Annotated in this window: 38 protein-coding genes (2 of these 38 cut by a window edge); 34 read left to right on the top strand and 4 right to left on the bottom strand. The window is 51.0% G+C overall.

Annotated features, from left to right (window positions below; translation table 11 throughout):
• Both PJDR2_RS18360 and PJDR2_RS18355 read left to right on the top strand, forming a co-directional pair.
• Positions 1–870: the final stretch of a glycoside hydrolase family 127 protein gene (locus PJDR2_RS18360; protein WP_015845217.1), read on the top strand. Its footprint begins 1,068 nt before the window's first position; the window shows 870 of its 1,938 coding nt (coding positions 1,069–1,938); the start codon falls outside the window, past its left edge; its stop codon occupies positions 868–870.
• Between the two features lie 99 nt (positions 871–969).
• Entirely contained in the window at positions 970–1,197 is a 228-nt protein-coding gene (locus PJDR2_RS18355) for an alpha/beta-type small acid-soluble spore protein (protein WP_015845216.1), read from the top strand.
• Between the two features lie 53 nt (positions 1,198–1,250).
• On the opposite strand, the gene PJDR2_RS18350 is transcribed toward PJDR2_RS18355, so the two are convergent.
• Entirely contained in the window at positions 1,251–2,660 is a 1,410-nt protein-coding gene (locus PJDR2_RS18350) for an MFS transporter (RefSeq protein WP_015845215.1), read from the bottom strand.
• Positions 2,661–2,844: 184 nt separating this feature from the next.
• Here PJDR2_RS18350 and PJDR2_RS18345 point away from each other — a divergent pair, with 184 nt between their 5' ends.
• The 15 genes from PJDR2_RS18345 to PJDR2_RS18275 all read left to right on the top strand — a co-directional run bounded on the left by PJDR2_RS18345 (position 2,845) and on the right by PJDR2_RS18275 (position 27,067).
• Positions 2,845–3,816, top strand: a complete 972-nt coding sequence (locus tag PJDR2_RS18345) for an AraC family transcriptional regulator (protein WP_015845214.1) — start codon at positions 2,845–2,847, stop codon at positions 3,814–3,816.
• Between the two features lie 119 nt (positions 3,817–3,935).
• Positions 3,936–5,792 carry a sigma-54-dependent Fis family transcriptional regulator gene (locus tag PJDR2_RS18340; protein WP_083778160.1) on the top strand — a complete coding sequence of 619 codons (1,857 nt, stop codon included), beginning with the start codon at positions 3,936–3,938 and terminating at the stop codon, positions 5,790–5,792.
• Positions 5,793–5,899: 107 nt separating this feature from the next.
• Positions 5,900–6,853 carry a 2-keto-3-deoxygluconate permease gene (locus PJDR2_RS18335; protein ID WP_015845212.1) on the top strand — a complete coding sequence of 318 codons (954 nt, stop codon included), beginning with the start codon at positions 5,900–5,902 and terminating at the stop codon, positions 6,851–6,853.
• Positions 6,854–6,871: 18 nt separating this feature from the next.
• Positions 6,872–8,173: a four-carbon acid sugar kinase family protein gene (locus tag PJDR2_RS18330; RefSeq protein WP_015845211.1), complete on the top strand. Its 1,302-nt coding sequence runs from the start codon at positions 6,872–6,874 to the stop codon at positions 8,171–8,173.
• 2 nt (positions 8,174–8,175) lie between these two features.
• Positions 8,176–9,165, top strand: a complete 990-nt coding sequence (gene pdxA / locus PJDR2_RS18325; protein WP_015845210.1) for a 4-hydroxythreonine-4-phosphate dehydrogenase PdxA — start codon at positions 8,176–8,178, stop codon at positions 9,163–9,165.
• 200 nt (positions 9,166–9,365) lie between these two features.
• The gene (locus PJDR2_RS18320; RefSeq protein WP_015845209.1) at positions 9,366–11,117 is read left to right on the top strand and encodes a histidine kinase; all 1,752 of its coding nucleotides are present in this window, start codon (positions 9,366–9,368) and stop codon (positions 11,115–11,117) included.
• A 6-nt stretch (positions 11,118–11,123) separates the two neighbouring features.
• Complete coding sequence (locus PJDR2_RS18315; RefSeq protein WP_015845208.1) at positions 11,124–12,740, top strand: response regulator; 1,617 nt, start codon at positions 11,124–11,126, stop codon at positions 12,738–12,740.
• Positions 12,741–12,817: 77 nt separating this feature from the next.
• On the top strand, positions 12,818–14,344 hold the full coding sequence (locus tag PJDR2_RS18310) for an ABC transporter substrate-binding protein (RefSeq protein WP_015845207.1): 1,527 nt from the start codon (positions 12,818–12,820) through the stop codon (positions 14,342–14,344).
• Positions 14,345–14,622: 278 nt separating this feature from the next.
• Entirely contained in the window at positions 14,623–15,492 is an 870-nt protein-coding gene (locus tag PJDR2_RS18305) for an ABC transporter permease (protein WP_083778261.1), read from the top strand.
• Between the two features lie 15 nt (positions 15,493–15,507).
• A complete protein-coding gene (locus PJDR2_RS18300; protein WP_015845205.1) occupies positions 15,508–16,392 on the top strand; it encodes a carbohydrate ABC transporter permease in 885 nt (294 codons plus the stop codon).
• Positions 16,393–16,434: 42 nt separating this feature from the next.
• Entirely contained in the window at positions 16,435–18,957 is a 2,523-nt protein-coding gene (locus PJDR2_RS18295) for a glycoside hydrolase family 3 N-terminal domain-containing protein (protein ID WP_015845204.1), read from the top strand.
• 14 nt (positions 18,958–18,971) lie between these two features.
• On the top strand, positions 18,972–21,257 hold the full coding sequence (locus PJDR2_RS18290) for a beta-glucosidase (protein WP_015845203.1): 2,286 nt from the start codon (positions 18,972–18,974) through the stop codon (positions 21,255–21,257).
• Positions 21,254–23,170, top strand: a complete 1,917-nt coding sequence (locus PJDR2_RS18285; protein ID WP_015845202.1) for a beta-N-acetylhexosaminidase — start codon at positions 21,254–21,256, stop codon at positions 23,168–23,170. The genes PJDR2_RS18290 and PJDR2_RS18285 overlap by 4 nt, the downstream gene beginning before the upstream one ends.
• 269 nt (positions 23,171–23,439) lie before the next feature.
• Complete coding sequence (locus PJDR2_RS18280) at positions 23,440–25,269, top strand: ABC transporter ATP-binding protein (RefSeq protein ID WP_015845201.1); 1,830 nt, start codon at positions 23,440–23,442, stop codon at positions 25,267–25,269.
• A complete protein-coding gene (locus tag PJDR2_RS18275) occupies positions 25,262–27,067 on the top strand; it encodes an ABC transporter ATP-binding protein (RefSeq protein ID WP_015845200.1) in 1,806 nt (601 codons plus the stop codon). The genes PJDR2_RS18280 and PJDR2_RS18275 overlap by 8 nt, the downstream gene beginning before the upstream one ends.
• A 76-nt stretch (positions 27,068–27,143) precedes the next feature.
• Here PJDR2_RS18275 and PJDR2_RS18270 read toward each other — a convergent pair whose 3' ends face one another.
• Entirely contained in the window at positions 27,144–28,652 is a 1,509-nt protein-coding gene (locus PJDR2_RS18270; RefSeq protein WP_015845199.1) for a cobyric acid synthase, read from the bottom strand.
• A 322-nt stretch (positions 28,653–28,974) separates the two neighbouring features.
• Between PJDR2_RS18270 and PJDR2_RS18265 the strand changes: the two genes are divergently transcribed.
• Positions 28,975–31,794, top strand: a complete 2,820-nt coding sequence (locus PJDR2_RS18265; protein WP_015845198.1) for a GxGYxYP domain-containing protein — start codon at positions 28,975–28,977, stop codon at positions 31,792–31,794.
• A 114-nt stretch (positions 31,795–31,908) separates the two neighbouring features.
• On the opposite strand, the gene PJDR2_RS18260 is transcribed toward PJDR2_RS18265, so the two are convergent.
• On the bottom strand, positions 31,909–33,588 hold the full coding sequence (locus PJDR2_RS18260; protein WP_015845197.1) for a PucR family transcriptional regulator: 1,680 nt from the start codon (positions 33,586–33,588) through the stop codon (positions 31,909–31,911).
• Positions 33,589–33,787: 199 nt separating this feature from the next.
• Between PJDR2_RS18260 and PJDR2_RS18255 the strand changes: the two genes are divergently transcribed.
• The 9 genes from PJDR2_RS18255 to PJDR2_RS18215 all read left to right on the top strand — a co-directional run bounded on the left by PJDR2_RS18255 (position 33,788) and on the right by PJDR2_RS18215 (position 46,843).
• Positions 33,788–35,029: an amidohydrolase family protein gene (locus tag PJDR2_RS18255; RefSeq protein ID WP_015845196.1), complete on the top strand. Its 1,242-nt coding sequence runs from the start codon at positions 33,788–33,790 to the stop codon at positions 35,027–35,029.
• 22 nt (positions 35,030–35,051) lie between these two features.
• On the top strand, positions 35,052–36,266 hold the full coding sequence (locus PJDR2_RS18250) for an ABC transporter substrate-binding protein (RefSeq protein ID WP_015845195.1): 1,215 nt from the start codon (positions 35,052–35,054) through the stop codon (positions 36,264–36,266).
• 23 nt (positions 36,267–36,289) lie between these two features.
• The gene (locus PJDR2_RS18245) at positions 36,290–37,171 is read left to right on the top strand and encodes a branched-chain amino acid ABC transporter permease (protein WP_015845194.1); all 882 of its coding nucleotides are present in this window, start codon (positions 36,290–36,292) and stop codon (positions 37,169–37,171) included.
• A 28-nt stretch (positions 37,172–37,199) separates the two neighbouring features.
• A complete protein-coding gene (locus PJDR2_RS18240; RefSeq protein WP_015845193.1) occupies positions 37,200–39,026 on the top strand; it encodes an ABC transporter permease subunit in 1,827 nt (608 codons plus the stop codon).
• Entirely contained in the window at positions 39,013–39,729 is a 717-nt protein-coding gene (locus PJDR2_RS18235; RefSeq protein ID WP_015845192.1) for an ABC transporter ATP-binding protein, read from the top strand. The genes PJDR2_RS18240 and PJDR2_RS18235 overlap by 14 nt, the downstream gene beginning before the upstream one ends.
• A 30-nt stretch (positions 39,730–39,759) precedes the next feature.
• On the top strand, positions 39,760–40,965 hold the full coding sequence (locus tag PJDR2_RS18230) for an amidohydrolase family protein (RefSeq protein WP_015845191.1): 1,206 nt from the start codon (positions 39,760–39,762) through the stop codon (positions 40,963–40,965).
• 242 nt (positions 40,966–41,207) lie between these two features.
• Complete coding sequence (locus PJDR2_RS18225) at positions 41,208–45,089, top strand: discoidin domain-containing protein (protein ID WP_015845190.1); 3,882 nt, start codon at positions 41,208–41,210, stop codon at positions 45,087–45,089.
• A 141-nt stretch (positions 45,090–45,230) separates the two neighbouring features.
• Positions 45,231–45,770 (top strand): GNAT family N-acetyltransferase, encoded by a 540-nt coding sequence (locus tag PJDR2_RS18220; protein ID WP_015845189.1) that lies wholly within the window; start codon positions 45,231–45,233, stop codon positions 45,768–45,770.
• 155 nt (positions 45,771–45,925) lie between these two features.
• Positions 45,926–46,843, top strand: coding sequence for a phytanoyl-CoA dioxygenase family protein (locus PJDR2_RS18215; protein ID WP_015845188.1), 918 nt, complete (start codon positions 45,926–45,928; stop codon positions 46,841–46,843).
• A gap of 13 nt (positions 46,844–46,856) precedes the next feature.
• Here the strand turns inward: PJDR2_RS18215 and PJDR2_RS18210 are convergent, their stop codons facing one another.
• On the bottom strand, positions 46,857–47,711 hold the full coding sequence (locus PJDR2_RS18210) for a helix-turn-helix transcriptional regulator (protein WP_015845187.1): 855 nt from the start codon (positions 47,709–47,711) through the stop codon (positions 46,857–46,859).
• 171 nt (positions 47,712–47,882) lie between these two features.
• On the opposite strand from PJDR2_RS18210, the gene PJDR2_RS18205 reads away from it, so the two are divergent.
• The 7 genes from PJDR2_RS18205 to PJDR2_RS18175 form a co-directional block, all read left to right on the top strand.
• Positions 47,883–50,267 (top strand): alpha-L-arabinofuranosidase C-terminal domain-containing protein, encoded by a 2,385-nt coding sequence (locus PJDR2_RS18205; RefSeq protein WP_015845186.1) that lies wholly within the window; start codon positions 47,883–47,885, stop codon positions 50,265–50,267.
• A 94-nt stretch (positions 50,268–50,361) separates the two neighbouring features.
• On the top strand, positions 50,362–52,125 hold the full coding sequence (locus PJDR2_RS18200; RefSeq protein WP_041613505.1) for a cache domain-containing sensor histidine kinase: 1,764 nt from the start codon (positions 50,362–50,364) through the stop codon (positions 52,123–52,125).
• Positions 52,100–53,551 carry a response regulator transcription factor gene (locus PJDR2_RS18195; RefSeq protein ID WP_015845184.1) on the top strand — a complete coding sequence of 484 codons (1,452 nt, stop codon included), beginning with the start codon at positions 52,100–52,102 and terminating at the stop codon, positions 53,549–53,551. Before PJDR2_RS18200 ends, PJDR2_RS18195 begins: the two co-directional genes overlap by 26 nt.
• Before the next feature lie 116 nt (positions 53,552–53,667).
• On the top strand, positions 53,668–55,410 hold the full coding sequence (locus tag PJDR2_RS18190) for an extracellular solute-binding protein (protein ID WP_015845183.1): 1,743 nt from the start codon (positions 53,668–53,670) through the stop codon (positions 55,408–55,410).
• Positions 55,411–55,497: 87 nt separating this feature from the next.
• Positions 55,498–56,454 (top strand): ABC transporter permease, encoded by a 957-nt coding sequence (locus tag PJDR2_RS18185; RefSeq protein ID WP_015845182.1) that lies wholly within the window; start codon positions 55,498–55,500, stop codon positions 56,452–56,454.
• Positions 56,455–56,468: 14 nt separating this feature from the next.
• Complete coding sequence (locus tag PJDR2_RS18180; RefSeq protein WP_015845181.1) at positions 56,469–57,392, top strand: carbohydrate ABC transporter permease; 924 nt, start codon at positions 56,469–56,471, stop codon at positions 57,390–57,392.
• A 31-nt stretch (positions 57,393–57,423) separates the two neighbouring features.
• A protein-coding gene (locus tag PJDR2_RS18175; RefSeq protein WP_015845180.1) for a family 43 glycosylhydrolase crosses the window boundary here: on the top strand, positions 57,424–57,671 show its 5' portion. Its footprint extends 676 nt past the window's final position; 248 of the gene's 924 nt are visible here — the first part of the coding sequence; it begins with the start codon at positions 57,424–57,426; its stop codon lies off the right edge, out of view.

Raw genomic sequence — 57,671 nt, 5'->3', positions numbered from 1 at the left:
AATAACGTGCTCGGAAGCATGGCGAAGGACGGCAAGCATTTCTTCTATGTGAATCCGCTTGAGGTATGGCCGGAAGCGAGCGCTAAGAGCCCGGATAAATTCCATGTGAAGCCGGTTAGGCAAAAATGGTTCGGATGCTCCTGCTGCCCGCCAAACGTAGCCCGTTTGCTTGGTTCTCTCGACGAGTACATTTATGATGTTTCGGAGGATGGCTCAACCGTGCGCGTTCATCTCTTTATCGGAAGCGAAGTGGCATTCGAGACGGAAGGCAAGAAAATCGTGCTGAATCAGAAATCGGAGCTCCCGTGGAACGGTCAGGTTGAATTTAAGGTATCGCTGCAAGAAGATAAAGGCGATGTTCCGTTTATGCTTGCGCTTCGTATTCCGAACTGGTTCTCGTCGAAAGAGGCGCTATTGAAAATAAACGGAGAAACGGTCCGTTACCATGTGGATAAAGGTTACGCAACCGTATATCGCGTATGGCAGGACGGTGATCGGGTGGAATGGCTGCTGCCAATCGAGACGCAGCTGATTGCCGCGAATCCTTTAATCCGTGCGGATGCCGGTAAAGCCGCCATTCAACGCGGACCGCTTGTCTACTGCGTAGAGGAAGCGGACAACGGCAAGCCGCTGGCATCTCTGTCGCTTGCGGAAGAACCGGAACTGACGGCAAGTAAAGCTTCGGACCTGCTTGGAGGCTGCGTCGTAGTGGAAGGGAACGGAGTTGTTATCGACAATTCCGGCTGGGCAGAAGGTCAGTCTTATCAGCCGTTAATCAAGCATAGAGAATCCGTCCGTTTCAAAGCGATTCCTTACTATCTGTGGGGCAACCGCGAGCCTGGCGAAATGAACGTATGGCTACGCTATTAAAAAGTTTTTCGTTACCTTGCATAATGTGTTGGTAGCTGGAGAAATTAATTTCAGCACCAAAAATTACATCACAAACCAACACATTAGGAGGGCTTTTCAATGTCTAGAAGCAACAGCAATACTTTAGTGGTACCACAAGCAGCGCAAGCTTTGGATCAAATCAAATTCGAAGTGGCTTCAGAGCTCGGTATTTCCTTATCGCGTGATGGTTACAACGGTGATATTACAACTTATAATGCCGGAAAAATCGGCGGATCGATTACTCGCCGTTTGGTTGAAATCGCTGAGCAAAGCCTCGGCGGTGCATCCGCTAACTTCCGTCGTTAGCAAATACTTAGCCAAAAAGGCTGCTTACTTGATAGGCAGCCTTTTTGCTGTTCTTATTTATTGGCTTGCAGAGCCCGTTTGCGGGTCGTCTGCCGAACGGAAGCAAAGCAGATAAACGTCACCAGCAAGGCAGAAAGGATAAAGAAGACGGATCCTAATATGGAGTTCGAGATCGCATGCGCAAATTCCGATACGGAAGGGATTTCCGCGCGAATCGAGGTATTAAACACCGTGATGAGAACCGCAAGGCCCAAGGAAGCTCCGCTTTGATGGGCGACATTGACTAGACCCGAAGCCGCACCGCTGTCTTGTGGCTGCACACCGGTAAGACCCATTGCCGTAAGCGGCTGGAATACCATTCCGGCACCGATACCCATGATAGCGAGAAGGATAAATATATTCGGAAAGAACGATGTTTGCTCAGAAACGATTCTGCTTAGCAGAAGAGTGCCGATAATCGCAATGACCAAACCGGCAGACAGCACTTTGACATTGCCAAACCGCCGAACCAGTCCCGGGATAATGTACATCATTCCGAACTGCGCAACGGTAAACGGCAGGAAGGCAAGACCTGCTTCAAAGGAGCTGAACCCAAGGGCATTTTGCAAATATTGCGGGATGAAGAAAAAGAGTGAAAAGTTCCCGCCTACCATCAGAAATCTTCCCAAGTATGCCCCGGAACGCTGGCGGTTCGCAAATAATCGCAGCGGGATAATCGGCTCTGCCGCCTTGGATTCAATAAGAACAAATACCGCCAACAGGATAATTCCGGCCGCCAGCGGAATCCAAGTTGCAGGGTTACCCCAGCCGTAATCCGCGGCTTGAACCAAACCGTAGACCAAGGATGACATGCCGATAACAGAGGTCAGCGCGCCGCCAATATCAAAGCGGCCGGATCTGATGTTTGTTGGCTGAATAAATTTGTGAACCAGGTACAGCAAAACAATTCCGATGGGTACATTAATAAACATACCGAAGCGCCAGGAGACAAAATCGGTGAAGAATCCGCCAAGAATGAGTCCGATACTTCCTCCCGCAGCCGAAACGGCACTGTACATGGATATCGCCCGGGAGCGTTCCTTCGCTTCAACAAAGGTGGCAGACAGCAAAGCCAGCGCAGCTGGCGTGGCGAGTGCGGCTGCAAACCCTTGCAGGGCTCGCGAGATAAGCAAGAATTCAGCCGTTGGCGCTATACCTGCAAAGAATGAGGTCAATGAGAACAACCCGATTCCTATGCTAAGCATTCGTCTGCGCCCCAATAAATCTCCCGCCCGGGCACCAAGCAGCAAGAAACCGCCGAAGGCGAGAATATAGCTGTTATGAACCCAAGTCAAGCTGGTTGTCGACATGTGAAGCGTCTTTCCGATTTGGGGAATGGCCGTTACCATAACGGACGCGTCAAGCACAACAATAAGCTGGCACGCGATAATAATCGTGAGAATAATCCATTTGGACTGATGCATTTGTTCATGTTCCTTTCTTGTTCCGTCTTAGTGTTCCTGAAAGCTATTATGAATGGAATCGGCGGCGCGAAGTAGATCGTTCCTGCTTAAAAGTTGCCTAAAGCTGCAATTCAGTCGTTCTTTTACTTTCCAATCGCCAAGAATGCTTATATAATCAGGAACAAGGCGGGAGGGATCAACGGATATGACGGAGCAAACAAAGGATTCCCGTTCAGCGGGAGGGAAAAGTATTTCGATTCATAAAAAAACGCTGGATCAGCTTATTGGAATGACAGAGAGGATGACGCTCGAAGAAGGGCGGAATTCAACGATCGTACCTTTCCTGTCCATCGTTAAACGCAGTCGCGATACGGTGCGGTGTCCTGGCGTATTGACACCTTCTTTTTGTCTGATTCTCCAAGGGGAGAAAAAGCTGTATCTCGGTCAGGATATCTTTCATTACAGCGCGGGGGATTACGTTGCATCTCTGCTGGATATCCCCGCTTTTGGCCAGGTTGTCGGAGCAACCGAAGAGAAGCCTTATATCGGACTGCGCGTCGATTTCACGACGCAGGAGATTGCTTCCGTCGTCGTAGAAGCTGAGATCCTTGCGGAGTCAAAAGAAAAAGATTTGACTTCCGCGGCCTTTATCGGCAAATCGGATGCCAATCTGCTGGACATCTTTTACCGGCTGCTGAAGTTAATCGACAAGCCGAAAGAAGCCCGGTTTCTGTCCGAGCTGTTGAAGAAGGAAATGATTTTTAACCTGCTGTCAGGCGATTTTGGACATTTATTTATGCAGAAAGTACTGTTTGGCCAACGGGCGGATGGGGTAGCGAAGGCGATTCATTGGATCCAGGAAAATTACACCCACTCCTTTACGGTCGAGGAGCTGGCGAAGTCATGCAATATGAGTACGTCCGGGCTTCATCATAAATTTAAAGCCATTACTACAATGGGGCCTTTGCAGTATCAGAAGCAGCTGCGTCTGCAGGAAGCGCGGCGCCTGATGCTGAGCGGTCCGGTAGGCGCAACAACAGCCGCGCTGACGGTAGGTTATGAAAGCCCGTCGCAGTTCAACCGGGAATACCGAAGACTTTTCGGCCAGCCTCCCCTTCAGGATATCAAGACGCTTCGCAAAGCGTCGGGCGGTGTGGAATTCGAGGATCCAATATAAGAAGATTACGGAAAGAAACGGAGCCGCGCGGTAAGCGGGCTCCGTTTCTTTCTGTAAGAGCCTAAATTATATTATAATGCTGACATAGTGTTTCAAACTGAAACGAATAATGAGGTGTTATGATGAAAATTAAAGTTCTGGCTATAGCCCCTTATGTAGGTTTGCGGGATTTGCTTTTGGAAATGGTGCAAGAAGAAACGATGATTCGGATGGATGTGGAAGTAGCGGATTTGGAAGAAGCGCTTCCGCTTATCCAGCAAGCCGAAGAGCGGGGCTACGACATTATTATCAGCCGCGGCGGTACGGCAAATCTGATCCGCAAGCATTCCTCGCTGCCGGTCGTGGACATTCCGGTATCCGGGTACGATATTTTGCGGGTGCTGACGCTTATCCGCCGCACGAATTCCAAGGTAGCCATTATCGGCTTCCCGAATATATGCAAGGCGGTTGCGGAGGTGTCCAGCCTGCTTGATTTTGAAATTCCGATTATCCAGATCAGCGACCAAACCGAGGTTCGCGGCGCTCTGCGGCAGGCATTTGGCGATAAGGTTCAGATCGTGCTGGGGGATGCCGTTACGGTCCGGGCCGCGCAAGAGATGGGCTATCACGGCATTCTTATTACCTCAGGCAAAGAATCGGTGGGCGATATGTTCCGGGAGGTTAGGCGCGTATACGACGTTTACCGGCAAGGCCAGGAGCAAACGATGTTTTACAGGGACATATTGGACCATGACGCCAGAGCCATTATCGCGCTTGATGACCGACACCGGATTCTGTTTATCAACCGGACGGCGGGAGAGCTGCTCGGCAGCAGCGGGAATGCGGAGGCGGACGCTCTGCCCGGCAGCAGCATTCAATATTCTTTACCGGCGCTATACAAGCTGATAAACGGAGCGGAGGAGGCGGACAATGCCGCCAAATGGTCTAAGCAGTTTCTCTATTTGAACGAGCAGCAATACAAGGTAAGCGTTAGCGAGGGCCGCAAGGAAGGAAGCTTCCGCTATCTGGTTTCGCTTGACTCAATCGAGAATTGGCGCAACGAGCGGAGATTCGCTGCCTATATTCCTCCTAGGCTTACAACGTTTAATCAAATGGTGGGCTCCAGCGTGATGCTGAATAAAACGATAGCGAAGGCGCAAAAGTATGCACTAAGCGACCGTAACCTTTGGGTTTCCGGCGAGAGGGGAACAGGCAAATCGCTATTCGCCCAAGCGATCCATTCGGGAAGCAAACGCCATGCGCAAGGCTTCTATATGATTCCGTGCGAAGGGATGACGGAGCAGGAAACCAATCTCCTGTTAAAAGGAACGGCGGAGGAGCTTGGTTTGCCCGAGACCGGGTTCGGCGGAACGATCTATCTGAACAATGTGGACAGGCTGGACCGCGGAGCGCAGGATCAATGGCTGCAGGCCATACGCCGGTACCCGCAAATCCGGTATATTGCCTCCTCCTCGACAAGCCTAACCCGACTGAAAGGGAAAGCGGACTACAACCACGAGCTAATTGCAGCGCTTGGCGAGCTTCAATTAGCGGTTCCTCCGTTAAAGGAACGCATGGAGGACATCGATGAGATCATCCGGGTCATGATTGCGAATTATAATTTTCAATCCGGCAAGCAGATCGTCGGTTTCCGCGAAACGGCACTTGATGAACTGCTGCGATACGATTGGCCGGGGAATTTGCGCGAGCTGGAGCGTGCCATTCACGAAATGCTTGTCCTTACCCAAGGCAATCATGTAGAGAAGAAGGATGCGGTGACTGTCATTGAACAATATAAAGAGTCCTTGATTGCGGATGCGGATAATGTTTCCACCACGATAGACCTGCGAGGAACGCTTGAGGAAATCGAGCGCCGGATCATTACTTACGTCTTGCAGGAGGAAGGAATGAATCAATCCAAAACCTGCAAGAGGCTCGGAATGAACCGGACAACCTTTTGGAGGAAAATGAACAAAACGTTTAATAATGAAACGTAATGAAGGTTGTTCATCGCAAAGGCTCGCTTTATAATTAGCAATGTAGCGCTTACAAATTTAACATACTGTTTCAATATGAAACAAAATGCATCTTAGGGGGACTACTTGTGAAGATTAAAGCGAGCATTGAAAAAATCCCTGGCGGTATGATGATCGTCCCATTGCTGATTGGAGCTATCATAAATACGGCTTTTCCAACGATTTCGACTTATTTTGGTTCCTTCACCGGCGCATTGATGACCGGATCGCTTCCCATGCTGGCTGTTTTTTATGTCTGTATGGGATCCACCATCGACTTTAAAGCAACGCCTTACATCGTGAAAAAAGGCGGCACCTTATTGATCACCAAAATCGGTATTGCGATGCTGGTTGGTTTTATCGCCGGAAAATTCTTAGGCAACGGCATGATTGATAACGGTTTCTTCGCCGGTCTATCCGTTCTGGCTATCGTAGCGGCCATGAATGATACAAACGGCGGTCTGTACATGGCGCTGATGGGTCAGTTCGGACGCAAGGAAGATGTAGGCGCATATTCGATCATGAGCCTTGAGTCCGGCCCGTTCCTGACCATGATTACGCTTGGCGCAGCCGGTCTCGCCGCGTTCCCGTGGCAAACGCTTGTAGGCGCTATTCTTCCGCTGGTTGTCGGCATGATTCTCGGCAATCTGGATAAAGAGCTTCGCGGTTTCCTATCAAAAGGGGTACCGGTCCTCGTTCCGTTCTTTGCCTTTGCACTTGGTGCCGGGCTTAATCTGGGCAATGTGTGGAAAGCCGGCGCGCTTGGCGTACTGCTTGGCGTTGCGGTCGTAGTCATTACCGGGTTAGCGCTGATGGGTACCGACCGGCTTACAGGCGGCAATGGCGTAGCCGGCTTGGCCGCGGCTACTACCGCGGGCAATGCCGCAGGCGTACCGGCAGCCGTCGCTGCCGCAAACTCGATCTATGTACCGCTGGTGCCTTCGGCAACCGCGCTTGTTGCTTCGAGCGTTATTGTGACGGCTATCCTTACGCCAATTGTGACCGCATGGTGGTCTAAACGTCTGGAAGCTAGAAGCAAATAAAACGACGGAGGATGCAACGTGAAACAGATATCGATTATTGCAGATGATTTAACCGGCGCATCGGACTCCGGCGTTCAATTTGCCCGGAATGGCCTAAAGACGCAGGTGCTGTTTGATTGGTCGGCCATTCCCGATGATCATTCGGAGCTGGATGTGATCGTAATCGACACGGACAGCCGCTCGATACCGGGAGAGCTGGCTTACAAGCGGGCGGCGAGTGCAGCCGCGGCGCTCAAAGATAAAGGCTTCAGCTTTATTTACAAAAAAATGGACTCTACGCTAAGAGGCAATCTGGGGCAGGAAATACGCGGAGTTATGGACAGCTTTGGCTTTGCTGCCGCTTTTATTGCGCCTGCTTTTCCAAGAATCGGCCGGACGACCGTTGGAGGAGTTCATTATTTGAACGGTACGCCGATTCACGAAACCGAGATGGCGAGAGATCCGAAGACACCGGTTCCGGATTCCCGTGTCGCCTATGTTTTGCAGGAGCAATCCGGCCTTGCCAGCGTAAACGTAGAGCTTGCATTGTTACGCAAAGGTCCGGAGGCGGTTCGCCAATTTATCGAAGAACAACTTCGTCACACCGTAAAGCTGTTTGTGTTCGATGCGGAGACGGATGAGGATCTTGCCATTATTGCCGCGCTTATGCCGGTATTCCAATCCGGCGTTTTGTGGGGAGGCTCGGCCGGCTTGGCGGAGTTCCTGATTACGCCGGATCCGACGAGATCCGCCGAACGATACGAAAAACAATCTGCGGAAGGTGCCGTCATTCTCGTAGCGGGAAGCATATCGGCTATTACCCGGGAACAAGTTGCGGAGGTTAACCGGCAGGCTAATGTCGCCGCTTTGGAGATGGATCCGCTTGCGGCAATCGGACCGGTGGAAGAGCGGGAGCGCGAAATCGCCAGGTGTGCGGCTGAGCTGCAGCTTGCGATCGCAACGGGGAAAGATATTTCGCTGCACGCCGGTTCTTCTCCCGAGCAAGTCCGCGCAGCCAAGGAAAAGGGAGCCGCGCTAGGACTAGATTCCTCGGATGTCTCCAACCGGATTGCGGATACCCTTGGTCAGATTACAAGCCAGGTTGCGGCAAGCAGCTCCGTACAAGGTCTCGTGCTGACCGGCGGCGATACAGCCAAAGCCGTATGCCGGTATTTAGGCGTCAGCGGTTTTGAACTTCATCATGAGGTGGAGCCGGGTATCCCGTACGGAACTTTGGTTGGGGGCTCCAGATTGCCGGCAATTACGAAAGCAGGGGCGTTCGGCCGTAAAGGATCGTTATGGCATGCCATGCAGCATATACGAGAAGGAAGAGGGGAATAACAATGAAAGCGATTATTGGGATCACAATGGGAGACGGCGCAGGCGTCGGCCCCGAGATTATTATGAAAGCTCTTGGCGATAACAAGGTATACGAGGACAGCAATCCGTTTGTGATCGGCGATGCCAAGATCTTAGAGCGTGCGGCCCGAGTCGTAAACAGCGAGCTCAAGGTTCGTCCTATTGCTTCAGTAACGGAAGCGCAATACGAATACGGCACGGTGGATTGCCTTGATCTGAATCTGCTGCCCGCCGACCTGCCGTTTGGACAAGTGTCTCCGGAAGCGGGTCATGCCGCGTTTATGTACTTGAAGACAGCCATTGAGCTGGCGAACGAAGGGCTGATCGACGGCATCTGCACGGCGCCGCTGAACAAAGAAGCGCTGCATAAGGGCGGCCATATTTATCCGGGTCATACGGAGATTCTGGCCGATCTGACGGAGACGCAGGATTTTGCGATGATGCTCTCCGCTCCAAAGCTGAAGGTTATTCACGTGACCACGCATGTAGGGATAATCGATGCAGTAAGAATGATCGAGCCGGAACGTGTCTACAAGGTGATCCAAATGGCTCACCAGACGCTTCGGAAAGCCGGTTATGCGGAACCTCGCATCGCGGTTTGCGGCATTAATCCTCATGCGGGCGAGAACGGGCTGTTCGGCTACGGCGAAGAGGAGCAGAAGGTAATCCCAGGCGTTCAGCGGGCGCAGCGGGAAGGCATTAACGTGCAAGGACCTCTGCCGGCGGATACTTTGTTCTTCCGTACGACGCGAGGCGACTTTGATATCGTTGTAGCCATGTACCACGATCAGGGACACGGTCCGGTGAAGGTGCTTGGCTTGGAAGCTGGCGTGAACATTACCGTCGGCCTGCCGATTATCCGCACAAGCGTCGATCACGGGACGGCCTTCGATATTGCAGGCAAAGGCATCGCGGACGACCAAAGCATTAAGGAAGCGCTCCGCCAAGCGGTAGAGCTTGCGCCAAAGCGCTAATCTCGTAACGATATTATGATAAAGCCCAGGTCCGGATCTTCTCAGGACTTGGGCTTTTTGGCATGCGCGCAGGTCGGGAAAGAGCAAAAGAGTAGTCGGCAAAGGCATAGACCATACTAAATGCGATCAAGTAAGATGAAGAGTGACGGCAGAATCGGGTGAAAGCCGCTATGATGAGGAACTTCGATCGGAGGGCCCGAATGTTCAAACGTTTAAAAGCTATTCCGTGGAATTCGATTCCGGTCAAGCTGGTGCTTGGCCTTTTAGGTATTACCTTGCCTTTAATCGCGCTTCTTCTCTATAACAATTCATATAGCATGAACGTCGTTCATAGTCAGGTAGCGGCGTCGAACAAAAGCTTAATCGATATTTATATGAATCAGACGGATGGGCAGCTGACCGAGGTAGAGAGACATCTGGCCGGTCTAACCTCAACGGATCTCAATGTGCAGGACATGGGCGATGCGAGGACGGAAGACGATTTCGTTCTGGCCAAAACCGCGGTCTACCGCAAGCTGACTTCGGACCTGTCGATTTACCCTTATATTGACGGTTTTTATGTCTATTCCTTAATCCATCATGAAGGCGTTGAGGCGTACAAAGGCAACTTGTCCTACCCTCAGCTGACCCATATCCGCCAAGCGCTTGCGGACAGGGTGACCGAACTGACGCAGAAATCGCAATACCGGAACGTTGAGTGGAAGATCATGCAGCTGGACGGAGAGTCGTACCTCGTTCGTCTTATGCGTGACGGCGATCTTTTTGTCGGAGCTTGGGTGAAGGCGTCAACCGTGCTGCAGCCGCTGCGCGGAATGCGTACCGGCAACACCGGAGCCGTACTCCTCGTTGATGACAAGGGGAGCATTTTGGCTGCGACAAGAGATCTCTCGAGCGAAAAACTGAACTTCTCGGATGGGTTTCAGAGCTATTATTTATCCGGTCAGGAGGACAAGTTCTTAATAGTGGGCGAATCCTCGGCAAAAGGAAGCTTTAGCCTCGCGGCCGCTATTCCGGATGAGTCTATTTTGGAGAATCTCCCTTATCTGACCAAAGCGTCCGCCGTCGTGATTTTATTGGCCTTGCTTATGCTGCCGCTTAGCTTTCTGATTTTGCGCAAGGTGATTTTGCAGCCTCTCAGCAAGATGGTCAGCGCGATGAGAATGATCGGGAAGGGCAACTTTACCATCCGGATTGACGCCGCCAAGGCACCTGATGAGATTCAGCTGGTTAACCAGACCTTTAATACGATGATCTCCAAGATTGAAGAGCTTAAAATTCATGTGTATGAAGAGCAGCTTAGCAAACAAAGGGCGGAGCTTAAACAACTGCAGCTGCAAATCAATCCGCATTTTTTCATGAACTCGTTAAACATTTTGTACAATCTGGCGCAGGTAAAGCAATTTGAACCGATTCAGGAAATGACGATGCATCTCGTGCTTTATTTTCGATACCTGTTTCAAAGCTCTCATCCCCTTGTACCGCTTAAGAATGAGTTGAGTCATATTCGGCACTATTTGCGAATTCAGCAAATGCGGTTTCCGGATACCTTTTCTTGCGAGGTGGACATTCCGTCTTATTTGGAGACAACGGCTATTCCTCCGCTTCTTCTGCAGACGGTGGTAGAGAACTCCGTAAAGCATGCGGTTAAGCCTGGAGAACCGATTAAGCTGATTATAGAAGCGGAACTTGACGACTTGGCAGAGGAGCCGATGGTCGTCGTTACGGTAAGGGATACCGGCGAAGGTTATTCGGAGGCAGCCCTTTCCCGTTTGCGTCAAGGAAAGATCTATACGGATGAGGCCGGCGAGCATATCGGTCTATGGAATATTAGAGAAAGATTGAAGCTGCAATTCGGCGACAAGGCATGGATGGATTGCTACAACGATGACCCGCAAGGAGCGGTTACCGAGATTGCGATTCCTCTACATGCAAGCCAGGAGCAAAAGGAGTGAAAGGGTATGCGTCAGCTGCTTATTGTGGATGATGAACCGATCGCGGTAGAAGGTCTGAAATCCGGCGTTGACTGGCCATCGATCGGTATCTCCCGGGTTATGACGGCTTATAATGCCGATCAGGCTATGGAGGTTTTCGGCCGGGAGCGGGTTGATATCTTGCTATGCGATATCGAAATGCCGAAGGCTTCCGGGCTTCAGCTTCTGGAGTGGGTGAGAAGCCATTGGTCCGGGACGGAAACGATATTTCTTACCTGTCATGCCGATTTCCAGTATGCGAAACAAGCGATTCAGCTGGGTAGTCTCGATTATCTGCTGAAGCCGATTCCTTATGACGAGCTTAAGGCTGTCGTGGAGAAAGCGATCCGCAAAATGGACAAGGAGCAGCATATGAGCGAATTCAGCCAATTCGGCAAATTTTGGCTGCAGCATCAGCCGATGCTGGTAGAGCGGTTCTGGCTGGATGTGCTGGGTCAGGCTATTCCGGCTTTGCCGCGGGCGATTAACACGGCAGCGCAGGAACGCAACATTCCGTATTCCGACAAGCTTGTTTTCCTGCCCATTCTATTGCGAGTCCGCCGTTGGTATAAGGAGTATTCGCTCAGGGATAAGAAGACGATGGAGTATGCGCTGCGCAAAGCCGCAGAAGAAGTAATGATGCGGCGGCAGGATAGCGGCCTGCTTATTGCCACGGGTGACGATGCGATGCTGCTCGTGTTGAACGGCGGCAAAGAGGCCTCGGAGCCAGCGGTGCTGAAAGCGTTATGCGAATCTTATATCTCGGCTTGCCGCGATTATTTCATGTGCGACGTGTCCTGCTATGTCGGAGAGAAAGTTCGGGGGCATGAGATGGCCGCGGCCTATCAGCGCTTGCAGCGGATGGATGCCGATAATGTGGCTTCGGACAACTGCGTTGTTTTTCTTGGAGATCGGACAGGCACGGCTTCTCCGCAAACGCTCCCCGATATGGGGATGTGGGGGATCATGCTGAAGGAAGGGGCAAGGGAAAAAGTGATCGCGGAAGCAGAGAGCTTCATCGGTCAGCAGGTCGATGCGGGCCGGCTTACGCCTCAGCTTCTAGCGCTGTTTATACAGGATTTTCAGCAGATGGTTCATTATGTTCTGCAGATTAAAGGGATCCAGGCACATCAACTGCTTAGCGACAGCCTTTCGGTTGAACGCTTTGCCCGAGCAGGCAGGTCGGCGAAGGATGCGCTTATCTGGATTCGTCATATCGTAGGCAAATCGCTTGATTACATGAACTCGCTTGAGCATTCGCCAAGTGTCGTCGAACAAGCGAAAACTTATATTCATCAGCATCTAGCCGAGGAAATCTCCAGAGAAGATATTGCAAGCCATGTGTATCTGAACCCGGATTATTTGACCCGGATCTTCAAGCGCGAGACCGGGATGTCGATCTCGGATTATTTGCTGCAGCAGCGTCTTCGTATTGCCGCCGAGCTGCTAGCGAATACGGATTTGGCGGTCAGCGCGGTGGCGAGCCGGATTGGTTACGCAAACTTTTCGCATTTCTCCCGCATTTTCAAAAAATATATGGGCATTAATCCGCTGGAATATCGGCAGTCGCAGGAAAGTCGTCAAAGTGACAGCGTGAAGTCGTAAGAACAGCAGAGGGTGAAGCGTAGTCATTTTACAATATAGACAGCTTCACGAAAATGTATTTAGCGGGGGGAACCAAAATGAAAAAGTCTTTGGCCGTAACTTCGGCGCTGCTTCTTGCGATCTCGCTGACCTTGTCGGCATGCGGCGGCAATAACGGAAACGGCGGCAGTAACGGATCCGAAAACACGGGGAGTAAAGCGTCTTCGGCGCCAAGCGGCAAGATCGATGAGCTCACGATCGCTTTTCCGGGAACGTCGCCACAGGATTTGAAGCTGGTTGAGGATGCGATTAACAAGATTACCGAACAAAAGATCCAGGCGAGAGTCCATTTGACTTCCATCAGCGGGGGAGAATGGGTGCAGCAGACGAATTTGATGCTGACCAGCAACGAGAAGCTGGATTTGATGTTTGTCTCGGGCGCTTTGTACAACAGCATGGTGTCGAAAGAACAGCTTGTTCCGCTCGACGAACTGCTGGACAAATACGGGGAAGGCATTAAGACTGCAGTCGGAGAAGGTTATTTGAGCGCAGCCAAAGTGAAAAATCAGACCTACGCGATTCCAAGCGTGCGGGATATGGCAGCCTATTACGGTGTCACCATGCGCAAGGATCTCGTTGATAAATATCACATTGATACAGCCTCGATCAAGACGCTGAATGACCTCGACAATGTGCTGAAAACGGTAAAAGACGGAGAAGGCTTTGCTCCGCTTATTCCTTCCGGTGCCGGACAGACCTATCTGGAGAATTATCTGTTCTATGACCGTCTTGGCGACGGCATCGGCGTTCTGCCGGGTTACGATAACGGCCTGAAGGTAGTCAACCTTTATGAAACGCAGGAATACAAGGATCTCTTGACCAGACTTCGCGATTGGTACCAGAAGGGCTATATTATGAAGGATGCCGGCACCAATAAGACAACGCCTTGGGAGCTGATTAAGTCCAATAAAGGGTTTGCGTATTTAGCGGGCATGAAGCCCGGCTTCGCCGAGCAGGAATCGCAAGCGGCAGGTACGCCGCTCGTCGCGACCGAACTGTTGCCGGCTGTTGCCATGACCAGCACGGTTACCGGCGCGATGTGGGGAATCCCGGTAAACACGAAGCTGGAGGATAAAGCGATGCAATTCCTCAACCTGATGTATTCGGACAAGGAAATCGTCAATTTGCTCGACTGGGGAATTGAAGGCACTCATTACGTGAAATCGCAGGACGGGGATAATGTCATTGAATATCCGGCAGGCGTTGACGCGACGACAACCGGCTACAACATGCCGTATGGCTGGATGTTTGGCAATCAGTTCCTGTCGTATGTGATGAAGGGCAACGATCCGGCGATCTGGAGTAAAATGGAGGAATTCAACAAAGCGGCGAAACGTTCCAAAGCGCTGGGCTTTGGCTTTGATCCGACACCGGTGAAAACGGAGTACGCCGCCGTGTCCAACGTGATTACGCAATACGAAATGCCGCTGGAGACAGGCAGCGTGGATCCGGAGAAGGTGCTGCCGGAATTCATCTCCAAGCTGAAGGCTGCGGGGATCGACAAGATTATCGCCGAGAAGCAAAAACAGCTGTATGCATGGGCTCAGGCTAACACTGCGCAATAATGACGGCATGGCTTTAGTCAGGCTGCAACCGACCAAACTCGTTTTGGTCGGTTTTTTGCGTTTTGCATAGCTTTGCGAGAAGGACTAATAAGGACGAATGAAGGTCGGTAAAACGCAAGACGGAAGTCGTTCGCGCGGTAGAGGGGGGAGTCCTAAATTCATTACCATAAGGATACAACCCGGCATTAAGCCGAACGAGAAAGGGGAGAGAAGCGGTGACTACCATCACGCATCGCGGCAAAAGAAGAAGCCTTCGCCGGTTCATACCGCTGTACATCATGCTTCTGCCGGGGCTTGCTTACCTGGCCGTCAACAATTACATGCCGTTATTCGGCTTGTCGATTGCTTTCAAGGACATTAACTTCCGCAAGGGGCTGTGGCACAGCGACTGGATTGGATTCCGGAACTTCGAATACCTGTTCAAAACAAGCGACGCTTGGCTCATTACGCGCAATACCTTGCTTTACAATGTCGTATTTATTGTGCTTGGACTTGCGTTAGCGGTCGCGATTGCGATCCTGCTGAACGAGATCCGCAGCCGATTCGCATCGCGTCTATACCAGAGCGTGATTATCCTGCCGTTCCTTATTTCGATCATTCTGGTCAGCTATCTCGTCTATGCGATGCTCAGCATCGATACGGGATTCATTAACAAGACCATTCTTCCCGCGTTAGGCATGGAACCCATCAATTGGTATAACGAACCGAAATATTGGCCGTATATCCTGACGATTGTCCATCTGTGGAAGGGGGCGGGCTACTCCTGCATCGTCTTCCTGGCGGCCATCATCGGCATTGATCCGGAATACTACGAAGCGGCGAAGCTGGACGGAGCCTCCAAGTGGCTGCAAATCCGCAAGATTACGATCCCGATGATCACGCCGGTCATCATTATGCTGACGTTGCTTGGCATCGGCCGGATCTTCTACTCGGACTTCGGCTTGTTCTATCAGGTGCCGATGAACTCGGGAGCCTTGTTCTCCACAACAAACGTTATCGACACGTATGTGTTCCGCGGGTTAATGCAGCTTGGCGATATCGGGATGTCCGCCGCGGCGGGATTTTATCAGTCCCTGGTTGGATTCGTGCTTGTCCTCGTCTCCAATCTGGTTGTCCGCAAAATCAACAAAGAGAACGCGTTGTTCTAGAAAGGAGCCCTTGTTATGGATAAAGAAAACCGGATCTGGCAGTGGTCCGCGCATATCATCATGATCGTTCTTTCAATCGCTTGCGTACTGCCTTTTATCCTGCTGTTCATGGCGTCTATTACCGATGAATCAACGATCGTAAAGGAAGGCTATACGCTTTTCCCGTCGGCCTTCAGCTTTGAAGCTTATGAATACCTGTGGAAGCAATCGAGCCAAATTTTCCACGCTTACGGCGTTACCGTCCTGGTTACGGTGATCGGAACGTTGGCGAGTCTGATCATCACTTCGCTGCTGGCCTACCCGCTGTCGCGCAAGGATTTGCCGGGAGGCCAGACGATTGCGTTTATCGTCTTTTTCACGCTGCTGTTTAACGGGGGACTTGTTCCGACTTATCTGATCTATACGCAGGTCTTTCATTTGAAAAATACGTTGTTTGCGCTGCTGATCCCGTGGCTGCTTATGAACGGCTTTAACGTGCTGTTGATGCGTACCTTCTTCTCCACGACCATCCCGACGGCCATGCTGGAGTCGGCTTCGATTGACGGAGCCGGAGAATTCAAGACTTATTTCAGGATCATTTTGCCGCTGTCGATGCCAATCCTCGCTACGGTCGGGATGTTTCAGGCGCTTGGCTATTGGAATGATTGGAACAACGGGCTTGTGTTCGTAACGAATCCTGACTTATTCAGTCTGCAAAACGTACTCAACCGGATCATGAGCGATATTCAGTTCCTGACCACGAACAGCCGGATGGGAACCAGCCAGGCTTTGGCGCAGCTGCCAAGCGAGACGTTCCGCATGGCGATTGCGGTCATCGGCGTTATTCCGATTCTGCTTGTTTACCCGTTTTTCCAAAAATATTTCGTAAAAGGGATGACGATTGGCGCCGTGAAGGGCTGATTAAGACCGGCTCCATAGAGCTTGAAGGGAGAAGAAAGAACCATGATTGGATTATGGCATGCTTTTGTAGAAACGCCGAGGCTGAAGCTGAAGCTGCAATTTAAAATAGCAAAGAAAGCGAATTATACGCTCGATATCGCGATGGAGCCAATCCCTTTGCCCATTCGAATGGAGACGGTTGAGGCAGGGGAAGGAAGCCTGCGTGGAACCGGATATGCATTCTGGAAGCCGGATGAACAGGTAAAGGTGGAGCTGGCTTTCGAAGAGGCGGCATTCACCGGGTCCTTGTACATTCCGTTGTTTGGTTCGTTTGCGCTGCAGGGCGAGAAGGGGCGGGGGCCATTCTTGTCGGAGGCGTTAGCGGAAACGGTGAAGCCTTACCGCAAGGGCAAAGTGGCTGGCCGTACGGATGAGGAGATGGCAGCTGCGGTTGAGCTACTACTCGGAAAGCTGTCGCTAGAGGATAAGATCGGTCAAATGTGCCAGTGCATGGCTTCCAACTTCTCGTTTGGCGGAACGGTCAAGTCCGATCCTCCGGAGAAGCTGATCGCCGAAGGACGGGCAGGCTCGGTATTAGGCGCGTTTGACGTCAACCGGGTGTTCGAGCTGCAAAAGATTGCGGTGGAGCAGTCGCCGCATAAGATACCGCTATTCTTCAACGGCGATATTATTCACGGAGCGCAAACGATCTTTCCGGTTCCGCTTGCCTGGTCCTGCAGCTGGGATACGGAAGCGATCCGGGAAGCCTGCGCGATCTCGGCTAAGGAAGCAAGTGCTTCCGGCATTATGTACAACCATGGCCCAATGATCGATATCTCCCGGGAACCCCGCTGGGGACGTGTCGTTGAAGGCGCGGGAGAAGATCCGTACCTGGGTTCGTTGATCGCGAAAGCACAGGTAGAAGGTTACCAGGGTCATTCCCTTCAGGATGAGGAGACGATTATCGCTTGCCTGAAGCATTTTGTCGGCTATGGCGCGGCCGAGGGAGGACGGGATTACAATACGGTTGATTTCTCGGAAGGGACGCTGCGGAATTTGTATTTGCCGCCGTTCCGGGCGGGAATAGAAGCCGGCGCGGGTTCGGTCATGAACGCTTTCAATATATATCAAGGTATTCCGGTAGCCGCAAGCTCTCATTTGCTGAAGGAGCTGCTTAGGGATGAGCTTGGCTTTGAAGGTATTCTGATCTCCGACTACGGCGCGGTGGACGAGATCGTGGAACACGGCTATGCCAAAGATGCCAAAGAAGCGGCAATGCATACGGTGAACGCCACTATGGACATCGAGATGGTGACCCGTTCCTTCGATTATATACCGGAGCTTATCCGCGAAGGAAAGCTGTCGGAGTCGCAGCTCGATGAGGCGGTGCGACGGATATTAATCCTTAAGTACAAGACCGGTCTGATGGATGACCCGTTCCGTTATATTCGTCCGGAGCAAGAGATCGCTTGTCACTTTAGCGAAGCGCATTTGCAGGCGAGCAGAGAGCTGGCCCGAAAATCGATTGTATTGCTGAAGAACGACGGAGTGCTGCCGCTTGCGAAGGAGACGGGCAAAATCGCGTTGATTGGACCGTTCGCCGACAGCAAAGACTTGCTTGGCCCTTGGCAATTTTCCCGGTATGGCCATGAGACGGTGACCCTGTACGAAGGGCTGCGGGAGAAAGGCATCTTGGAAGAAAACTTGTTGTTTGCTGCCGGTTCCGGAGTAAATGCTCCCCTTGAAGGGGGAATTAAGGCTGCGGTGGAACAAGCCGATCAAGCCGATCTTGTCATTCTGGCTCTTGGAGAGAGCAGCGATATGTCGGGCGAAGCGGCCTCACGAATGAGCCTCGAGCTGCCGGAAGCTCAGCTTCGTCTCGCAGACGCGGTGATTGGAACCGGCAAGCCGGTTGTGCTTGTGCTGACAAACGGCCGTCCGCTTGTTCTGACCGGATTCGAGGATAGGGTAAACGCGATTCTGGAAACGTGGTTCCTAGGTTCGCAGGCAGGACATGCCATTGCGGATGTGCTTGCGGGAGACTACAACCCGACCGGCAGACTGACCATGAGCTTCCCGGTACACACCGGACAGGTTCCGGTTTATTACAATCATTTCCGCACCGGCCGTCCGCTTACGGAAGCGAATGCGGCCGAGAAATTCATCAGCAAATATTTGGATGGTCCCAATGAGCCGCTTTATCCGTTTGGATACGGACTTAGCTATACAAGATTCGAATACGGGGAAGTAGCTTTGGACCGGAATGAAATGAAGCTAGGGGAAAGCCTTCGGGCCAGCGTTGCGGTTGCCAATGCCGGGAATCGCGCGGGGGAGGAAACAGTGCAGCTGTATATCCAGGATGTCTATGGCAGCGTGGTCCGTCCGATCAAGGAATTGAAGAGGTTTGCCAAAGTATCACTTGAAGCGGGAGAAACTCGGGAAATCGTATTCGAGATCGACTGTTCGGATCTTGCTTTCTGGTCGCCGAATAACGGCTATAAGGCCGAACCCGGTGAATTCCGCATTATGATTGGGCCTAACAGCCGGGATGTGCGGACAGCCCGGATGGAATTAATCGAACCGTGAGGGAGAGGTATCAGATGAGTCACGAACGAGATATAAAAGCGCTGGTCGCGCAAATGACATTGGAAGAGAAAGCGAGTATGTGTTCCGGTTCGGATACCTGGCATACCCGAGGAATTGAACGCCTAGGCATTCCGTCCGTTATGGTAACGGACGGCCCGCACGGTCTTCGCAAGCAGCGCGCGTCCGCGGATCATTTGGGACTATTCGACAGCGTCCCGGCCACTTGCTTCCCGTCGGCAGCCGGTGTTGCAAGCTCGTGGAACCGCGAGCTGATTCGGCGCATGGGCGAAGCGCTTGGCCGCGAATGCCAGGCGGAGGAAGTCGCGGTTCTGCTTGGGCCGGGAGTGAATATCAAGCGCTCCCCGCTCTGCGGACGCAACTTCGAATATTTTTCCGAGGATCCGTATTTGTCCGGCGAGATGGCGGCAAATCATATCCTTGGCGTGCAGAGCCAAGGGGTGGGGACTTCGCTGAAGCATTTCGCAGCTAACAATCAGGAGCACCGCCGCATGACCTCCGACTCGATTGTAGACGAGCGGACGCTGCGCGAAATTTATTTGGCAAGCTTTGAGGGCGCCGTGAAGAAGGCTCAGCCTTGGACGGTGATGTGCGCGTACAACAAAGTGAACGGAGAGTTCGCGTCCGAGAATCAAGAGCTGCTCACGGCTATTCTGAAGGATGAATGGGGTCACGAGGGTTTCGTGGTATCGGACTGGGGAGCTGTCAATGAACGCGCCAAAGGACTTGCTGTAGGACTTGAACTCGAAATGCCGGCCAGCCATGGGGAAGGTCAGCAGCAGATTATAGATGCTGTTCAAAGCTGGGAATTGGCTGAGGCCAAGCTTGACGAAGCCGTTGAGCGGTTGTTGAATATTGTGTTCCGTGCCGTTGACCACAGGCGTCCGGATACGGTTGTCGATCCGGAAGAGCATCATCAGCTGGCTCGCGAAATTGCCCGTGAGAGCATGGTGCTGCTGAAAAATGAAGACAGTATATTGCCGCTCGCCAAAGCCGGTAGAATTGCCGTCATTGGAGCCATGGCCCAAGAGCCTCGTTATCAGGGAAGCGGAAGCTCTCAGATCAAGCCGACCCGGCTTGAGGATATTAGCGAGGAGCTTGCGAAGTCAGCGGGGGACACCGCAACGCTTAGGTTTGCGAAGGGCTATGAGCTGAATGGCGAAGAGCCGGATGAATCGCTTGCGGCAGAAGCCATTGAGCTGGCGAAGGGTTCGGACATTGCCGTTCTGTTCGCGGGGCTTCCCAGCCGCTATGAATCCGAAGGCTTTGACCGCAAGCATTTGCGGATGCCTGCCAATCAGGCTGCGCTTATCGAAGCCGTTGGCAAGGCGCAGCCGAATCTCGTCGTTGTCCTTAGCAACGGAGCGCCAATCGAGATGCCGTGGCTCGGCAGCGCAAAAGGCGTGCTGGAAGCATACTTGGGCGGGCAGGCATTAGGCGGCGCAATTGCCGATCTGTTATTTGGCGACGCCAATCCTTCCGGTCGGCTGGCTGAGACGTTCCCCGTACAGCTGAGTGACAATCCGTCCTATCTGTTCTTCCCTGGCGAAGGGGATAAGGTTGAGTACCGGGAAGGGATATTTGTTGGCTACCGCTATTACGACAAGAAAAAGATTAAGCCGTTATTTCCGTTTGGCCACGGTCTAAGCTATACGTCCTTTGAATATTCGGAGCTTGCCGTGGATAAAGAAACGTTGAACGATAACGACATTCTGCATGTTTCCGTAAAAGTGACCAACACCGGCGGGCTGGCTGGGATGGAAGTCGTTCAGCTGTACGTGCGGGACAAGCAAAGTACGGTTATCCGTCCGGACAAGGAACTGAAAGGATTCGATAAGATCAGGCTGGAGCCAGGCGAATCCAAGATCGTATCGTTTGAGCTGGATAAGCGAAGTTTTGCTTATTATGACGAGGCCCTGCATGACTGGAACGTGGAAACTGGCGAATTTGAGCTGCTGATTGGCCGTTCGTCGCAGGCTATCGTATTGACTGGCGCCGTGACCGTGCATTCGACGGCAACTCGCCCGATGATGCTCCATCGCAATTCCACCTTGTCGGAAATCAGCCAAAGCCCATTGGGACAAAAAATCGTCAAGCAGCTCATCGCGAATCTCCCTTTCTCTGCCGGACTCGCGGATGAGCATGCCGCAATGCTGAGGGCATTTATGGAGCATATGCCGCTTCGCGGACTTCTGTCATTCAGTGGAGGCAAGTTCACGGAAGCGGGACTAGCGACGATCCTGCAGCAGCTGAATGACCAAGATCAGGAGGTGACTGCATGATAACGCCAGTGTATCTTTATCCTCAACCTCGAATTTACAAGGCTGGCGGAGAAAGCTCGCCGGCTGCCGTCCGGTTTGCTGTGCGTTCCGTCGAACAGGAAGCGGCACGGATGGCAGAGAAGCTGGACGTTGCGAATCGGCTTGCTGCTCATTTGGCGGCTAAGGGTTCAACGGCCCTTCCCGCAACTCCGATCATCATCGAGCATCATTCGGGATTGCATCCGCAAGGCTATGTGCTCGAATGGAGCTCGAATGGGCTCCGGCTTGCGGCAAGCACGGCACAAGGATTGAATTATGCCATCCTTACAGCCGGTCAGATGATGGATGCGCAGCGAGGGGAATGGGTGCATTGCCTGATCGAGGACGAACCGGATTTCCCGGTCCGCGGAGTTATGCTGGACATCGGCCGGAACAAGATCCCCAAGATGGATACCTTGTTTGCCTGCGTTGACCGCATATCCGAATTGAAATTCAACCATCTTCAGCTTTATATGGAGGGATACAGCTTCCATTACGAAAAATACAGCGCCTTATTCCCGGATGCAACGCCTTTGACGGCAGCGGAATACCGGGAGTTGGACGCTTACGCGGCAGAACGTTTTGTTGATCTTGTTCCGAGCCAGAACTGTCTCGGCCATATGTGGCCTTGGCTGTCAAAGCCGGAGCTCCGGGATTTGGCCGAGCATCCGGATGGGATGCCGACGCCGCTGCCGTTCAAGCTTCCGCCTACAACCATGAATCCGGCAGATAAGAGGTCAACAGCGCTAGCTAAGGATCTGTTCGACGAGCTTCTGCCAAACTTCTCTTCCGAATATGTCAATTTGAATATGGACGAACCGTTTGGGCTAGGCACCGGCGCAAGCAAAGAGCGGGCTGAGAAGATTGGCGTCGGCAGGCTTTACATGGAGTTTGCGGAGCAGATGTTTGCTATCGCGCGTTCCCATGGCAAAAAGCCGATGATGTGGGGGGATGTGCTTATGCATCATCCGGAGCTGGTCAACGATCTGTCCGATGATGTTACGGTGCTGCATTGGAACTATGATGCTCCGATTCCTTATGAGCCGCATTGCAGAAGGCTGCAGGAGCATAACATCCGGTATTATGTCTGCCCTGGAACAAGCGGCTGGTCTTCCATCGCAGGCCGTACGGACAATATGCTAGGCAATATAGCCGACGCGGGCAAAAACGGGAAAGCGTATGGCGCTTCCGGTCTTATCGTCGCCGATTGGGGAGACGGCGGTCATTGGCAGGTACCGGCCGTCAGTTACCCGGGTTATGCTTACGCAGCCGGTACCAGCTGGCAGTTAAACGCCAACCTGGATCAATGGGATGCGCTTAAGCATCATGTCTCGCTCAGGATGCTGCATGATCGTAGCGGAATCGGCGGGGAATTGCTGATGACGCTTGGGCGATATTATCTTTTAGAGAGATGTACGATAGAAAATGCCACGTATACCAATTATTTGATTAATCACGGATTGTCCTCCCAAGAGACTTTGGAGAGAGATACAAAGCTGCTTCCTCGCATTGCGAAGCTTCTGGGAGGCGCCGGAACCCCATTCGAGCTGGATTACCGTTACTCGGAGATGAAAGATTGGTTTTCCGAGCGCCGCAAGGAGATGGAAGCGCTGGAGCTCTTTGGCGCAGATTCGGTGCTTGTGAAGGATGAACTCTTAAATACGTTGCGATTGATAGAGCAAGGCGCCGGACTCCACAGGTACATTTATCAACAGGAGCTGGCGGATCCTGCGGCCAAGTTAGATTGGCTAAAGTACCTGCATGCGGAGCTTCACACGGCTATGGACGAATTCAATCGTCTATGGCTGGTCCGTAACCGCGAAGGCGGTCTAGCCGAGAGTACCGCAGCTTTCCGTAAACTGCTCAAGCAATATGAGGAACAGCTTGAGCAATAAAGTTAGAGAACAAAAGGGACATCAGCCGATGTCCCTTTGTTCTTTTTTTTACCTTCAAGAGAAAGCAGTATAGGATAAAACAAATAAAACAATTTGTTATAAAAGACATAGTAACTTTTACTTTAACATGACAAATAGGTTGTAATATATTGGGATGTGTGGAGGCGAAAGCTTAGAGGGGATTGATCGCGGTTCATCGATTGCAGAGGCAGATGCAATAGGGGTAATACAAGAGACAAGAAGTCAGAAAGAAGAGGCAGGGGAATCTAATGTCTAGTAAAGAATCCACTTATCGGCAATTTCGGATGTATTGGAACAATAACATGTACTTCCTCGGAATCGCTTACCGCACCGCGCCCCGCCGGGTTATCCTGCAATTTATTCTTGCTATTCTAAACTACGGAATGGATTATTTGTATGCCATTTTATTTATCGGGTATGTGTTTGGGGCAGTAGAGAACGGAACGCCTTATCGTTATGTATTGGCTTTTATCGGCGCCATGATCGCAACGTATTTTATACTGTCGCTCGTCTCCGAATGGTTCGAAAAGCGCTATAAGCCGGTATGCGATCTCATGATTTCGCAAGAGCTCAACCGAATCCTATTCGAAAAAGCCGCGGAGGTTGAGCTTGCCTGCTATGAAAATACTGAATTTTACGATAAATATACTCGTGCAGGACTGGAAGCGGATACTCGCATGGCCAGCGTTCTGGACAATCTCGCGAATTTTGTCGGGGCGCTTGCCTCATTCATCATGCTGCTTGTTACGGTCATATATCTTGATCCGGTTGCCATTATTTTCATTATTCTTCCCGCGGTCACGAAGCTTACGATTACGGTCCGACGCAATCGCGCTTTATATGAATTGAACAAAGCAAACACCCCGTCCGTCCGGGTAAGGAAATACGTGAACCGGATTGCTTATTTGGAGAGCTATGCGAAGGAATTGCGGCTCTCGAATATTTTCCGGGTGATGCTGGACCGCTACGGGAAAGCGGTTGGCATCATGCGCGGCAACTTCCTGACCTTGGGCAGACGGGTCGCCAAATACCGGGCGCTTGACGATGTCCTGGGCAGAGTTGCACCGTACCCTCTGGCAATGCTGTATGCGGGATATAGCGTGCTTGTCATTCAGAAAATCAAGGCGTTTCAGTTTATCGTCCTGCTGAATGCGATCAACAATTTAAGCCACTCAATGGCTACCGTGTCCGGCTTCTTCACCAATTTGCAAGAAAACGGCATTTATATTGAAAACGTGAAGGAATTTCTGCAATATGAGCCGGTCATTCCGCAAAGCCATGACGGAGTAATTCCGGACGCCGGAATGCCAAGCCTGGAGCTTAAACAGGTCGGCTTTGCTTATGGCGGACAGTCACGGCCAATCCTGAGCGGCATTGATCTTCAGGTGAAGCCCGGCGAGAAGATCGCGCTTGTTGGTCATAACGGTGCGGGCAAATCAACGCTGATCAAGCTGATGATGCGGCTCTATGATCCAACGGAAGGCGTTGTTCGCTTAAACGGCGAGGAGATTAAAGCCTATCGGCTTAGCGATTATCGGGAGCTGTTCGGAACCGTATTCCAAGATTGCAAGGTTATCGCAATGCCGCTTGCGGACAACGTATTTATGCGCAGAGCATCCGAGCATGAATATACGCGGGCAGCCGAAGTATTGGATAAGGTAGGCGTCTATCAAAAGATTAAAAGCATGGGAGGCTCGGCCTCTTCCGTCATGACCAGGGAATTTGACGACAAAGGCTTGGTTCTCTCGGGCGGCGAGATTCAGAAGATTGCGATCAGCCGATTATTCGCGGACAACAGCCGAATCGCGATTCTGGATGAACCGTCAAGCGCGCTTGATCCGGCGGCGGAAGCCTATATGTTCGAGCTGCTGCTGCAAGCATCGGCAGACCGGACCATTATCTTTATCTCGCACCGGCTATCGTCTGCGGCGCTTGCCGACCGGATCTACATGCTGGAAGAAGGCAGAATCGTAGAGTCCGGCACTCATAAGGAGCTGATGGCTGTAAACGGGAAATACGCGGATATGTTCCGCAAGCAGGCGGAGCATTACCGGGAGGAGGCGGCTCAATATGGCTAAGCGGGGAGACGTTCTTCGCAATAATCTCTTTATGCTCGGATATGTGTTCAGGATTATACCGCTGTACGCCGTTGTGCATACGATCATGCAGGCGTTGTTCGGATTGTTTGATGTCATGTGGGGCGTTCTGCTCATCAAACTTGTCGTTGACGCGGTAACGGTTCATCATTCGGTAGTCCCCGTTCTTCTTGCCGCAGGCGGATATTTGCTATACGGGGCAGCCATTCAGACTGCGGCCGGTTACGTTTACGAAATGTTTGCGCCCATTCAGCTTCAGAAGCTGAACAAAGCGATGCAGGAGGAATTGTACGGGAAGGCCATCCAAATGGATTACGCAAGGTATAACGACCCTGAGTATTATAATCAATTCGTGTGGGCGGCATCGCAGACGGAAGGCAAAGCGGCTGATGTGCTCGACCAGACTGCCGAGCTGCTTAAGAGTACCATTACCGTAGCAGGTATCGCCGGGGCCTTGCTGGTCTTGAATCCTTTAGGCGTTGCGGTTGTCATTGTTGGACTCGCGGCAAGATTCTGGATCACCATTCTATCCAATAAAGTGGAGTTTAAAAGCGAGCTGGAGTTAAAGCCGCTGGAACGGAAAAAGAACTATACCAGCCGGGTATTTTATCTGCCCGATTATGCAAAGGAGCTTCGCACGAGCCGAATCGCGGCGCCGCTCATGGAGGATTACCGCCAGGCGAATACGGCGAAGCAGCAGGTCATTCACAAATACGCTCCCCGTTTAATTTTGCTACGCATATTGAGCGGATTTGTGTTTCGAACGTTGCTTATGGACGGCATTTATTTTGCCATTACGGCTTATCAGGTAATTGTTCAGCATTCGATTACTTACGGAACGTTTGCCGCTGTAACGAACGGCGTATGGACGCTGGGGTGGAGTCTCAATAATCTGATTGACACAGTAACGAAGTTTCAGAAGAATAACCTTTACATCCGGCAGCTGCGCTCTTTTCTTAACGATAAGCCGCAAATGGAGGAGCCACTGCAGCCATGCGAAATGCCAAGCTTACCGAAAGAGATTCGTTTGTCCAACGTCAGCTTCACCTACTGCAATAACGATACGCCGACGCTCCGCGGCATCCATATGTGCATTCGGCCAAAGGAGAAAATCGCGATCGTTGGCTATAACGGCGCCGGCAAGTCTACGCTAATCAAGCTGCTGTTAAGGTTGTATGACGCGAGCGATGGCGAGATTAGTTACGATGGACGAAGCATTCGTGAATACCGGTCGGAAGATTATCGCAGCCAGTATGGGGTAGCATTTCAAGATTTTCAGTTATTTGCTGCTAGTCTCGCGGAGAATGTATGGATGGACCGGGTGGAAGGCGAGGATACGGAGCGGCAGGCAAGCATTATTGAAGCGCTGCGGAAAGCGGATTTTGCCGGCCGTTTGAGTAGTCTGAATTACGGTCTGAATACCGAACTGACAAGAGAGTTTTCGGATAAAGGGCAGATCTTTTCCGGCGGAGAAGCGCAAAAGATCGCAATCGCCAGGGCATTCGCCAAGCCTTGCTCGGTTCTTATTCTCGATGAGCCTTCCAGCGCGCTTGATCCGATTAGCGAATACAATTTGAATCGGGCGATGCTGGAGGCCGCGGAGGATAAGACGGTGATCTTTATCTCTCACAGGCTGTCCACAACCCGTCTGGCTGACCGTATTTATATGTTGGAACGCGGGGAAATCATCGAATCCGGCAGCCACGAGGAGTTGATGCAGCTTGATGGCAGTTATGCCAAGCTGTTCCGGCTACAGGCAGGGCATTACCTGTCGGCTTGATCCTGATCATGCGGGAAAGTCAAAAGCCTCAAGAGCACATCCGCCGCACGGATTGCTGTTGAGGCTTCTCTTATGTTTATCGCTTATGCAAAATGCTGTAAACCTTCTCCATATCCAAATGAGCCCGGACATGCTCGGCTAGCCGGTCAAAGGCTTCAAGCTGTCGGCTGCGGAAGGGCAATATCGCTTCGACCGGAGCCAGGTTTTTTCTTGCGCGCACCAGATTCAGGTATTGTCGCCTAAAGGCGTCGTTATGAAAAATACCATGTACATACGTGCCGAAGATTCGTCCATCCTCCGAAATGCTGCCCTCGTCCTGTCCGTTAATAGACAGAAGGGGGAGAGCCGTTGAGAGGGCAGTGGTCTGCCCCATATGAATCTCGTAACCTTCAATGGCAAGACCTTGCATGTCAGGCCAATCGGGATGCCCGAAGGAAACATTGCCGCTGACTCGTTCCGTTCGTTTATTGGTATAAAAGGTTGTGGAGAGCGGAAGAAACCCTAGTCCGTCCGATTCGACGTATGCGGATTCAACTTGATGCGGATCGTACAGCTTCTGTCCAAGCATCTGATAGCCTCCGCATATCCCGGCAACATAACAACCGCTTGCGGCATGTTCGGCGATGGCTTTGGCCAGTCCGGTTTTCTTCAGAAAGAGAAGATCTTCAATCGTGTTCTTTGAACCCGGGATAAGGATAACGTCCGGCTGCCCTAATTGATCCATTCCTTCGACGTAACGAACATGGACGTCCGGCTCGGCCTCCAGCGGATCAAAATCGGTGAAGTTCGAAATACGGGGCAGCCGAATAACCGCAATATCCAAGTCTCCATTCCCGGCTTGGTCCGTCCGCTTCTCCAGCACAACCGAATCCTCCGCTTCAATATCCAGCCTTGGCAGATAGGGGATAACCCCTAACACAGGAATTCCCGTACGTTCTTCGAGCCAATCCAGACCGGATTGCAGCAGGCTGATGTCGCCGCGAAATTTATTGATAATAAATCCTTTTACCCGGCTTCGCTCGTCTTCTTCCAAGAGCTCCATCGTTCCGACAATGGAGGCGAAGACGCCGCCCCGATCAATATCCGCGACCAGCACGACAGGGGCATCGGCCCATTTGGCCATCCGCATATTAACGATATCCCGATCCTTCAGATTAATCTCGGCGGGGCTTCCCGCGCCTTCCAGCACGATAATATCATGCTCCCCGCGAAGGCGGTCCAATGCCTCTCTTACAATACCTTCGGCTAAAGGAATGTATTCCTCGCGGTATCGCCAGGCGCTCATTTCTTCAAGCGGCTTGCCGTGTACGACGATTTGCGCCTTCATCTCTCCGGTGGGCTTGATCAGTATCGGATTCATATCGGTTGTAGCCGCAATCCCGCAAGCCTCTGCTTGGACGCCTTGCGCTCTGCCAATCTCCTTGCCGTCAAGCGTGACATAGGAGTTAAGCGCCATGTTTTGCGATTTGAAAGGCGCTGTTTTCCGCCCGTCTTGTACGAAAATACGGCAAAGTGCCGTAGTCAGCACGCTTTTTCCTACGTCTGATGCCGTACCTTGCACCATAATGGTTGATGCCTGTTTCAAGCTTACGCCTCCTTTATTGCAATTGCTTAAAGTCGAAATTAGTCTTGTCTCTCAATATAAACCATGGTAAAAGAGAGAGAAAGGATTGTTTTAATAGATATATTGAATATAAATAATATGGGTGATATAATATTCATAAATAAAGCGCTTACACATTCAGTCCGCCTTGGCATGATTGTGTAGCGCTTATTTTTTTACTTATATATCGTGTATATCGTGAAGTCGAAGGGAGGGCAGGTGATAGGAGAGACAGAAATTAGGTCGGACGCCGGGATAGGTGCGTTCACAGTCGAACAAAAAATCAATAAAAAGGAGATTTAAAATGAAATGGAATAAGAAGCTAGGCGCAGCACTCCTTGCAGCCGTTATTCTGGCTGCATCTTCTCCGTTTGCAGGACTTCCGAAAGCAGAGGCAGCAGGGCTATCCTGGCCGTCAGGTCAGATTCTTCCGTCGTTCTCGGCTCCTGCATCCACGCTTGACGTCATGAATCTGGTTACGGAATACCGCTATGAAGCCGAAGGTACTCAGGTCGGTCACGGAACAGGGCGGCTTGAGGGCAACGGATGGCTTGCCCAAACGTCCATCGATGCTCCTAATCAGCACATGGTATACGGTCCTTATGCTACGGATATTCCGGTTGGAGCAAACCAGGCTTATTATGACATGACCATTGATAACAATACCGCCAATAACGATGTCATTGTGACGGTAGATGTCAGAGATAACACGACGGGACAGATTCTGGGAACTCGGGATATTGCTCGGAAGGATTGGACGAAGGCGGGTTCATACGAACGGTTTACGCTTAACTACAACAATCCGACTGCCGGTCATGCGCTTGAATTCAGAATTTATTGGTATGGCCGAGCCTACACCAAGGTAGATGCCGTTGGTTCCGTCCAACAAGGGAAATCGGATGAGACCGTTCTGTTTACGACGCTTAAGGGTCTTGTCAACAAAACGCAGCCGAGAATTTACACGTATGATGATAACGTCAGAAATGAGGATGGGAAAGACAAATGGCTGAACGATTTGGGGATCGGACATACGGACGTGGCTGACAACTGGTCGCTGATTACCAAATATGCCAGCGAGATTAATGGGATTGTCGTTTATGACGATGCCGTTCCGGATACGCTTAACCTGGCCACAACCATTGCGGGGCAAGCGGGCGGGATTGTAGCGCCTCCTAGTCTGGTCAGCAAGCTGACATCCGCCCCGTATAATCTGCCTATCCTGGATGATCTGCGAGGGGATTTCAGCACGAAGCTGCAAGTTTATCAATATTTGCACGACCATTATTGGTCTTCGTTGACGCATAAGCTCATTATCGGATTAAATCCGGGCATCAAAGGAGCTTTACGAGAGTACGCGTTGGCAACAGGAACGGCTGTCGTATGGCTCGATCCTTCCGTTCCGGCAGAGAAAACGCTGCTGCAAAGCTTCTTCTCCGATATGCCGTACGGCAGCGGAATCTATATGGGCTGGTGGCCGGATGAGGCAATCGGCGTTCAAGCTGCTTCCGAATACGGCATTTCCACTGTTGCCAGCGACTGGTCCTCCAATCTGACCGTATTCGGCGGCACGTCCAGAACAGTTAATGTGAAGCCGGTGCCGAACAAGCCGCCGCTTCAGAATAAAATATACGTTTCCTTGATATTGAGCGACGGCGATAACCTGCAGTACATGGAGCACCGATTCAAGAAAATTTGGGATTCGCCTAACCGCGGAGCGGTTCCGCTTGGCTGGACGGTATCGCCGGCAATGCTGGATGCCATGCCCGGCATCCTGAACTATTTGTATAATTCGGCTACGCCTAATGACGCTCTTATTTCAGGGCCATCCGGAATCGGTTATACTTATCCGAATGCTTGGGCTAATCAAACCTATCTGAACAATTTTGTAGCCCTGTCGAATGATTACATGAACCGCGCGGGATTAAAAGTTGCGACGATCTGGAATACCATTACCGGCGGCATTAATGCTAACGTAGGGCAAAGCTTTGCCCAATATGCTCCGTCGTTGTTAGGATTAACCGGTCAGAATGCCGGAAGTCCAATTACAATCTACGGCAATTCACTGCCAACCCAAGGGCTGAGCGCAACTTATTGTTACTCTGAAGCGACGATTATTTCCGAGATTAACAATGCGATTGCCGGTTGGGACGGAACGGCTCCCCGTTTTGTCAGTATCCAGTCCAATCCATGGGATGTGTCTTACCAGATGATCGTCAATGCGGTGAATAACTTCAGCAGCAACAGCAACATTGTGTTTGTTAGACCGGATACTTACTTCCAGCTGATGCGCGAAAATAACCAATTGCCTACCGATCCTTCAGCAGTCGTTAAGCAATATGAGGCGGAAACAGCTTTCTCGCATGCGACCGGCGCAGTTAGCGGCAGCGATTGGTCCGCTAACGTAAGCGCCCATAATGCGGGATATATGCTGTCCGGCAATTATGACAATACGATTCCGGCAGGACGCAATACCGCTGTTTTCAAGATGAAGATCGATTCCAACACCGGTACGAACGACAATGTGGTTACTTTGGATGTTAGGGATAATACGAACGGACAAACCTTGGCATCGGTAGACGTCTATCGCAATCAGTTCAAGAAAAACAACGCTTACCAGGACTTCAGCTTGTCCTTCAACAATCCTTCCGGAAGCAGCTTGGAGTTCCGGGCTTATTATCGGGATAAAGCCACTATAAGCATAGATAAGGTAACGGTGGCCAAAAGCATCGGCAAATACGAGGCCGAGGGCTCAGTGGTAGGGCATGCGCAAGGCCGCGTTAGCGGAGACGGCTGGCAGGCTACGCCAGCGCTTGACGGAACGGGCCATATGATGTATGGACCGTACGATCAGAATGTTCCGGTCGGCAACCGCATGATTACGTACCGGCTGAAGGTGGATAACAACATCTCCGATAATGCCACGGTCGCCATTGTTGACGTGTGGGACGCTGCGTCCAATTCCGTTGTGGCGCAATCAACCATTACAAGGCAGCAGTTCACGTCTGCCAACCAATACCAGGATTTCAGCTTATCGTTTAATCAGACGCTTAACCGGAATCTCGAGTATAGGGTTTGGTATGCGGATACGGCTACGGTAACGGTGGATAATATTACGGTAAACTAGGTTTGCAAGAGGGAGGGGGACGCATGCTTAGCATGCGTCCTTCTTTATTATGAATAGTTTAAGAGATGTATCTTAAGATGGAGGAATCCATTGGTTAGTGATTAGTGCCTTTTGTTACCTGGACAAAAAAACAGGGCTGTCTCCGCTTAGAAGAGGTTCTACGGAAAGCGCAATTCGCAGCCTTAAGCTTTCAATGGGATCCTTCAGCTTAACCCCAAGCAGTTTTTCGCATTTATCCAGCCGGTACACGACGGTGTTGCGGTGCACGAACAGCAGCTTTGAAGTCTCCATCAGCTGGCATTGCGTGTCGTAGAAGGCGCTAAGCGTCCGAAGCAGCTCTTTCCTCTCCTGTTCCTCCGTATGTCTGATGCCATAAAAAGTCTCCTCGTAAAATTGCCTCAGCTCGTCATGCGGCAGCATATGGAACAGATAACCGATATCCTTCGACTGGTAGGATTGCACGAACTTGGTTCGCTTCAACCGGTAGCCGTATTGGAGAGCCTTGATAGCTTCCTCATAGGAGTGTCTGATTCCAAGCGCATTAGTTGCAGGCTTGCCGATACCGATAGACAGGCTTAATCCGATCTCCTCGTTTAATCGATCGGACAAGCCAGCCAGTTGCTGGATGAAAATGGATTCATCCCATCCTGAAGCGGGAAGATGCAGCAAAAGTCCGAATGAATCGTTTTTGGTAAACATCGCAAAGGACTGCCCGATAGCGGAAAAATGCCGCTTAATCCTCTCATAATGCTCATCGCGCTCGGATACGTTCCGTTCATCCTGCCGCTCTGTTTGGCTATCCTTCTGGCCGTTCCCCCAGCCTGCCCCGTCCCTGCGAGCCGCAAGCATGACCCAAGCTCCGTTAGCCTTGATTCCGTATTTCTTTCCTCGATGAATAGCTTCCTGCTCGGAGGTGATGTAGCCGTCAATCAGATCGGAGAAGAATTCGTTTTTGTAACGGCGCGACCGTTCCTTCACCGCTTGTGCTTTTGTCAGCTCCATGCCAATGACATTGGAGGCTTGTTCCAAGGTTAAGCCGTACAAATTGGACATTTTCTCGACGGGATGGAAGGAAAGTAAATAACCTTCATGGCGGTAGGTGTGCACCGGATACAGCAGCACGTTGCAGCGATTGCGAAGCGAAACGTCAAGGAGGCAGAAGGAAGTTGGTGACGACGGTATTGCTGCTCCATCGAGTATGGCATCTGTTGCCGCTGCCAAGGCAGGCATCAGGGACGTATAGCCGAGCCTGGATTCGGCAATGGGCTGCAGCTTCCCGTTAAGCAGCAGAATGGGAGAGGAAAGCAGCTTGGTCAAAGCATCAATAATACCTGTAATCCCTTTTCCTTTCATGATCATTTCGGAGAACTGCTTATGGATATGCAAGGCATATTGCAGCTCTTCGTTCTTGTTATTCATGATCAGGCTTGTAGATCTTTGCAAAATCTCGCCTAAAGACAGCTCTACTGCCGAGATTTCGATAATCGGGAATTGCAGCCGCTCGGCTTCGAGAAGCGCTTCCTCGGGGACATGGAGCTCGAAGCGTTCCGTCTTGACAGCCATACCCGAGCATTCCATACGCTGCATATCCCGCATCAACTCCATAAACATGCCAGGTTTTTGCTTCATGAAATAACCGTTTGTCAGAAGAAGCTCGCCAGGGCGCAGAAACCGGATGATATCGGGGGCATCCATAATATTGACGGTTTGAACCGTGCGAGTAAGTCCGTTAAACCCGGCAATAACCCGCGCATGCTCGTAAATGTCGTTGGCAAGCAGCTCGCTTAGCAGCAATTAAATCCCTTCCTTTAAAAAAGAGTTTTGTGTTATGAAATGTAACACGGCATCCGCCTTGTGTAAATCAATTTTTGGATGATGCATCCAAAAAACTCATGATTTTTTAGATGTTGCAGCCAATGACATTCCGTTAATGAACAGCTATTCTGAATTTAGCTTAATTGGAGTTAACAAATGTGACATGGAGGGGGCTGCAATGCTTGATCAAGTCATATCAAATGTCAAAGTAAAGGGTCATCATCAACTAATGGATGTAGGAGTATCTGACGGCATTATCGTTTATGTGGAGCAAAGCGGGGCTGCCAAGGAATGGACTGCGAATGCTGTTGTAAATGGGGAAGGCGGTGTGCTGCTGCCAGGTCTGGTAGAACCGCATATCCACCTGGAGAAGGCGTACTTGCTTGCCAGAATGGAGAGGGAGGCAGGGTCGCTTCAGGACGCTATACGGATAACAGCCCATATGAAAAACGCTTTTACTAGAATCGACATGAGGGAACGTTCTCTTCAAGTCGTTCGGGAAGCCGTAAGTAACGGCGTGACCCATATGCGTTGTCATGCGGAGGTTGATCCGATCCTAGGTCTGTCGGCCATTGAATCGGCACTCGAGCTGAAGCAATCCATGCGACATCTGCTGGATTTGCAAGTGGTCGCATTCCCTCAAGAGGGAATATTCAAAAGCCCGGGAACCGCGGAGTTGATGGAAGAAGCTCTTCGGCTTGGCTGTGACGTTGTTGGGGGGATTACGTATCAGGATCCGGACTTGGACGATCATTTGAAGTTTGTGTTTGATCTCGCGGGCAAGTATAGCAAACCGCTGGATTTCCACGCGGATTTCTCCGACAAGCCTGAGGATCTGGCAATCATTCAAATTGCCAAGCGGACAATGGAATATGGGCTGCAAGGCCGCGTAAGCGCCGGTCATGTCACCTCGCTTGGTTCCCTTGCTAGAGAGGAGGCAGCAGCGGCAGCGGAGCTGCTGAGCGAAGCGGGCATTCATGTCATTACTTTGCCGGCAACCGACCTTTTTATTAATGGACGGGGCGATGAGGAAAAGCCGCGCAGAGGTTTGACTCCCGTCAAGCTGCTTCAGGAAAAAGGAGTCAATGTAGCCATTGGCGTGAACAACGTACAGAATCCCTTTACCCCGTTCGGCAAAGCGGATCCCCTTGAAACGGCTTGGCTGCTTGCAATTACCGCTTATATGGGAGGCGATAGTGATGCAAGCCGCTTGTTGGGGATGCTCACGGAAGGCGCAAGCCGGGTGCTAGCGCTTGAGGGTTACGGGATTCGCGTAGGGGCTTCAGCCGACATGGTGTTGTTCCGGGAGAAGACGGAAAGAGATGTGCTGCTTAATAAGTCGGAGACCCGGACGGTATGGAAAAGAGGCGTTATAGTCGCAGATACAAGAATCGAGAGAGCGATATTAACCATTTTATAAAAGATAGAGGAGAGGACTATACATGAGTAAACGTTATAACTTGAAAGTATGGTGTGCGGCATGGATGGCGGCTATGGTACTGGTGTTGGCAGGATGCGGCAGCAATAAAGCATCTTCGGGCAATGGCAACGAAAGCGATAAACCGATTCTGATCGGAATGTCGACGGAAGCAACAGGCGATAACGCCATGAACTCTATTAATTTATATCAGGGGGTTCAAATCGCCGTTGACCAGATAAATGCAAAAGGCGGTTTGCATGGCCGTACCGTTGAGCTGGTCGTTCGCGACACCGAACAGAATCCGACCCGCGGAATCAGCATTATCCGGGATTTCGGTCAGAAGGAAGGCGTGCTTGGAGCAGTAGGGGGCTTCTACAGCACCGTTATGCTGGCGCAATCCCCCATTATTATGGAGGAGAAATTCCCGTTTGTCGTAGCTACCTCCAATGTTCCCGCATCGGTAGAAAGCGGCATGCCTTGGACCTTTGGGGTACGGATGAACGCGAACATTACGGCTCAATACGCATTGCAATTCATTAATAAGTATTTTGCCACCGACAAAATCGCGATTCTTCATGAGAATGGCGGTTACGGCAAAGGCGCCGCAGCGGCGATGACAAAAGCGCTTGAGGAAAAGGGACTGAAGCCGGTAGCCGTGGAGTCTTTCGATAATGCCAAGGATAAAGATATGACCGCGCAGGTCAACCATGCGAAGGAAGCGGGAGCCGAAGTGATCTACCTGTTCGGGCAAGGAGCGGGGAATGGCTATGTGCTTCAAGCGATGGATAAGCTCGGCTGGAAGGTTCCGATCGTTGGCGAGAACGGCATGGCCAACAAAGGCGTGCAGGAGGTAGGCCAGCAGCTGGCGGAAGGAACTTATGCGATTCAGACGGCCAACTTCAACGTTGATCAGACCCGTGAACCCGCGGCGGTATTTCTGAAGGATTTTACGGCGAAATTCGGTCATATTCCAACGACGTTTGCCTCCGCGGCGCAAGGCTATGACGGCGCGATGATGCTGTTCCAGGCCATTGAACGCACGGAGTTGACGGGCAATCTGAAAAAAGACCGCGAGGCGGTCAAAAACACGCTGGAAACAAATCTTGGCCCGTACAGCGGGGTTATCAAGGATTGGGATCAGGCGTTCACGAAAGACAATCATGATGCAATCGACGTTCATTCGTATTTGATGTCCGTTTGGAAGGACGGCAAGCTTGTCGTATCCGACAAGCAGTAACAGAGCGGAAAAGAGGGATCAGCATGTCGCTTATCTTGCAATTAATCATCAGTGGTCTTGCGGTCGGCTGCCTCTATGCCGTTATCGCGCTTGGCTACAGCTTAACCTATGTCGTAAACGGTACTCTCAATATGTCGCAAGGCCAGCTCGTCATGGTAGGGGGAGTTCTGCTGTTTGGTTTCTCCGAGCATGCGGGGCTGCCGTTTCCCCTCGCGTTTGCTGCTTCGATCCTGCTGGTAGCCTTGCTGAATCTCGTGATCGAGAGGCTGGCGATACGCAAGTTCGATAAGGGTGCGAATTCGGTTGAGTGGGTACTCAGCACAATCGCGGTCGGCATTATTATTCAGGACGTTGCCCTCTATTTCAATGGTCCGGATGAAGGGGTCGTCCCTTCTCCGGCAGGCAGCGGCATGCTTCGCATTATGGATGCCGGCATCTATTGGAAGGAGTTTATTTTCTTCCCTATCGTTGGCGCGCTGCTCGCCTTGTTAATCCTGTTTTATCAAAAGTCGCATTGGGGCTTATGGCTGCGCGCAACAGCGGATAACCGGACAGCCGTTGAGATGATGGGCATAAATAGCGGGCGTGTCGTAGCCGTTGCTTATGTATTAAGCGGATTGCTAGCGGGTATTGGCGGGGCTTTAATGTCTACGAACTATGCCGTATCCGTCGATGTAGGCTTGCCGCTTGGTCTAAAAGCCATCTCCGTCGCTATTCTGGCCGGCGTCAATAATCCCAAAGGAATCGTAGGAACGGGGTTGCTGCTTGGCGTCGCCGAGGTGTTTATCGGCCAATATATCTCTACCGCATTCCGGGAAATGTTCGTGTATGGCATCGTTATTCTCGTGTTGTATTGGAAACCGATGGGACTGTTTAACGTCCGGAAAACAGTCGTCAAAGTATAGGGTCAGACTTGCTTGGGGGGAAGCGGAAATGAATGATAGCAGGAAAAGTATAATCTTCCGCAGGTCAGCTCTATGGGGCGGACTGCTTGCCGCAGCGGCGCTTGCCTCTGCTTCATGGACGGCTGATACATATATGCTGAACTTGTTTTTTACAATCGGCATTTATGTGATTGCGTGTGTCGGCATGAATATTCTGGTCGGCTATTGCGGGATTGTCTCCATCGGCCATGCCGGATTGATGGCGGCGGGAGCGTATACCTCGGCTTATGCCAGTACGCATTACGGATTGAACTTCTGGCTGTCCGCGCTTGCCGGAATTGCGGTTTCTTTAATCATCGGCAGCTTGATTGCCATTCCTACAATAAAAGCGGGCGGCGTGTACCTCTCCATGATTACCATCGCCTTCGGGGTTGTTGTGCATGAAGCGTTAATCAGATGGGATGGGGTTACCGGCGGGCCGCTTGGCATATCGGGCGTTCCGAAGCCAAAGCTTGGCGGTTATACCTTTGATCTGCAGAGCATGTATCTGCTCGCAGTGGCGGTTGCTGTCGGGGCTCTTATCCTCGCTTACAATATACGGCGATCCGCTTGGGGGAGATCCATGATTGCCACGAAGGAAAACGAGATAGCCGCAGCTTCCTTGGGCATTCGAAAATTCAAGCCGCAATACGTCGGATTTGCCGTCAGTGCGGTTCTAGCGGGTCTTGCCGGTACGCTGTATGCCCATACGAACAGCTTTATCAGTCCGGATACGTATCATTTCCAAGCTTCGGTTCAGCTTGTGCTTATCGTGATCTTAGGCGGCTCCGGAAGATTGCTTGGGCCCATCATAGGCGCCATTATATTGGTCTTCCTGCCTGAGGTACTGGAGATGGAAAAGCTTCGCATGGCGCTGTATGGGACGATCATGTTTGCGGTTCTTTATTTTCTCCCGAAAGGCATTATGGGAACGATGAACGATTGGCTGGAAGCGCGGTTTGGCTTAAAGCTTCGTTCGCAGGAAGCTGATCGAATCGGCGGTACGGCTGATTATAGCTTACCGTTCGCAAACGATAGGAAAAAGGGCAGATTCCCGGAAGCCGCACTCCGCCTAGAGGGCATTAATAAGTCGTTTGGCGGTCTACAGGCATTAAAAGAAGTTTCGGTTGAGATAAAAGCCGGCACGATCCATTCCCTTGTTGGACCCAACGGTGCCGGGAAAACGACGCTCCTGAATGTAATCTCCGGCTTGTATACGCCTGAACAAGGGGCAATGGAGCTGCATGGAGCTTCTCTCTCCGGTTCGCTGTCGTCGGTATCCGGGTTAGGTATTGCCCGGACCTTCCAGCATTCCCGGCTGTTCAAAGAACTGACCGTTCTTGAAAATGTCATGACGGGGATGACCGTTAAAGCGAGGACGGGGCTTGGAGCGGCATTCCTAAGGACACCTGCGCAACGCCGCAGGGAAGCGGAACTGCAGGAAAAGGCGCATCGGTTGCTTGATCTGATTGGTTATGACGGGAACCGGCATATGTCCGCCAGCCAATTGCCGTATGGTCATCAGCGAATGATAGAGATTGCAAGGGCGCTTGCGACAGAGCCAAGCGTATTGCTGCTCGACGAGCCGGCTGCCGGCATGACGGCAGCCGAAATCAAGCAGCTGGAGGAGCTTCTTCAGAGACTTGTTGGTTATGACCTGACGATTGTGCTGATCGAGCATCATATGGATTTTGTTCAGCGCGTCTCCGATACCGTCACTGTTCTGGATTTCGGTAAAGTCATTGGGACGGGTAACCCTGCCCAGCTGCTGAGCGATCCGCGGGTCATACAGGCGTATTTAGGCAAAGAGGAGGTTGCTGCGGATGCTGAGCGTTAATGGCTTATCCGTCAGGTACGGCCCGGTTGAAGCGTTAAAAGGCGTGGATATCGAGGTAAAGAAAGGCGAGATCGTAGCCATTATCGGCTCGAACGGCGCCGGAAAAACGACGCTCATGCAAACCATATTAGGGCTTGTGAAGCCGCACTCCGGCAAGGTGCTTCTGGAGGGAACGGATATCACCTCGATGCCGGCTAATCGGACCGCAAACTTGGGGGTATCGCTTGTCCCGGAGGGGCGGGAGGTGTTCGGAACGTTATCGGTTCTGGAAAATATGCGGATGGGATTAAAGCGACGGATCGGTTCAGTCCGGAAGGAACAGTTCAACAGGGAGCTGGAGCCTTTGTTCGACAGGTTCCCGAAGCTGTACGAGCGACGGACGCAGCTTGCTTATACGTTAAGCGGCGGAGAGCAGCAGATGCTGGTTCTGGCGAGAGCGATGATCAGTAGGCCCAAGCTGCTGCTGCTCGACGAGCCTTCGCTTGGTCTTGCTCCGATTATCGTTAACGAAATCTTTGAAGCGATTTACGGTTTATCGAAGGAAGGAACATCGATTCTGCTTGTCGAGCAGATGGCTCATAAAGCTCTTAATCTAGCAAGCAGAGGATACGTGATCGATAAAGGCTCGGTCGCGATGCAAGGGGATTCCGATGAGCTGCTTCGGGATGAGCGGATGGTTGAAGCTTATTTGGGAGCCCATTAGCCAACCAGAGAGGGATGAAGGTGAATAGTGATGGAAGCGAATAAAACGATAGTGCGAAACGTAAAGATTGAAGACCGGTTGCATGACTTGACTCTGGACCTGACGACAGGCTGCATGTCACACATTGAACCCAGCGGCAAAACGATGCAACCCGCAGAAGACTTCGCGCAAGTCTGGGATGCAGACGGACTGCTCTACTTGCCGGCCTTGTCCGATATGCACATCCATCTGGACAAACATTTTCTCGGAGAGCCGTGGAAGCCGCTGCAGCCGTTTGTTACTTTGCCCGGGCAGCTAGAGTTCGAGACCCGCATGCTGGAAGCACTGCCTACGCGTGCTGCGGAAAGAGCGCACCGGCTTCTGCAGCTTCTGCTGATGAATGGAACAACGGCTATTCGGACGCATGTGGATGTTGATCCCAAGCTTGGACTTTCTCATTTGGAGGATATCCTTGAGGTCAGGGAGCATTTTAGAGGGCGGATGGATATCGAGATTGTAGCTTTTCCACAGCAGGGCTTGCTGCGGTCCCAATCCATTTCTATTATGAAGGAGGCGCTTCGGGCAGGAGCGGATTACGTAGGAGGGGTTGATCCGGCAGGGCTGGACGGACAGGTGGACGCAAGCCTGGAAGCGATGTTTGAGCTCAGCACGGAGTTTAAAGCCGGCGTAGATCTGCATTTGCATGACCCCGGGCATCTAGGGACCTATACGGTTAGCCGATTCGCTGACTTGACCTTGGAGGCAAGCCAAAGCGGCCGTACGGCTGTCAGCCATGCCTATTGTCTCGGGCAGGTCAGTGAAGCCGAATCCCGAGAGCTGGCACAAAAGCTTAGCGCAAGCAATGTGGCGATTATGACCAGCGTTCCTATTGACCGTCCTATGCCGCGGGTAGATCAGCTGCTTCTGGAAGGGGTTCGGGTTCATGTTGGTTCGGACAATATTCTGGACGCGTGGAGTCCGTTCGGCAACGGAGATTTGCTTGCGCGCGGCTCGCGTCTGGCTGAAAAATTCGGCTGGATCACAGATGATCAGCTGCTGCAGACCTATCCTCTTATCTCTTCAGGTTCGCTAGTTCCGAAGGTTGGAGACCACGCGAGCTTTTCTTTGGTCAATGCCTTAAATGCCCGGCATGCTATCGCGGCTGTACCTCTACGCGAAGCAGTATTTTCCGGAGGGATGCTGGTAGGCGGCCGTTGGCACGTAAGCGATAGACAGGATCAGATTGTATTAGCCTAATTATTCTGATATGCAGTGCATCCCGAATGGATGTACTGCTTTTTTTGTTGTTCCGCATCGTCGAACAGCCGGCTTGATCATCTTGGAAATACATACATTTTCCGTAGTTTTGCATCTTATTGCCGGAGGCTAATCCTTTCTATAATTAGAGATATGCCATGGAGAGGAGGACCGTTAAGGGACAACTTGTAATCGCTTCCAAGTGAAAGACCAATAAGAGTTATCATTTGAGGAGGAATAGAATGCGCAACAAGTATGTCGCATGGCTGCTGATTGCAACAATGCTGATCACCAGCCTGCTCGTATCACTAGGAGAGCCGGTCTCTGCTGCCGGCGGACAAAACTTAACGCTGGGCAAGACCATAACCGCAAGCGGACAATCGCAAACGTATTCGCCCAACAATGTGAAAGACAGCAATCAGGCTACTTATTGGGAAAGCGCGAACAACGCGTTCCCGCAATGGATTCAGGTTGATCTAGGTGCCGTTGCAAGCATCGATCAGATTGTACTGAAGCTGCCCGCTGGCTGGGGCGCGCGGACGCAAACCCTGGCAGTCCAAGGAAGCACGGACGGCGCGGCTTTATCGAACATCGTTGCTTCAACCAATTATGTGTTTGATCCATCCGTTCAGAATAACACGGTTACGATCAACTTTGCCGCGGCAAGCACCCGTTATGTTCGTTTGAATGTTACGGCAAATAACGGATGGCCGGCAGCGCAGTTATCCGAGTTCGAAATTTACGGAGCGAGCACTCCCGGAGCGCCCGGTACATATCAAGCGGAGGCCGCTGTTTTGTCGGGCGGGGCCAAGGTAAATACCGATCATACGGGCTTCTCCGGTACCGGATTTGTTGACGGTTATTGGACGCAAGGGGCTTCGACTGCATTTACGGCAAACGTATCCTCCGCTGGAAGTTATGACGTGACTTTGAAGTATGCCAATGCGAGCGGCGCTTCGAGTACAGTCAGCATTTATGTCAATGGCATTAAAATTCGTCAAACTACGCTGCCTAGTCTGGCGAATTGGGATACTTGGGGAACCAAGGTGGAGACGCTTGCGCTTATCGCAGGCAACAACACGATTGCCTATAAATACGATGCCGGCGACTCCGCGAACATTAACATTGACGAGATCAAAGTAACGGCGTCCAGCTCGCCAACACCAACGCCAACGCCAACACCAACACCAACGCCAACGCCAACGCCAACGCCAACACCAACACCAACGCCAACACCGACACCGACACCAACACCAACGCCAACGCCAACACCAACACCAACACCAACACCAACACCGACACCAACACCGCCGGCAACCGATAACATCGCGATTGGCAAGACCATGACGGCGTCCTCAAACACGCAAGCGTTTGTGGCTTCGAACGCTAACGACAACAATACAAGCACGTATTGGGAAGGTAGCAGCAACCCAAGCACGCTGACTCTTGATCTCGGCAAAAACTACGATGTCACCTCCATCGTCTTGAAGCTGAATCCGGCGAGCGAGTGGAGCACGCGCACCCAAACGATTCAAGTGCTTGGCCATAATCAGACGACAACAACTTTCGGCAATCTTGTCTCATCGCAGTCTTATACCTTTAACCCGGCTTCCGGCAACACCGTGACGATTCCGGTTACGGCAACGGTTAAACGGCTTCAATTAAACATGACGTCCAATTCCGGAGCTCCGGCAGGTCAAATTGCAGAGTTCCAGGTATTCGGCACGCCTGCGGCCAATCCGGATTTGACGATTACAGGCTTGTCCTGGTCGCCGGCTGCACCGGATGAATCCAGTGCAATTACGCTTAACGCAACGGTTAAAAATGATGGCAATGCAAGCTCCGCGGCATCTACCGTCAACTTCTATCTGAACAACGAGCTTGCCGGTTCTGCTGCAGTCGCGGCATTAGCTGCCGGTGCTTCAGCTCAGGTATCCGTAAACGTCGGCAGCAAGACAGCAGCGAGCTACTCGGTCAGCGCGAAAGTAGACGAGAATAATGCCATCATCGAGCTTAATGACAACAATAACAGCTACACGAACGCAGCGGCATTGGTGGTTGCGCCAATTGCAAGCGCCGACTTCGTCGGAACAACCTCATGGACGCCTAACAATCCGGTAACCGGCAATTCGATTGCGTTTACGGTTAATTTGAAAAACCAGGGTACCGTAGCTTCCGCTGGCGGCTCCCATGCCATTACCGTTGCCTTGAAAAATTCGGCGGGTTCCACAATTCAAACGTTCAGCGGTTCGTATAACGGCTCTTTAGCCTCGGGGGCTTCGGCTAATGTAAGCATTCCAGGCACCTGGACGGCCGTCAACGGCAATTACACCGTAACGACAACCATTGCGGCAGATGCTAATGAAGCGGCGTCCAAGCAAGGAAATAACGTAAACACAACGAATCTGGTAGTCTATTCGGTCCGTGGCGCAAGCGTGCCGTATACCCGTTACGATACGGATGACGCAACCCGAGGCGGCGGAGCAACGCTGCAGACCGCGCCAACCTTCGACCAGGCATTAACGGCATCCGAAGCTTCCGGGCAAAAATATATCGCGCTTCCTTCGAGCGGTTCCTATCTGCAATGGACCGTACGTCAGGGTGAAGGCGGAGCGGGCGTGACGATGCGCTTTACTATGCCTGACTCGGCGGACGGAATGGGCCTGAGCGGCTCCCTTGACGTCTATGTCAACAACGTGAAAGTAAAGACCGTAGCGTTAAGCTCCTACTACAACTGGCAATATTTCTCGGGAGATATGCCGGCGGATGCTCCGGGCGGAGGAAGGCCGTTGTTCCGCTTCGACGAGGTGCATTGGAAGCTGGATACTCCGCTTCAGCCGGGAGATACCGTTCGCATTCAGAAAGGAAATGACAGCATTGAATACGGGGTAGACTTCATCGAGGTTGAGCAAGTTCCGACAGCAATTGCCCAACCGGCTAATTCGGTGTCCGTTACCGATTACGGCGCGATTGCCAATGACGGGCAAGATGATCTTACGGCCTTCAAAGCAGCGGTTAACGCAGCGGTTGCGGCCAACAAAACCTTGTATATCCCTGCGGGTACTTTCCATCTGGGCAACATGTGGGAGATAGGCTCGGTCAGCAATATGATCAATAACCTGACGATTACGGGAGCGGGCTACTGGTATACGAATATCCAGTTCACGAACCCAAATGCGGCTGGAGGAGGGATTTCGCTACGGATTACAGGCAAGCTGGACTTCAGCAATGTCTACCTGAATTCGAAGCTCCGTTCCCGTTACGGGCAGAATGCAATCTACAAAGGCTTTATGGATAACTTCGGAACGAACTCCAAAATTCATGATGTATGGGTAGAGCATTTTGAATGCGGCTTCTGGGTTGGGGATTACGCTCATACGCCTGCGATTTACGCGAATGGGCTGACGATCGAGAACAGCCGTATCCGCAACAACCTGGCTGACGGAGTCAACTTCTCCCAAGGAACGAGCAATTCCATCGTTCGCAACAGCAATCTTCGCAATAACGGTGACGATGCCCTGGCGGTCTGGACGAGTAACACAAACGGCGCTCCCGCAGGCGTGAATAATACGTTCTCTTACAACACTATTGAGAACAACTGGCGCGCAGCAGGCATTGCTTTCTTTGGCGGCAGCGGACATAAAGCCGACCACAACGTTATTATCGATACCGTTGGCGGCTCCGGCGTCCGTCTGAATACGGTCTTCCCGGGTTATCACTTCCAGAATAATACGGGAATTACAATCTCGGATACAACGATCATTAATAGCGGCACGAGTCAGGACTTGTACAACGGGGAACGGGGAGCGATCGATCTGGAAGCTTCCAATGATTCGATCAAAAACGTGACCTTTACCAACATTGATATCCTCAATGCGCAGCGTGATGCGATCCAATTCGGTTATGGCGGAGGCTTCGAGAATATCGTCTTCAACAACGTGACCATTGACGGTACGGGCAAAGACGGGGTAACGACCTCAAGATTCTCGGGCCCTCATTTGGGCGCTGCAATCTATACCTATACGGGGAACGGATCGGCAACGTTTAACAATCTGGTTACGAGAAACATCGCCTACCCGAACGTGAACTACGTTCAGAGCGGATTTACGCTAACTTTTAACTAGAGGAGAGGACCACTCCGATTGACTTGGAGTGGTCCTTTTTCAAGCGCAATTTACACAAACAAAACGTGGCGTTCATACAATCCCACATGTCCTTTTATATACTTGAGAAGACGACTTTCAAGGACTAGGGTGATAGATACGATGATTAAAAAACGAGATTTGCACGAATGCCACTCCTTGTATCAATTATTGGTTGATCCCGCTGTTTTCCCTTATGTTCGTTACAAACCCCAGTCGCATGAAGAATATCTATTTGCAACCAAGCAGTTGATCGTCGAAGAAGAGCAGGGCACATGTATTTCAAGAACGATTCTGAATGAGACGGGACAACCCATTGGCAGTATCGACCTCTACGATATTGTTAATCATACAGGCTTTCTGGCTACATGGATCGGCATTCCTTATTTCGGCAAAGGGTATAACCAGCTGGCTAAGGAAGCTTTTTTCACAGAGCTCTTTCTGGAGCATGAGATTGAAACGGTATTTTTGAAAATCCGCAAGCAGAATATCCGGTCAAAAAAAGCGGTCGAGAAGCTGCCCTATGTCACCCTTGCCAATGATCTTAATCCGTATATGTATTCGCGAATCAATCATACCGAGCAAATCTACGATTTATATCAGGTAGAACGGCCGGCCTTTTTGCATAACAGCCATGTCATCCAGCAGGAGATTGCGACTTAATAGCATTCGTTTTTCTTTCGTTACAAAGCCATCCCTCGCGGGATGGCTTTGTGTGCTTTCGGCAACCAAATCATTGCTTCCAGCTAAATCTTTCTTAGCGATCTCCCGGTATAGTTAAGCTATCTTGCCGCATACGAAGAGGAGTTGATTAAATAATGAGTGCTAAACAAGATTTCTTGGAAGCGGATGCAAAGCTGCAGTCTGTTATTACGGATGAGCAAGCCCGATATTTTCTGGACAACGGTTATCTGATTATCCGGAATGCATTAATGGGCGAAGAACTAAGATTGCTGCAGGAGCAGACTCTTCAAATCATCGAAAATGGACTTGCAGGCCAAACGGAGGCCGGCGATTATTTGTACCGAATTCGGGCCAATGGGGACAAGGTGTACTGGCGGACCGAATTTATTATCGATAAATGCGAAGCTGCCAAAGTGCTATTGGGCCACCCGTTTATTTTGCGAACCGTGGAGAAGCTGCAAGGACCGAATTTAATCCCGACCTGGGATTCGCTTGTCGTCAAAGCGCCGGGTAACGCGGCCTCCGTGCCTTGGCACCGTGATGCGGCAATGCCGGACGGCTGCCTGGATCCAAGGCCTATCTTCAACGTTGACTTCTACCTGGATGATGCGGATGAAGGCTCCTGCCTTTGGGTTATACCGGGAAGTCAGCATTGGGAATCAGCCGAAGCAGATGAACGCTGCTCCAGGCCAGGTTTTGAGACCAACGATGCGGTTCCGGTTCCGCTTAAGGCAGGAGATGTCATTTTTTACAATATCCAGCTGCTGCACGGCTCACCGGAAGGAGAAGGGAATGCTCTGCGGCGTACGGTCTATTACGAGTTCAGGCCAGGCGAGATTGAGACAGGTTTTGGACCGCATACGACGGACTATCTCCCTATCAAACAGCGCATTTTGCGGGACTGCATAAACAGACGGGAGCATTGTGGGTATACCGAAGGGGAGCAGGCATTTGAATATCACCCAACCGGAGCTTATGCATTTTCCGAGTCCGAGGAAGATGTTCCGCCTGCTTATCGCGTTCCCCATGAGAATTACTGGAGAAAAATATAAAAAACGGTGAGCATCAGGAGTGAATCAGGTTGGCACAAAATTGACTTAAGCTATGTCCGGTTTTCTTTTTAAACATGCGGCCAAAGGTATGGACATCCGAATAACCGACGCGTTCGGCAATTTCGCTGATTGTAAGGTTGGAATGGATAGCCAGCTCTTTGGCTTTATTTATTCGCAGCCAGGTTAAATACTGCATTGGGGACATGCCCATATATTTGCGGAATACGAGCAGCAGGTAGTTTTTGCTCCAGCCGCTAAGCTCTTCTAATTCCTTGAGCTGTACATCCCGGTCATAGTGTTCGTGCAGATAATTTTTAACAAGCACAATTTGAGGTTTATTCGAGGCATCGTTTTTAGCTTGAGAATGTTCCTTGTTACTCTGGGAAGCTTCTGACAGGATGCGCATCAGCAGGCTTTGGCATTGCATTTGATGAATCAAACCAGGCTGTCTGTAAGAAGTGACCAGTTCGGATAGCATGTTATCGATGGGATGGTCGGAAAAGTTGCCGAGGTAATGCTCGCTTTCATACAACTCGGGGATTGGAAATGGTGAGAGGCCAAAGTGAAAAACAATGGAGATGCAAACGTACGGCTCCGAGGAATGAGGAAGAATGGAGTGCCGTTCCATGGGGCGATGAAAGAGCAGATCTCCGCGCGTTGTCGTATAAGGCGTGTCTTCGATTGGGTAGTCCGCTATGCCGTCAACGACATATTGAAGGACATACTGCTTCATCTCCCTGTTGTGTATTGCCCAATTGCTTGGGGCTGAGAACATATGGGCAAGCGTAATGTAAGGCGGAAAATAGTAATCGGGCAAGATTCCGATCGTTTCATTCGGCCCAAGCCCGGCAAGCTTGTAGTGATCCATTACGTATTCAGCTCCTCATTGAGATGATGCTGAAGGAATTATACCAGATCTGCCGGGTTGTTCTCTATGGATAGCAGGATAGGTCAGTTATAAGGCAGGATAATGAATTGTTTTCGCAGGCGCTACTCCTTAGAATCTTAAGAAAAAGAGGGCAAAGGAGATTTAATCGACATGAGCACACAGCCGGCATTAACGATACGCACACAAGAACGAGGCGCGGAATTAGGCGACTTGTTTGGCATATTTTTCGAGGATCTGAATCATGCGGCGGATGGGGGACTCTACGCGGAGCTTGTTCGGAACCGTTCCTTTGAATTTGATCCGATCGATCATCCCGATTACCATGCTTTAATGGCCTGGGAAAAGGTGGAAAGAGGCGGCGGACAGACGGAAATTACAATCGGGGAAAGCCATCCGATTAACGCGCGTAACCCTCATTATGCGGTAATAGATATTGTTGCGGAGGGTAATGGCGTTGGGCTTATGAACCTTGGTTTCAACAGCGGTATTCCCGTCAAGCAAGGAGACCGTTATTTATTTTCGATATTTGCGCGGCGTGACGCCAGCTCCCAAGAACCTCTGACCGTCACAATCGAAGGGATAGACGGTTCCGTTTACGGCGAAGCTGTCATTGAGGTGAAGTCGGCTGAATGGACAAAATACGAGGCTGTAATAACGTCCACTGCAACGGATAAGGGTTGCCGTCTTGTTCTTGTGACAAGAGGGCAGGGGAAGCTGTACCTCGATATGGTATCCCTTTTCCCGGAGAAGACGTATCTTAACCGGCCTGGCGGATTAAGAGAGGATATTGCGAAGCTGCTCGCCGACCTGAAGCCAAAGTTTATGCGTTTCCCTGGCGGCTGCCTCGTGCATGACGGTTCCTTGAACCCGGATGACAGGAACTCCATGTACCGGTGGAAAAACACGATTGGCCCCGTTGAGCAAAGACCGGCTAGAAGGAACAACTGGCGCTATAATCAGACGCTTGGCCTCGGCTATTACGAATATTTTCAATTATGCGAGGACATTGGAGCCAAGCCAATCCCGATTCTGCCGGGCGGATACGATCCGCATCACAACCGAATCGTTCCGATCGAAGAGCTGTCGCCATGGATTCAAGATGCGCTTGATCTCATCGAGTTTGCTAATGGCGATGCTTCAACTACGTGGGGAGCGATTCGCGCGGAGCTGGGTCACCCGGAGCCGTTCGGGCTTGAGTATATCGGAATCGGCAACGAAGAAGTGGGAGAGCCGTTCTTTGAACGTTACCCGTACTTCCATCGCGCCATTAAAGAGAAGTATCCGAATATCAAAGTTATAAATTCCTCAGGCCCGTTCGCCGCAGGAACGGAATATGAACGCGGCTGGCAATCTGCGAGAGAGCATCAGTCGGATCTGGTGGACGAGCATTATTACAGCTCGCCGGAATGGTTTCTGGCCAACTACCATCGGTACGACAACTTTAAAGCGGATGACCCGAAAGTCTTTCTGGGCGAATACGCCTCCTGGGGGAACACGTATTACAACGCGCTTGCCGAAGCGGCTTACATGACGGGGCTTGAGAAAAACGCGCATGCCGTAGGACTTGCCTGCTATGCACCGCTCCTGTGCAACGTCGATTACGTGAACTGGAAACCGGATATGATCTGGTTCAACAATCATGAGGTTTACGGCACGCCTAACTATTATGTGCAGCAGCTGTTTATGCATCATCAAGGGGATCAGCTTTTAACAATCGAAGCGAGTGGTCTGGAAGCTGCTCCTCACAATATGAAGATGCCGATTAACGGCGTTTTATCCCTGGAGACGGACCGCTGCTCCTTCCGTTATTGGGATATCGTACTGGTGAACAACGATAACGGGGAAGTAAAAGAGCTGAACGGAGGCTTGCCTTGCACGCTCTCCGATACGGAAGAAGACAGAATAAACGGGACGTCGATCCGGACAATCGATCTAGGAGATACGGATTGGGAGAACTATACGATAACCCTGAAAGCCCAAAGAATCAGCGGACCTAAAGGCTTTAATCTCAAGTTTGGACAAACGGACGAGAAGAATAAGCGGATCTGGGAGTTTGGCGGCTGGCAGAATCAGGATTCCATTATTGCTTCCAATATCAATGGAAGAGGCTCCGTCCTCACCCAAAGCATTTTTAACGTAGAAGATCATAAAGAATACAGCTTGAAATTGGAGGTATCGGGTCGTCAGATCCGCGCCTGGATTAATGGTGAACTATACAATGAAACAGAAGATACGCTGCCGCTTATCGAGCCATTGTATTATTCCGCCAGCTATGATCGGGCAACCGGCGATGCCATCATTAAGGTTGTGAATGTGCAGGACAGCTCGGTTAGCGCTGACGTTGTGCTTGCAGATTTACGGAAACCGCTCCTGAACATTGATGTCTACGAAATGTCCGGCCATTCGCTGGATGAAGAGAATACATTCGAAACGCCTGACCGAGTAGCTCCAAAGCAGAACCAATTCCGTGCCCAAGGCAACCGTTTTGCGTACGATTTTCCCAAGCATTCCATTACGGTATTCAGAGTGAAATAAAGCAAGTCTTCAAAAAAATCGCCTTAAAAAGCGGTTTTTTTGTTGTTTCTTCTGTTAGAGGATCATACAGCCGCTATTCGAAAAGGGGAACGTTATGCTGAACCGGATATGGAAGCCCAGCTTGATGAGGCAAATCTTGATTTTGATTGCGCTTATGCTGGTCACGCTGCTTATTACTTATATCATTACGAACCGTATTGCCCAGCAAATTATCGAACGGAAGGTCACCGCATCCGTTAATACCATCTTGCAACAGGTCAACGAGAAGATGACGAGCTTTGACGGCGACATGCAAGGAATATCCACCTTCTTGTTTTACAGCCCTACCGTACAGACCTATATCAATACGGACGATATGCTGGACCGGGTATTGATGAACCGCGAAGTGCTGTCTGTATTCGCCAACACGATGTCGATGAAATCCAATATAAGGGGAATTCAGCTATACGACCGGAGCGGGAAGCTAATGACAAGGCTTGGCGAGGGTCAGGACGAGACGACGGCTCCCGTGCAGACGATGTCCTATTCCGGCCTGGTTAATCTGGATGACCGCCCGACGGAGCATTTTTACATTATTACGGCTCCAATCTACGGACTGGACAGCAACCATATCGCAACGGAATACCGGGGGACCGGCCGATACGTGATGGATGTCTCTAACCTGAGTCCGATTCTGAGGAGCGCAAAAGTTACGGCCAACTCCCGGGTTATGTTGCTCGACCGGAATGATCATATCTTAACCAGCGAAGGCAAGGTGTCCAGCAGCGACTCGGTGAACGTAGGCAAGTGGAAGGCAAACTCGAAATTTATCGTCCAGTCGATTACGCTTGCTCCTTCCGGCTGGAAGCTGATCAGTATCATTCCGAAGAGCGAGCTGCTTAATGAGCTGGGAACGGTCAAACGGATCAATATCACCACCTACGCGATTATGTTCGGCATTTTGTGTATGTTCCTGCTTATTTTCTTCACCCGAATTCTGAAGCCGATTAAATCGTTGATGGATTTCATCAAGTCCTATCCGAAAAACGGTGAGGATAGCCGCTATCAGGTCGTTCACAAAAACGAGATTGGCGTGCTTGGCCAAAAGCTGAATAATATGCTGGACGATATAAGCGAGCTGAGCGATGAGGTCCGCTCTACCCAAATCCGGATGCTGGAAATTGAGCTGGCCAAAAAACAGATGGAAATATCGGCTTTCCGGAATCAGATCAATCCGCATTTTCTCTATAACACGCTGGAAAGCATCCGCGCCATGGCCTTTTACCATGATGTCCGAGATATTGCGGATATTTCGGAATCTCTGTCGCGCATGTTCCGCTATGCGGTGAAAGGGAGCAATTTTGTGACGATTGCGGAGGAGCTGGCCCATATTAGGGAATATGCGAGAATAATAGATTTCCGCTTCAGAGGGCGGTTTAAGATCGTTATCCGCTGCGATGAGGATTTGTTGAACGAAACGATGCTCAAAATGCTGCTGCAGCCGCTTGTTGAAAACGCGGTATTTCATGGGCTGGAGAGGAAGCTGGGTGAAGGCGAAGTGTTGATCGATATTCATAAGTCCGCCGATCACCGGATCAGGGTTCTTGTTCAAGATAACGGCTACGGTATGAACGAGTGCCAGCTGCAAGAGTTAAGGGATGGCCTTATCGGCAGCCAGGAATTTGTCTCAGGGGAACAGGGGAAGCAAAAGGGAATCGGAATCTCCAATATCTATAACCGGACGCATTTATTCTATGGCGAAGCTGCTTCGCTTGAGGTTGACAGCGTGTTAAATGAAGGGACGAGCGTCAGGATTTCTTTCCCGCCGCACGTCGTCGAGGGAGGAACCGAACATGTATCGCGTGTTAATCGTGGATGATGAGCCTTGGGTAGCCTACGGCATTTCGAAGCTTATTGATTGGGAAACGGAAGGGTATCAGGTTATTGGCCAAGCTTACGATGGTTCGTCGGCTTTGCGGTTTATTGAGGAGCATCGTCCCGAAGTGGTTGTCTCGGATATCCGGATGCCGGGGCTTAATGGGATTGAATTGCTGAATGAAATAGCCAAGCAGAAGCTGGGGACGGAAGTTATCCTCGCAAGCGGGTATTCCGAGTTTGAATATGCCCAGCAGGCTTTGCGGCTTGGCGCATTTGATTATTTGCTGAAGCAAATCGAGAAGGAACAGCTGCTCGAAACGATCATGCGTCTGAGAGGCCATTTGGAGCAGAAAAAGCTGGATGCCGGCGACCCCGATGCACCGCTGAACGATTTGTTCGAGCTGCTGGATGCCGACGGCAATACCACGATTGGTCAGTATCTATGCAACCGGGGAATGAAGCCGGAGCATTCGAATGTTCTGCTAATCAATGCTGTATTTTGGTATGCCACGGTTACGGATTCCTCCGAGAGAGTTGCGAAATTGTCAGGGATGGATGCCCATGTCATGAGGACAGGCTCAAACAAGCTGTCCTATATTCTCCTTTATGATGAAGCAGCGCATTCTGCTGATCTGCTGGATTTTATAACCGGCAATCTCAAGGATGCAAGCCATATCGGTATCAGTATGCCGTCGGATTTGTCGTATCCGCTCTCCAAGGTGTTTCATGCGGCAGATATCGCGTTATTCACTTCATGCTTTTATCCGGATCACCGCATTGTCCGTTATAAAGAGCATGAGGCAACGGCCGCCGGGATCTCGGGAACTATGCTGCAGTTGGAGCTGAGCATGAAAGAACGCAAGCTGACGGGTATGCAGGAATGCCTTCAGCGGCTTATGGAGCAGTGCCGAGGCATGCAGCTGGATCAATTCGCTAGCGTGTACAATCAGATCATCTCGCTTATTCATAAATATTACAGCCAAGCAAGTTCACAGCAGGATATTGAATTTCTGACTTGCGATCAGCTGGCAAGGATCTATTCTTCGATAGATGCCGTATTCGAGAGGTTGAAAAATGGCTTCGAGCTTGAAGGTACGCCTGATCTCCCGGTTATAAGCGGGCAGGTCAAAGCCGTAATGGACTATATCGATACAAGCTTTACGGAGGATATTATGCTGGGCGCAATCGCCAAACGTTTTAATCTGAGCCTCAGCTATCTTAGCTTCCTGATTAAGAAGGAGGCGGGAACCTCTTATTCGGACTATATTACGGGCAAAAGAATCGCGCTAGCAAAAGAGCTGCTGAAGGAAAGCTCTATATCCGTTCACGAGGTTGTGGAGCGTGTCGGCTACAAGGACTATTTTCATTTCAACAAGCTGTTTAAAAAACATGTCGGGCTAACGCCAAGCAAGTTCAGAAAAATATGAAAGCGCTATCTACAATCCGCACCAATTTGCAAAATTACAAACATATGGCTGAGGGCTGGATTCAACTATCATGGGAAGGGTAAGAGCCATTACAAGTCTTAAGGGGGAACAAAGGTATGAGAAAGCATTACAGCTTGTGGACGGTCATGCTATTGTCTTGTTCGATAGCGCTTTCAGCCTGCAGTTCGAATCAACCGAATAACAGCCAGGAAGGGACGAATAACGAGGTATCCAATTCCGCGGAACCGTCCTCCTCAAGCGGCGCGGCGGAGAATACTGCTCCGGTCAAGCTGACGTGGTTCTCTGACGTAAGCGGATGGAATCCGCCGTCGCCATGGAATTCGGATCCCAATTCGGTAGAAGGGACCATTACAAGCAAGACCGGTTTATCGTTCGAATTCAACATTCCGGCTCAGGATGCGGGAACGAAATTAAGCCTGATGCTGGTCTCGTCCAATAAGCTGCCGGACATCATGACGCTGACGGACGGCACGCTGGAGAAGAAGCTGATTGACGCGGACAAAGTATGGAATCTGGATGAATTTCTGAAGAAATATAATCCGTCCTCTCCGCTGCTGACGAATTTTCCGCAGGATCTGAAGCAAGCCTTAACCGAGCGCGACGGCGGCTGGTACGCTTATCCGAGCCATATGGATACGCAGGATGCCCGGGAGATCTATCCGCCTTCCAGCGAATTTTATTCGGATGCCGCGAAGTTCCGGAATAACAACTCGATTATGTTCAATCAGGAAATTATGAAGCAAGCCGGCATTACCGAAGAGGACCTGAAGACCGAAGACGGCGTGCTTGCCGCTTACGAGAAAGTGAAGGGCTTAAAGATCGATGGCACTCCGGTAATTCCGCTGCTGATCGACGGGAAGAACTATCAGGGCTTATCGGTTGGCGGAACAGGGCATGGCGGTACGCTAGGCACGCTGGAAGCGATGTTTGGCGTTATGCCGGTCGATAAAGACGGCAATTACCGAGATGTGATCCTGGCACCGGAAACGAAGCATGCGCTTGATTTCCTGTACAAAGCGGCCAAAGCAGGAGCCTTTGATCCAAGCCAGATGACGGTGGATGATACCTCGACAAAAGCATCGGTCAAATCCGGCCGCGTATTCAGTTTTATCGGCAACTCGGCCAATACCGGATTTACGGACGAGAACGCGGTTGGCACCTGGGTTACGCCCGGTCCGATGATGTCGAGCGAGGGAACAAAGCCGGTAGCAGGACGTTCCTTGAAAGCAGGCACGGGCTGGATGAATACGTTTATTTCGAAGGATGCGCCTAACCCGGAGCGAATTGCCAAATGGCTTGATTTCATGACCAGCGACGAAGGGCTGCTGCTTAACTATTACGGCTTCGAAGGAAGCGACTATACGCTGGACGCAAACGGACTTGCGGTGCAGACCGAGCAAGGTCTGAAGGATGCGGCGGATTATTCCAAAACTGGCGTATTTGCCTTCTGGCCGTTCCACAATATTGCTTGGCATGACCATGCAACGGTTGCTCCTACCTCCAATAAAGGAGCGGACAGCGTAATGGCGATGCAGGTGCAGACCACAATCGGCAAAAACTCGGAAATTTACGATACATCGGCATTAAGCATGCCTAGCAACTTTATTGAAGCCGGCAGCAAGCTGGCGAACGATCAACTGCAAATCAAGACTTACCTGGAAGCCCAAATCTCCAAAATCGTATTGGCTAAAGACGATGCATCCAGAGATAAGCTCTATGACGATATGATCGCTCAGGTGAAGAAGATGGGAATCGAAGATATCAATGCGAAAATCAACGAGCAGTTCCATAAGCAGCAGGAAAGCTACGGTACAACCATTAAAGGCATCAATTCTTAATTCTTAAGTAAGGGATGAAGGGGGCCGTGTCAAAGCCGAGTCGAAAGCTTCGGCACGGTCCTCCCTTGAGCAGGAGGGAGTCAGCTGATGAATCCGTCGGATAAAAAAAAGAAGAAACAAAAGGGCTACGCGCTGCAATCCGACTTGCGAACGCAGACCGAGCTAGCGGTTATGATTGGGCCTGGCGTGATCTCCATTATCGTATTCAGCTTTTTGCCGCTGTTTGGTCTGCTGATGGCTTTCAAGCATTATGATCCGATCAGCGGCGTTAAAGGGATTTTCACAAGCCCATGGAATCATTTCGATAACTTCAAGCTTATTTTTGACAACTTTCAATTTTGGCCCATGATCAAAAACACGCTAGGCATAAATCTGATCGGATCGCTTGTCGGCATACCCGTTACGATTATTTTCGCTTTGCTGCTTAACGAAATCGTCAGTACCAGGTTCAAATCGGCTATTCAGACGATTACCTACTTGCCGCATTTCTTGTCCTGGGTTATATATGGCGGCTTGTATATTACGCTTCTGAATCCGCAGGAAGGGATTATAAACTATTTGCTGGTCCATCTGCATCTGGTGAAGGAGCCGCTCCAATTTCTGTCCGATCCAAGCTATTTCTGGGGTCTGGCAATCGTGACGAATCTGCTGAAGGATCTCGGATGGGGAGCAATTCTATACTTGGCCGCGATGGCCGGCGTCGACCAATCGTTATACGAAGCGGCGGCAATCGACGGAGCGGGACGGTTCAAAAAAATGTTCCATATTACGTTGCCCGGCATCATGCCAACTTTAATGATTATGATTATTTTCGCGGTAAGCGGCATGCTGAACAATAACTTTACGCAAATCTATGTCTTGCAGAACTCCTTGAACCTGCCTGCGAGCCAGGTTATCGATACGTACGTCTATCAGACGGGCCTATTGAATTTCCAGTTCGATGTCGCAACGGCTATCGGATTAATGAAGTCCGTTCTTGCGCTTGTCCTTCTAGTGGGAGCTAACTATGCTTCGAAAAAAATTACAAAATCAGGTCTGTTCTAAGGAGGCATCCCGGTATGGTTGGAGGAAAGTCTCTAGGAGACCGTACATTTTTCGTTACGAATACAGTAATCATGGTCGTGATCATGATTGTGACCGTATATCCTTTTTGGTACGCCATTATCAGTTCCCTGAACAGCGGGATTGATCTGCAGCGCGGACCGGTGTTTCTATGGCCTCGCATTTTTACTTGGGCGAGCTGGCGCGCGGTTCTGGCCGACCCTGGTCTGCTCAGCGCAGCTTGGATTACGATATCCCGTACGGCGTTCGTAACGATCATCTCGATTTTTTATACGGCGATGTTCGCTTACGCCTTCTCGCGTCCCTACTTAAAGTGGAGAAAATGGTATATGGCGCTTGGATTTACGAGCATGTATTTCAGCGGCGGCCTTATCCCGTCTTTTCTATTGATCAACTGGCTCCATCTCTATGATAATTATTGGGTATACATTATTCCTTCTTTGTTTGGAGGCTTCTGGAACGTTATTATTCTGAATGCGAATTACAAAGCGATTCCGGATGCTTTGTTTGAATCCGCCAAGCTGGACGGGGCAAGCGAATTCTCGATTTTCCTGCGCCTCGTTCTGCCTCTGTCCAAGCCGGTATTGGCGGCATTGTCGATCTTTACGGCGGTCGGAATCTGGAACGATTACGGAACAACGCTTTATTTTACGCAGTCCAATGACCTCCAGACCCTGCAGTATTTGATTCTGAAGCTGCTTCAGACAAGCTCGGCGGTAGAGCAGCTGTCAAGCTCGGCCTCGCTGTCCAATCCCGCGGTATCCGAGCTGCTGTCTCTGGCGCAAGGACAAGGAGAGATTACGTCGCGTACGATCGAATTAGCCTCCATGGTAATCGCGTCGATTCCGATGATTGTCATGTACCCGTTTGCGCAGCGGTTCTTTATTTCGGGCGTATTGCTAGGATCGGTAAAAGGTTAATTCCAACTGGAAACGGAGAGGAACAGCGGCTATGAAAGCACCTTTATTCAGAGATCCGATCTATGACGGGGCAACGGATCCTACGGTCATCTATAACCGGGAAACAAAAGAATGGTGGATGGTTTATACGAGCAGACGGGCAACGGCTGAAGGGCCTGGGGTCGCTTGGGTGCATGGCTCCGATCTTGGAGTCGCCACGTCTGCGGATGGCGGACGGAGCTGGGTTTACCGGGGGACGTTGCCAGGGCTTGATTTCGAGTGGGGGCGCAATACGTTCTG

It is taken from the genome of Paenibacillus sp. JDR-2 (genome assembly GCF_000023585.1).
Lineage (GTDB): Bacteria > Bacillota > Bacilli > Paenibacillales > Paenibacillaceae > Pristimantibacillus.
Note: the sequence above shows the minus strand (reverse complement) of the source record. Positions and strands in the feature narration are given on the sequence as shown.

What these genes read in the sequence shown, in the direction of transcription:
- PJDR2_RS18355 (WP_015845216.1), top strand. Translation starts at nt 970, where the DNA reads ATGTCTAGAAGCAACAGCAATACTTTAGTGGTACCACAAGCAGCGCAA.
- PJDR2_RS18350 (WP_015845215.1), bottom strand. Translation starts at nt 2,660, where the DNA reads ATGCATCAGTCCAAATGGATTATTCTCACGATTATTATCGCGTGCCAG.
- PJDR2_RS18345 (WP_015845214.1), top strand. Translation starts at nt 2,845, where the DNA reads ATGACGGAGCAAACAAAGGATTCCCGTTCAGCGGGAGGGAAAAGTATT.
- PJDR2_RS18340 (WP_083778160.1), top strand. Translation starts at nt 3,936, where the DNA reads ATGATGAAAATTAAAGTTCTGGCTATAGCCCCTTATGTAGGTTTGCGG.
- pdxA (WP_015845210.1), top strand. Translation starts at nt 8,176, where the DNA reads ATGAAAGCGATTATTGGGATCACAATGGGAGACGGCGCAGGCGTCGGC.
- PJDR2_RS18320 (WP_015845209.1), top strand. Translation starts at nt 9,366, where the DNA reads ATGTTCAAACGTTTAAAAGCTATTCCGTGGAATTCGATTCCGGTCAAG.
- PJDR2_RS18315 (WP_015845208.1), top strand. Translation starts at nt 11,124, where the DNA reads ATGCGTCAGCTGCTTATTGTGGATGATGAACCGATCGCGGTAGAAGGT.
- PJDR2_RS18310 (WP_015845207.1), top strand. Translation starts at nt 12,818, where the DNA reads ATGAAAAAGTCTTTGGCCGTAACTTCGGCGCTGCTTCTTGCGATCTCG.
- PJDR2_RS18305 (WP_083778261.1), top strand. Translation starts at nt 14,623, where the DNA reads ATGCTTCTGCCGGGGCTTGCTTACCTGGCCGTCAACAATTACATGCCG.
- PJDR2_RS18300 (WP_015845205.1), top strand. Translation starts at nt 15,508, where the DNA reads ATGGATAAAGAAAACCGGATCTGGCAGTGGTCCGCGCATATCATCATG.
- PJDR2_RS18295 (WP_015845204.1), top strand. Translation starts at nt 16,435, where the DNA reads ATGATTGGATTATGGCATGCTTTTGTAGAAACGCCGAGGCTGAAGCTG.
- PJDR2_RS18290 (WP_015845203.1), top strand. Translation starts at nt 18,972, where the DNA reads ATGAGTCACGAACGAGATATAAAAGCGCTGGTCGCGCAAATGACATTG.
- PJDR2_RS18285 (WP_015845202.1), top strand. Translation starts at nt 21,254, where the DNA reads ATGATAACGCCAGTGTATCTTTATCCTCAACCTCGAATTTACAAGGCT.
- PJDR2_RS18280 (WP_015845201.1), top strand. Translation starts at nt 23,440, where the DNA reads ATGTCTAGTAAAGAATCCACTTATCGGCAATTTCGGATGTATTGGAAC.
- PJDR2_RS18275 (WP_015845200.1), top strand. Translation starts at nt 25,262, where the DNA reads ATGGCTAAGCGGGGAGACGTTCTTCGCAATAATCTCTTTATGCTCGGA.
- PJDR2_RS18265 (WP_015845198.1), top strand. Translation starts at nt 28,975, where the DNA reads ATGAAATGGAATAAGAAGCTAGGCGCAGCACTCCTTGCAGCCGTTATT.
- PJDR2_RS18255 (WP_015845196.1), top strand. Translation starts at nt 33,788, where the DNA reads ATGCTTGATCAAGTCATATCAAATGTCAAAGTAAAGGGTCATCATCAA.
- PJDR2_RS18250 (WP_015845195.1), top strand. Translation starts at nt 35,052, where the DNA reads ATGAGTAAACGTTATAACTTGAAAGTATGGTGTGCGGCATGGATGGCG.
- PJDR2_RS18245 (WP_015845194.1), top strand. Translation starts at nt 36,290, where the DNA reads ATGTCGCTTATCTTGCAATTAATCATCAGTGGTCTTGCGGTCGGCTGC.
- PJDR2_RS18240 (WP_015845193.1), top strand. Translation starts at nt 37,200, where the DNA reads ATGAATGATAGCAGGAAAAGTATAATCTTCCGCAGGTCAGCTCTATGG.
- PJDR2_RS18235 (WP_015845192.1), top strand. Translation starts at nt 39,013, where the DNA reads ATGCTGAGCGTTAATGGCTTATCCGTCAGGTACGGCCCGGTTGAAGCG.
- PJDR2_RS18230 (WP_015845191.1), top strand. Translation starts at nt 39,760, where the DNA reads ATGGAAGCGAATAAAACGATAGTGCGAAACGTAAAGATTGAAGACCGG.
- PJDR2_RS18225 (WP_015845190.1), top strand. Translation starts at nt 41,208, where the DNA reads ATGCGCAACAAGTATGTCGCATGGCTGCTGATTGCAACAATGCTGATC.
- PJDR2_RS18220 (WP_015845189.1), top strand. Translation starts at nt 45,231, where the DNA reads ATGATTAAAAAACGAGATTTGCACGAATGCCACTCCTTGTATCAATTA.
- PJDR2_RS18215 (WP_015845188.1), top strand. Translation starts at nt 45,926, where the DNA reads ATGAGTGCTAAACAAGATTTCTTGGAAGCGGATGCAAAGCTGCAGTCT.
- PJDR2_RS18210 (WP_015845187.1), bottom strand. Translation starts at nt 47,711, where the DNA reads ATGGATCACTACAAGCTTGCCGGGCTTGGGCCGAATGAAACGATCGGA.
- PJDR2_RS18205 (WP_015845186.1), top strand. Translation starts at nt 47,883, where the DNA reads ATGAGCACACAGCCGGCATTAACGATACGCACACAAGAACGAGGCGCG.
- PJDR2_RS18200 (WP_041613505.1), top strand. Translation starts at nt 50,362, where the DNA reads ATGCTGAACCGGATATGGAAGCCCAGCTTGATGAGGCAAATCTTGATT.
- PJDR2_RS18195 (WP_015845184.1), top strand. Translation starts at nt 52,100, where the DNA reads ATGTATCGCGTGTTAATCGTGGATGATGAGCCTTGGGTAGCCTACGGC.
- PJDR2_RS18190 (WP_015845183.1), top strand. Translation starts at nt 53,668, where the DNA reads ATGAGAAAGCATTACAGCTTGTGGACGGTCATGCTATTGTCTTGTTCG.
- PJDR2_RS18185 (WP_015845182.1), top strand. Translation starts at nt 55,498, where the DNA reads ATGAATCCGTCGGATAAAAAAAAGAAGAAACAAAAGGGCTACGCGCTG.
- PJDR2_RS18180 (WP_015845181.1), top strand. Translation starts at nt 56,469, where the DNA reads ATGGTTGGAGGAAAGTCTCTAGGAGACCGTACATTTTTCGTTACGAAT.